The following is a 45,197-nucleotide window of genomic DNA, read 5'->3' on the forward strand; positions in this document are numbered from 1 at the left end:
AGAAGAAACTCTGCGGGAACCACAACGGGGTTTTCATAAAAGACAGCTGGACACCTTGCAGGAGCGAGCCAAGCTCGCAGAATTGCAAACGCCGGGCAACCGGCTGACTCTTATCGAGTCATCACCGGCACGCCCGCCTCTGCAAATCATCGGTCACTTGGTTGCAGTGCCATCCGGCACAAACACGTAACCCACACCCCACACCGTCTGGATATAACGCGGCTTGGATGGATCGGGCTCGATCATCCGGCGCAGACGGGAGATCTGTACGTCGATGGAGCGCTCGAGGGCGTCCCACTCGCGGCCACGGGCCAGGTTCATCAGCTTGTCGCGGGTCAGCGGCTGGCGAGCGTTCATCACCAGTGCCTTGAGCACGGCGAATTCGCCGGTGGTCAGCATGTGCACTTCATCGCCACGCTTGAGCTCACGGGTGGCCAGCGACAACTCGTAGTCGCCGAAGGTCACGCTTTCGTCCTCGCTGCCTGGAGCGCCCGGTACCGGGGCGGCCTGGCGACGCAGTACGGCCTTGACCCGTGCCATCAGCTCGTCCGGGTTGAACGGCTTGGCCAGGTAATCGTCGGCGCCCAGTTCCAGGCCCTTGATGCGGCTCAGCTCATCGCCCTTGGCGGTCAGCATGATGATCGGGATCTGATTGTTGGCGCCGCGCAGGCGTTTGCAGGCGGTCAGGCCGTCTTCGCCGGGCAGCATCAGGTCCAGCACCACCAGGTTGAAGACTTCACGTCCCAACAGGCGGTCCATCTGTTCGGTGTTTGGCACCGCGCGGGCACGGTAGCCCTTGGAGTTGAAGAAACGCTCCAGCAGGCTGCTCAGCCCCGGATCGTCATCAACGATGAGAATTTTTTCGCCTTCAGCAGTTTGTGCAGTGCTGCTCATTAGATGCTCCTCTTATCTCGGCGCGCATTATGGCGTAGCTGCCGTTATACGCACCGTGTGCATTGTTAGCAGATTTTTCCTCTACCGCCAGCGAACCCGCGCCCTACAACCTTGGCGGCAATCCCCCCAAGGGCAGAACGCTGGTTATAATGCGGCGCCTTTGTGCAGGGCAACGTCAGTTCGTTACCGTTTACTGCCAGGGGATTTTTTTCACCCGCTTGTAGTGATTTTTTCGATTTCGAGGGTCAATAGGCTGCCTCTTGACCCAGGCAGCGGCGCCAGACGGGCCGCTCAACCAGCCTCGCGAGCCTTGTTTTCCGGGCCTGCGAGCCTGCTTTCAGAATTTCAGGTGGTTTTATGGACAGCATCAACAGCCGCATCGCCGAGGAACTCGGCGTACGCCCACAACAGGTCGAAGCGGCCGTCGCTCTACTGGATGAAGGCTCCACAGTGCCCTTCATCGCCCGTTACCGTAAAGAAGTCACCGGCAGCCTCGATGATATCCAGTTGCGGCATCTGGAAGAGCGCCTGCGCTACCTGCGAGAACTCGACGAACGGCGTATCAGCATCCTCGCCAGCATCGAAGAGCAAGGCAAGCTGACCCCGCAGCTGGAACGCGACATCAAGCTCGCCGACACCAAGACCCGCCTCGAAGACTTGTACCTGCCGTACAAGCAGAAGCGCCGCACCAAGGGCCAGATCGCCCTGGAAGCCGGCCTCGGCGAGCTGGCCGACGGTCTGTTCAACGACCCGTCCCTGGCCCCGGAAACCGAAGCTGCACGCTTTGTCGATGCCGAAAAAGGCGTGGCCGACGTCAAGGCCGCCCTCGAAGGCGCCAAGTACATCCTCATGGAGCGCTTCGCCGAAGACGCCAACCTGCTGGAAAAACTGCGCAACTACCTGAAGCAGGAAGCCACCCTGAGTGCCCGCGTGATCGCCGGCAAGGAAGAGGAAGGCGCCAAGTTCCGCGATTACTTCGAACACGACGAGCCGCTGAAAAGCATGCCGTCCCACCGTGCACTGGCGATTTTCCGCGGCCGCAACGAAGGCATCCTGAGCTCCGCGCTGAAAGTCGGCGACGAGCTGCCAGGCACCATGCACCCGTGCGAAGGCATGATCGGTCAACAGTTCGGCATCCAGAATCAGAATCGTCCTGCGGACAAGTGGCTCAGTGAAGTCGTGCGCTGGACCTGGAAGGTCAAGCTCTACACCCACCTGGAAACCGACCTGCTGGGCGAGTTGCGCGACGGCGCCGAAACCGAAGCCATCAGCGTATTCGCCCACAACCTGCACGACCTGCTGCTGGCCGCACCCGCCGGCCCACGCGCAACCCTGGGCCTCGACCCGGGCCTGCGCACCGGCTGCAAGGTTGCCGTGGTCGACGCCACCGGCAAGCTGCTGGATCACGCCACGGTTTACCCCCACGTGCCGCACAACAAGTGGGACCAGACCATCGCCATCCTGGCCGCCCTGTGCGCCAAGCACTCGGTGGACCTGATTGCCATCGGCAACGGCACCGCCAGCCGTGAAACCGACAAGCTGGCCGCCGAGCTGATCAAAAAATACCCAGGCATGCAGATGACCAAGGTGATGGTCTCCGAGGCCGGCGCTTCGGTGTACTCCGCGTCTGAACTGGCTTCCAAGGAATTCCCGGACCTCGACGTGTCGATCCGTGGCGCCGTGTCCATTGCTCGCCGCCTGCAGGACCCACTGGCCGAGCTGGTGAAGATCGACCCGAAATCCATCGGCGTCGGCCAGTACCAGCACGACGTGTCGCAGCTGAAACTGGCTCGCGGCCTGGACGCCGTGGTTGAAGACTGCGTGAACGCCGTGGGCGTGGACGTAAACACCGCTTCGGTTGCGCTGCTGGCCCGCATCTCCGGCCTCAACGCCACCCTGGCGCAGAACATCGTGACCCACCGCGACGAAAACGGTGCGTTCAAGACCCGTGCAGCACTGAAAAAAGTCGCACGCCTTGGCGAAAAAACCTTCGAGCAAGCCGCCGGCTTCCTGCGCGTCATGAACGGTGACAACCCGCTGGACTCCTCGGCTGTCCATCCGGAAGCCTACCCGCTGGTACAACGCATCGCCGCTGAAACCGACCGCGACATCCGCTCGCTGATCGGCGACGCCGCGTTCCTCAAGCGCCTGGACCCGAAGAAGTACACCGACGAAACCTTCGGCGTGCCGACCATCACCGACATCCTGCAAGAGCTGGAAAAACCTGGCCGCGACCCGCGTCCCGAGTTCAAGACCGCCGAATTCCAGGAAGGCGTCGAAGACCTCAAGGACCTGCAACTGGGGATGATCCTCGAAGGCGTGGTGACCAACGTGACCAACTTCGGCGCGTTTGTGGATATCGGCGTGCATCAGGACGGTTTGGTGCACATCTCTGCGCTTTCGGAGAAGTTCATCAAGGACCCGCGTGAAGCGGTGAAAGCCGGTGATGTGGTCAAGGTCAAGGTCATGGAAGTCGACATCCCGCGCAAACGCGTCGGCCTGTCGATGCGCATGAGCGACACCCCGGGCGAGAAAATCGACGGTGCCCGCGGTGCACGCCCGGGCTCGGCGCCTCGCCAGTCCCAAGGCGCCGCCCCCCGTAAGGAAACCGCTGCGCCAGCCCCGGCCAACAACGCCATGGCTTCGCTGTTCGCCAACGCCAAACAACTGAAGAAACGTTAATGGAACTGCCAGCCGGCTTGACCCACAGCGCTTTCAGCGAACTCATTGGCTGCCGCCTGCAGCGCCTGGAAACCGGTGTTGCCGAGGTGGCCATGACCCTGGAACCGCAGTTGCGCAACCGCGCTGGCAAGCTCCATGGCGGGGCGATCTTCAGCCTGGTGGACATTGCCATGGGGCTGGCGTGTTCCAGCTCCCATGGTTTCGACCAGCAAAGCGCGACCATCGAATGCAAGATCAACTACATCCGCGCTGTTTCCGACGGCGATGTGCTGTGCACCGCCCGGGTGATTCACCCGGGTCGGCGCACGCTGGTGGTCGAGGCGGACGTGTACCAGGACGAAAAACTGGTCGCAAAAGCACAAGGCACCTTCGCTGTCCTATAGCTCCCTGTCATCGATTTGAGTTAATTTCGGCGCTTCGAAAGTTGCGCCGAACTTTTCCTCGTGCGCGATAGCCAGATTCAGGGACGAGGGCGGCTCTTTCAGAGTGGGTCAATCCGGCTCAAAAACCAGGCGATAACGCCAGTTTCCACTTCACCCTTGTAGACCGTCCTGACCACCCCCATATTGGGGCGACTGACGCGTGAAGGAATCCAACTTGAGCGAACTTCTCAACCGCCGCCTGGCCCTGCTCGGCAAGCACGAACACCTCTCTTTGCTCGAGCAATGCCTGCACGGCATCGAGCGCGAATGCCTGCGCGTCACCGGTGAAGGCCGACTGGCACAAACGCCGCATCCCGAGGCCCTGGGCGCTGCACTGACCCACGAACAGATCACCACCGACTATTCCGAGTCGCTGCTTGAGTTCATCACGCCGGCGTTGCCCAACCCAGCCGATACCCTGAGCAGCCTCGACAAGATCCACCGTTTTGCCTACAGCAAGCTCGGCAGCGAGTACCTGTGGAGTCCATCGATGCCGTGCCCGTTGCCGGCCGAGGAAGATATTCCGATTGCCTACTACGGCACCTCCAACATCGGACAGCTCAAGTACGTGTATCGCAAGGGCCTGGCCCTGCGGTACGGCAAGACCATGCAGTGCATCGCCGGGATCCACTACAACTTTTCCCTGCCGGAAGACCTCTGGCCGTTGCTCAAGGAAGCCGAAGGCTTCGTGGGCACCGACCGGGATTACCAGTCCACGGCCTATATCGCGCTGATCCGCAACTTCCGCCGCTACAGCTGGCTGCTGATGTACCTGTTCGGCGCCTCGCCGGCCCTGGACGCGGGTTTCCTGCGCGGTCGTTCGCACCAGCTCGAAGTGCTGGACGCCGACACCCTGTACCTGCCGTACGCCACCAGCCTGCGCATGAGCGACCTGGGTTACCAGAGCAACGCCCAGGCCGGCCTGACGCCGTGCTACAACGACCTGGCGAGCTACACCGACAGCCTGCGCGAAGCTGTGGCAACACCCTACGCACCGTACGTCGAAGTCGGTACCCATAAGGACGGTGAGTGGGTTCAGCTCAACACCAACATCCTGCAGATCGAAAACGAGTACTACTCCAACATCCGGCCCAAGCGCGTGACCTACACCGGCGAACGGCCGATCCAGGCGCTGATGGCCCGTGGCATCCAGTACATCGAAGTGCGTTGCCTGGACATCAACCCGTTCCTGCCGATGGGCATCGACTTGCAAGAGTCGCGCTTCCTCGATGCGTTCCTGCTGTATTGCGCGCTGAATGACAGCCCGCTGTTCGCCGACAATGAGTGCGGCAACGCCACCTCCAACTTCCTCAGCGTGGTCAAGGAAGGCCGCCGTCCGGGCCTGCAATTGCAGCGCCGTGGCGAATCGGTGGACATGAAGGAATGGGCGGCAGAGCTGCTGGAGCAGATTGCTCCGCTGGCGGCGATGCTGGACCAGAGCCAGGGCATCAATGAACACAGCCAGGCGCTGGACGCGCAGCTGGCGAAGGTCAAGGATTCGTCCCTGACCCCGTCGGCCCAGGTGCTGGCGGCGATGAGCGAGCGTAAAGAGAGCTTTGCGCAGTTCTCGCTGCATCAGAGCCAGGTGCATGCGGAGTACTTCCGCAGCGAGCCGTTGAAGGCAGAGGAACAGGCACGTTTTGAGGAGCTGGCGCGCAGTTCGCTGGCGCAGCAGGCGGAGCTTGAGCAGAACGAAGTGGGTGATTTTGACGTGTTTGTCGGGTCGTACCAGGCGAGCATCCTCGCTATCAGCAACTAAAAGCCTGACACAGACCCCTGTGGGAGCGGGCTTGCTCGCGAAAGCGTTGTATCAGTCGATGTATTCGGTGACTGATTCACCGCTTTCGCGAGCAAGCCCGCTCCCACATTTGACCTATGCGCCTTCTAGCCTGGCGCGCGAGTTTCTCCTCATAAGCTAATTCGAAAATGTTATTTATTTTCGGATTCTTAGATCATTTAGTCTTCTCACACGCCGACCTCCGGCCGCCTGATGAGGACTTCCCCCTTGAAACTGCACTTCCCCCTTCGCCTCTTGGCGGCGTTGTCCCTGGCCGGTGCCAGCCTGTTTGCCCAGGCCGCCGACGTGACCATCGCTTACCAGACCACCGTTGACCCGGCGAAAGTCGCTCAGGCCGACGGCGCGTACGAAAAAGCCACCAACGCCAAGATCGACTGGCGCAAATTCGACAACGGTGCCGACATCATCGCCGCCATCGCTTCCGGTGACGTGCAGATCGGCTACCTCGGTTCCAGCCCGCTGACCGCTGCCGTGACCCGCAAGGTTCCGGTGGAAACCTTCCTGATCGCCACCCAGATCGGCGGGGCCGAGGCCCTGGTGGCCCGCAACGGTTCCGGGATCAACAGCCCGCAGGACCTGATCGGCAAGAAAGTCGCCGTGCCATTCGTTTCCACCGGCCACTACAGCCTGCTGGCCGCGTTGAAGCACTGGAACATCGACCCGTCCAAAGTGACCATCCTCAACCTCGCCCCGCCGGCCATCATCGCCGCCTGGAAACGTGGTGATATCGACGCCACCTACGTGTGGGACCCAGCGCTTGGCGTGGCCAAGGAAAACGGCAAGGTGCTGATCACCTCCGGCGAACTGGCCAAGTTCGGCGCGCCGACCTTCGATGCCTGGATCGTGCGCAAGGATTTCGCCGAGAAGCACCCGGAAATCGTCACGGCTTTTGCCAAGGTCACCCTGGATGCCTACGCCGCTTACCGCAAAGACCCACAAGCCTGGCTGGCTGACAAAGGCAACGTCGACAAACTGGTGAAGCTCTCCGGGGCCAAGGCCAGCGACATTCCGCTGCTGCTGCAAGGCAACGTCTACCCGCTGGCGGCTGACCAGGTCACCCTGCTCGGCGCACCGACCACCAAGGCTGTCACCGATACCGCCGCGTTCCTCAAGGAACAAGGCAAGGTCGACGCCGTACTGCCGGACTACGCCCCGTACGTCAGCCCGAAGTTCATCACTAACTGATACCAGGAGTTAACCGCGATGGCCTTGCTACAACTGGAGCGCATCAGCGCACAGTACCCAGGCAGCCCGGAGCCAGTACTGGCAGATATTTCCCTGAGCCTTGGGCCCCAGCAATTACTGGTGGCCCTCGGCCCTTCCGGCAGTGGCAAGACTTCGCTGTTGAACCTGATTGCCGGCTTTGTCGAACCCAGCGCCGGGCGCATCACCCTTGACGGTGTGCCGGTAAAAGGACCGAGCGCCGAACGCGGCGTGGTGTTCCAGGACGACGCCCTGCTGCCCTGGCAGGACGTGCTGGCCAACGTCGGCTTCGGCCTGGAGTTGGCAGGCGTGCCCAAGGACCAGCGGGAAATCCGCGCCCGGGAAATGCTCGCCCTGGTGGACCTCGCCGGTTTCGACAGCCGTCGTATCTGGCAACTCTCCGGTGGCCAGAAGCAACGTGTCGGACTGGCTCGTGCATTGGCTGCCGACCCCCGCGTACTGCTGATGGACGAACCCTTCGGCGCCCTTGATGCCTTCACCCGCGAACAGATGCAGGAGCTGTTGCTGCAAGTCTGGCGGCGCACGGCCAAACCGGTATTCCTGATTACCCACGACATCGAAGAAGCGGTGTTCCTCGCCACGGATTTGATTCTGCTGGCGCCCAACCCCGGCCAGATCGTCGAGCGCCTGAGCCTGGACTTCGGCCAGCGCTACGCCGCCGGTGAGTCGGCACGCGCGATCAAGTCCGACCCGCGCTTTATCGAAACCCGCGAACACGTGCTGGGCAAGGTGTTCTCCCAACGGCAGGTGTCCGCATGAGCAGTTACGAATTACCGGCCACGGCCACCAAGCCGGCGAGCAAACCCGTCGTGCCCGTACGCCGCAGCCTGAGCACCCGCTGGATCAGCGTGCTGACCCTGGTGACCCTGGTTGCCATCTGGTGGGCCGTGACCGCCAGCGGGCTGATCGAGCCGCTGTTCCTGCCACCGCCTTCGGCCGTGCTGCAAAAAGGCTGGCTGCTGGCGACCACCGGCTACATGGATTCCACCCTGTGGCAGCACCTGGGCGCGAGCCTCAAGCGCATCGGCCTGGGCCTCGGCTTTGCCGTGCTGACCGCCGTGCCGGTGGGGATTGCCATCGGCTCCAACCGCATCGCCCGGGGCATTCTGGATCCGCTGATCGAGTTTTACCGCCCGATCCCGCCGCTGGCTTACCTGCCGCTGATCGTGATCTGGTGCGGCATCGGCGAGCTGTCCAAGGTGTTGCTGATCTACCTGGCGATTTTTGCGCCGATCGCCATCGCGACCGCCACCGGCGTACGTACCGTCGACCCGGCCAAACTGCGCGCCGCGCAGTCGTTGGGCGCGACCCGGGCACAACTGATTCGCCATGTGATCCTGCCGAGCGCCCTGCCCGACATCCTCACCGGCGTGCGGATTGGCCTGGGCGTGGGTTGGTCGACCCTGGTAGCCGCAGAATTGATCGCGGCCACCAGCGGCCTGGGCTTCATGGTGCAGTCCGCCGCGCAATTCCTGGTCACCGACGTGGTGGTGCTGGGGATTCTGGTGATCGCGCTGATCGCCTTCGCCATGGAAATGGGCTTGCGTGCCCTGCAGCGCAAACTGGTGCCGTGGCATGGCCAGGCACACTGAAAAATTTTCGACGAGAATCCCATGAGCAGCCTGACCGTAACACCTCTCAGCACCGCCCTTGGCGCCCAGATCAGTGGCGTCGACATCACCCAACCGTTGAACATTGAAGACCGCGACGCCATCGAACAGGCGCTGCTCAAGCATTCGGTGCTGTTCTTCCGTAACCAGCCAATCAACCCGCAGCAACAGGCGCGGTTCGCGGCGAATTTCGGCGACCTGCACATTCACCCGATCTACCCCAACGTGCCGGAGCAGCCAGAAGTGCTGATCCTCGACACCGCCGTGACCGACGTGCGCGACAACGCCATCTGGCACACCGACGTGACCTTCCTGCCCACCCCGGCCCTCGGTGCGGTACTGAGCGCCAAGCTGCTGCCGGAGTTTGGTGGCGATACGTTGTGGGCCAGCGGGATTGCCGCGTATGAGGCGCTGTCCGAGCCGTTCAAGAAACTGTTGGACGGTTTGACGGCAACCCATGACTTCACCCGCTCCTTCCCGCTGGAGCGTTATGGCAACACGCCGGAAGATTTGGCGCGCTGGGAAGAAGCCCGGCGCAAGAACCCGCCGCTGTCTCACCCGGTGATTCGTACGCATCCGGTGAGCGGGCGTAAGTCGCTGTTCGTCAGCGAGGGGTTCACCAGCAAGATCAACGAACTGGAGCCGGCGGAAAGCGACGTGGTGTTGAAGCTGCTGTTTGCCCATGCAACACGGCCGGAATTCACCATTCGCTGGCGTTGGCAGGAAAATGACGTGGCGTTCTGGGATAACCGCGTGACCCAGCATTACGCGGTGGATGATTACCGGCCGCAGCGGCGGGTGATGCATCGGGCGACGATTCTTGGAGATGTGCCGTTCTAGCAGGCACACCACAAATCAAATGTGGGAGCGGGCTTGCTCGCGAAAGCGGTGAATCAGTCGACATATCCAGTGACTGACACTCCGCTTTCGCGAGCAAGCCCGCTCCCACATTGGGTAGAGGTTGATGCAGGAATCGGGCTCTACCGCTTATTCAGCCGTAGACGGCTTCTCCCACAAGTTAATCCCGCCTTCCTGGGCAAACCGATCAATCTCCGCCAGTTCCTGCGCGCTGAAGCTCAGGTTCTGCAACGCACCGACGTTTTCAATGATCTGCTCCGGCCGGCTCGCGCCGATCAGGGCGCTGGTGACCCGTGGATCACGCAACGTCCACGCCAACGCCATCTGCGCCAGGCTCTGGCCACGGCGCTTGGCAATTTCATTCAGCGCGCGGGCGTGGGCGATGTTGGCCTCGGACAAGTGCTTGGCCTGCAACGAACCACCCCCCGGGCGATTGACCCGCGCATCCGCCGGTACGCCGTTGAGGTATTTGTCGGTCAGCAGGCCCTGGGCCAATGGCGTGAACGCGATCACCCCGGCACCGAGTTCTTCGGTGACGTCCAGCAGGTCTTTTTCCACCCAGCGGTTGAGCAGGTTGTAGGCCGGCTGGTGGATCAGCAGCGGGACTTTCCACTCCTGGAGCAGCGCCGCAATTTCCCGGGTTTTCACGCCGGAGTAGGACGAGATCCCGATGTACAACGCCTTGCCCTGTTGCACGGCGGTGGCTAGTGCGCTGGCGGTTTCTTCCAGCGGGGTGTCGGCATCAAAACGGTGGGAATAGAAGATATCCACGTAATCGACGCCCAGGCGTTGCAGGCTCTGGTCGAGGCTCGCCAGCACGTACTTGCGCGAACCGCCGCCCTGGCCATAAGGGCCCGGCCACATGTCCCAGCCCGCCTTGCTGGAGATGATCAGTTCATCGCGGTAATGCTTGAAGTCTTCCCGCAGCAAACGACCGAAGTTGATCTCGGCGCTGCCGTATGGAGGGCCGTAGTTGTTGGCCAGGTCGAAGTGGTTGATACCCAGGTCGAACGCGGTGCGCAGCAAGGCGCGCTGGGTATCGATCGGGGTGCTGTCGCCAAAGTTGTGCCACAGCCCCAGGGACAGTGCCGGCAGCACCAGTCCGCTGCGACCTACGCGGCGGTAAGGAATAGATTCATAGCGGTTTTCGGCAGCAATGTAAGTCATCGAATCCTCTCTTGGACTTGGGGCAAATAAGGCCCGGGAATAAGCATATTCCCGGGCCTTTTAAGCAGCTGAATCGCTTAAGTCTGCCTATCCCTTTTACAGCAAAGTCCTACCAGAGTGGAACGACGTAGCTTACATAGAAGCGGTTTTCATCTTGCACCGTGGCACCGGTGATATCCGGGCTGGCGTGGGCATTTCGCCAGGTTACGCCGAGGCCTTTGAGGGTGCCGGTGGGCACCTGGTAAGCCACGGTGACGTTACGTTCCCATTCACTGGTAGTGCCTTGGGTGGTGCGGATGTCATCGCCGTGTGCGTAGGACGTGGCGAAGGTCAGGCCGTTAAGGCCGAGTTTGCCGAAGTCATATTTGTACTGCGCCAGCCAGGTGCGCTCGCCGGCATGCTGGAATTTGTTCAGTTGCATGTTGGTGAGTGCCGGGGTGTCGGCGCCCGAGCCCGGGCCCTGGTTGCTGGCACCGCTGTTCAGGCCGGAATCCAGGTACGGGAAGTCGCTGTCGCCGCTGTTTTTCTGGATGCCCAGGCCGACGGTGTGGCCGTCCAGGCTGTAGCTTTCCAACAGGCTGACGGTGGACTGGTTGATGCGGCCCTTGGAGGTGCCATCGCCGTAGAGACCCGCAGCCGAATAGTCTTTGTCGCCCGCGGCGTTTTCACCCACACCCAGGCTGCGGTACAGGCGCACGTCGGTGTCGATCGCGCCGACAGGCAAGGCGTCATGACGCTTGGCACCGAGGAAGAACTGCTGGTAGTAATCCTCAAGGTTGGAGTACCACAGGCTGACGGTGGTGTCCGGCAAACCTTTGTAGTCCGCGCCGCCGTAGAGGAAGCGATCGCTCTCTTTGGTGCCGCCGGCGGTGATCATGCCCTGGTCGCCGGTTTCGTTGCGGATCTTGGTCTTGAGGATGTCACCGGCGGTAAAGGTGAAGTCGGTCAAGTCCTTGGAAACCAACTGCACGCCGGTGTTGGTCTGCTGGTACAGGCGGCCGTCGGTGTTGGCCAGCACCGGGTTGTTGCCGTATAGCGTACCGACGCGCAATTCATCCTGGGCGAAGCGCATCTTGAAGGTCGGGCTGAGCACGCCGAACTGGTCGGCCGACTTGCCGTTATCCAGCGGGAACATGCTGCCGGGGTAGCGGCCCTGGTGATCCTTGTCATTGAGGTCGCCGCCGGAGTCCAGTTTCAAACCGTAGAACGCCTGCAGGTCCAGGCCAAAGCCGACCGGCCCATCGGTGTAGCCGGACTTGAAGTTGAACTCAAAACCCTGGCCCCAATCGCGGATGCTGTGGGCCTTGTTATTGCTGTTCACCACATCGCGCCCCTGCTGGTTGAGGTAGCGGTTGAGCAGGGTCACGTCGGCGTGGCTGTCATCGATAAAATCGGCGTGGGCGGACAGCATAAAGCTCGCCATGGCGGCACCCACCATGGGGCTTAATAACGTCTTCATTGGTACCGGTCTCCGTCACTGTTCTGAAATGAAAGCGTCAAACGCTTCACACAATTAGGCGATGGCCATGTGACAGTTCGGAGTCAAAACACCCTTTACCCGGATGAAATTAAATTTAAGAAACCCAGTAAAGACGCGGGTTAGCGGGCAGTGGCGAAGATTTCGGCGAGCCAATCGACGAACACTCGCACCCTCGGCGACATGTGTCGGTTTTGCGGGTAGAGCACCGAAACCGGCATGGGCGGCGGTGGTGTATCAATGAGGATTTCCTGCATCACGCCCTGGTTGATCAGCTCGGCGATGCGGTAGTGCGGGCACTGGATAATGCCCAGTCCGGCGACTGCGCTGGCGGCATAAATCTCTGCGCCGAACACCGACAGCGCCCCCTCGATCGTCACTTCCTGCACCTGGCCGTCGACCATGAATTCGAAGGGGAACAGCTTCGCGGTGGTGCGTGAAACATAGTTCACCGCACGGTGCTCGCCCAGGTCGGCGAGGCGCTTCGGCTCGCCGTATTTGCGCAGGTAGGCCGGGCTCGCGCAGGTCACCTGGCGCAGCGTCGCAACCCGGCGACCGATCAACGCCGAATCCCCCAGGGTGCCCGCCCGCAGCACACAATCCACGCCTTCGGCGATCAGGTCGACGAAGCGGTCCGCCTCGCTGATGGACAGCTCGATTTCCGGGTAGCTCGCCATGAATTGCGGCAGCGCCGGGATCACGAAGTACTTGGCCAGTGTGCCGTGCAAATCCACCCGCAGGCGGCCCTTGGGGGCCACCGAACGGAAGGCCAGTTCCGCCTCTTCCAGCTCCGCCAACAGTTGCACACAGCGCAGGTAGTAGGCCTCGCCATCCAGCGTGGGGCGGACGCGGCGGGTGCTGCGCTCAAGCAACCGCGTGCCCAGCCAGGCCTCGAACTGGTTGAGGGTGTGGGTCAGGGTGGCGCGCGGCAGGTTCAGGTCATCGGCCGCCAGCGTGAAGCTGCTGCGTTCGTAAATCCTCACGAACACTTTCATCGCTTTGACCTGGTCCACGGCGCGTCTCCATTGTTGGCGATTCTTGAACAGTCAAGGCAACTCTGGCGCATTTATCGGGCTGGGTAAACATGTGAATCTGCTTCCACACCCAACCACTGCCCCAAGGAAACCCGATCATGACTACCCAAGTTGCTATCGTTACCGGCGCCTCACGCGGCATCGGCGCCGTGGTTGCCAGACAACTGGCTGCCGACGGTTATGCCGTCGCCATCAACTACGCCAACAGCGCCACCGAAGCGTCAAGGCTGGTAGTGGAGTTGCGCCAGGCCGGCCACCAAGCCATAGCGATCCAGGGCGACGTGGCCAGCGCCGCCGACGTCAAGCGCCTGTTCGACGAGACCGAAGCCCAGCTGGGCAAGGTTGATGTGCTGGTCAACAACGCCGGGATCCTCAAGGTGCTGCCGCTGGCCCAACACAGCGATGAGCTCTACAACCAGAACTTCGACATCCATACCCGCGGCACCTTCAACGCCCTGCGTGAAGCCGCCACCCGCCTGAACGACGGCGGGCGCATCGTCAATTTCTCCAGCAGCACCGTCGGCCTCAACTTCCCCGGTTATGCGGTGTACATCGCCAGCAAGGCGGCGGTGGAATCCCTGACCCAGGTGTTCGCCAAGGAAATGCGCGGCCGGCGCATCACCGTCAACGCCGTTGCCCCGGGGCCGGTGGCGACCGAACTGTTCCTGCATGGCAAAAGCGAAGAGCAGATCCAGGGCCTGGCCAAGATGGCACCCCTGGAACGCCTGGGCCAACCGGAAGATATCGCCCGCGTGGTGGCGTTCCTGGTGAGCCCGGCCGGTGGTTGGGTGAACGGGCAAATCCTGCGGGCCAATGGTGGTTTGGTCTGAAGGCCACGCAGCACTCACTCTACGACGCACTAATATTGTGGCGAGGGAGCTTGCTCCCGCTGGAGTGCGCAGCGCTCCCATCTTTTTTGGGGCCGCTGTGCAGCCCAGCGGGAGCAAGCTCCCTCGCCACAGGTTTGCTGTTCACGGAAAATCAGCGGGTATCAGGAGACTTCAGATATGCACACCGCCCTCGTCATCACCGCCGGCCTGATCCTCCTCGCGCTGATGCTGTTCATCGGCCAAAAGCTGGGCGTCAGCCGGCACATTCTGGCCTACAGCTTTGTCGGGATCTGGCTGGTGGTGTCGGTGGTGAACGGCGCGGTAGGTGTGGTCACTGCCGGCCAGCCCCTGGTCTCGGAGCTGGTGATCGGCAGCGGGGTATTCGGTGCGCCGTTGGTGGCACTGGCCCTGTTTATCAGGGCCTGAGCCTTAACGAACCAGGTGCAGGAACTGCATGTGCCGTTCGTACTGGTCGAGGATGTCGTTGATGATCTGCTCCTTGGTGTAGCCCACCAGATCGTAGTCCTGACTGCCCTCGCTCAAGTGCACTTCCGCCCGGTAGTAGCGGCGGTTGTTGAGCTGCTTGGAACCCATGCCGCCCCGTGCGAATGACGGGGTGAAATAGCCGCGCATCTGCACCTGATACACAAACGGGTGCTGCTCGCCGTGGCCGATCTCCAGGCTGACGCTGTCGTTGGCCGGGTCAGGCTGGGTGACGACGTTGAGGCCTTTTTCGACAAACACCGCCGTCACTTCTTCGATGGCCGGACGCACCGTGGTCTCGAGGAAACGGTACACCTCATCCCGTGACGGGAAATGCACCGCCTGGCTCAGGCGCTGGCGCCAACCGCCCGTGCCCTTGCGTGACCCCGATACCGGCGCGAGGGAATGCATCTGCGCAATCTGCTTCTGCGACTCAAGGTAGAACGCCTTGTGCAGCCCCCACATCATCAGCAGCAGGATCATCGAGAACGGTAACGAGGTCAGGACCACGGCCGACTTGAGCGAGTCGATGCTGCCGGCAAACAGCAGCGCGCTGGTCACCAACGCGGTCATCGCGCCCCAGAACACCCGCAGCCACTTCGGCCCGTCTTCATCGGCGTTGCCGCCTTTGGCCGACAAGGTCGAGAGCACCACCGTGCCGGAGTCGGCCGAGGTGACGAAGAACACGAAGCTGATAAACACCGTGACCGCGATCACCGTCTTGCTCCACGGGTAGGTTTCCAGCAGCAGGTAGAGGCTCATCGACGGGTCATCAATGGCCGACTGTCCCAGCGCCGTAAGGCCGTGGTTGAGCACCTGGTCGATGGCGCTATTGCCGAAGATCGACATCCACGCCAAGGTGAAGCCCAGCGGGATCAACAGCACGCCGAACACGAATTCACGGATGGTACGACCGCGGGAAATGCGCGCGATAAACAGGCCTACGAACGGCGACCATGCGATCCACCAGGCCCAATAGAACACGGTCCAGCCGCCCAGCCAGTCGCTCGGTTTGTCGTAGGCGTAGAGGTCGAAACTCTTGGTCGGCAAGGCGCCGAGGTAGTCGCCGATGTTCTGGATCAGGGTGTTGAGCAAGTGTTGGGTAGGGCCGGCGAACAACACGAACAGCAGCAGCGCACAGGCCAGCAGCATGTTGATGTCGGACATCACCCGCACGCCCTTGTCGACGCCGGAGACCGCCACCAGGATCGCCGCGCCCATCATCAAGGTGATGAGGCCGACCTGGATCCACTGGGTGTGGGCCACGCCGAACAGGTAATCGAGCCCGGAGTTGAGATGCAACACGCCAAAGCCCATGTCGGCGCCGAGGCCGAACACCGTGGCGATGATGCCGAAGCCGTCCACCGCATAACCGATGGGGCCGTTGATGCGCTTGCCGATCAGCGGGTACAGCGCCGAGCGCAACGCCAGCGGCAGGTTATGCCGGTAGGCGAAGTACGCCAGGGCCATGCCGACGAAGGCGAACACGCCCCAGCCATGCAGGCCCCAGTGCAGAAACAGGATCTGCATGGCCTGGCGCGCCGCGTCACCGTTCAGGGCCTCGCCCTGGGGCGGTTGCACCAGGTGAGTCAGGGGTTCGGACACGCAGAAGAAAAACAGCGTGATGCTGATCCCGGCGGCGAACAGCATGCCGGCCCAGGACAGGTAACTGAATTCGGGCTCGTCGTGGTCGGCACCGAGTTTGATCTTGCCGTAGCCCGATAACGCGGTGACCACCACGAAGACCAGATACAGGGTCATCGCCAGCATGTAGTACCAGCCGACCGTGTTGGCCGCCCAGTTTTGTGCGGCCAGCAGCCAGGCGCCGGCTTGTTCGGGAATCGCGATGACGGTCAGGCCGAACAGCAGGATGAAGCTCGCGGCGAAGTAAAACACCGGCGGGTTCATGCGGACCAGACCGCTGGAAGGTGTGGACGATGCACTCATGTAGGGCGCACCTCAAGGGTATGGGATGTGGCTGTAAAAAACGGACTCAGCAAAGGTAAGCCTCCTGTTGTGAGCGGGCAGCGAACCACCGATTTAACTTGAACGAACAGTCAAGTTAAACATGGATAGGGGTTTGAGGACTAATCGCAGGGCCGAGTGGTAGGTGTTTCCTACACTAGCTCAAGGAAAGGTATGACGTATGAGGATGACGAAACGTTCAGCGATTGCTGAGTGAAATACGGCTCGAATTTGGGTAGTGCGGCTCAAATTTGGAATGCAGACAAAATGTGGGAGCGGGCTTGCTCGCGAATGCGGCGTGTCAGCCAACACTTCTGGCGACTGATACACCGCATTCGCGAGCAAGCCCGCTCCCACATTGGATCTGTGTGATCGTTAGAGAGGGCGCTGCTCTATTTCTGCGTCCCATCATCATGCTGCAGATTCGCCTGGGTCAGGTTCGCCCCCGCCGGCACACTGCGCGTCAGCCACACATTGCCGCCAATGGTCGAGCCCTTGCCGATGGTAATCCGCCCCAGGATCGTCGCCCCGGCGTAGATCACCACATCATCCTCGACAATCGGATGCCGCGGATGGCCTTTCTGCAATTGCCCATCCTCATCCGCCGGGAAACGCTTGGCGCCCAATGTCACGGCCTGGTAGATCCGTACCCGCTCGCCGATGATCGCCGTCTCGCCAATCACCACACCCGTCCCGTGGTCGATAAAGAAGCTCGGGCCGATCTGCGCGCCCGGGTGAATATCAATCCCGGTCGCCGAATGCGCGATTTCCGCGCTGATGCGCGCCAGCAACGGCAAGCCTGCCCGATACAAGTGGTGCGCCAGGCGATGGTGAATCACCGCCAAAATCCCCGGGTAGCACAACAGCACTTCATCCACGCTGCGCGCCGCCGGGTCGCCGTGGTAGGCGGCGAGCACGTCGGTGTCCAACAGGCTGCGCAAGCCTGGCAACGCCAGGGCGAAATCCTGGATCAGGTGGATGGCATGGGCGTCGACCTCACTGTCATCCTGGCCGCCTTGGCGTGCTGCATACCGCAGCTCCAGCCGCGCCTGGGCGAGCAACGCGTTCAGCGCCACATCCAGGGTATGGCCGACGTAGAAGTCTTCACTTTCTTCACGCAGGTCCACCGGCCCCAGACGCATGGGGAACAGAGCACCACACAACGCCTCGAGAATCTGCGCCACGGCTTCCCGTGAAGGCAGCTCGCGCCCGCCCTGCTCGCCGCTGACCCGGCCGTTGCGGGTGCGCCACTGGTCCCGGGCGCTGCGCAGCTGGCTGACGATGGTCTGTAATTGCCAATGACTGGAACGCTCACTCACGGTCTTCACTCCTGACGAAATGCCCATCACTTTACGGCAAGGAACCTGAGCGTCCTTAAGAACCAATAGTGCAATGCTAATAACCCGTCGACATAAGCGATTGGCGGTTGCCGACGCAAAAGTGCCTGCCTATAGTCCCAGCATCTCTGACCACCCGTGCGTAGCCATGATCAAACAACAGCTCGACCGCTTTAACCGTCTGGAACTGCTGGGGGGCGCCACCGCCCTGGAAAAACTCGAGCGGCTGTCGGCCTGGCTGGGGCGTGACGTCTACGTCAAACGCGACGACACCACGCCGCTGGCGATGGGCGGCAACAAGCTGCGCAAACTCGAATACCTTGCCGCCGATGCGCTGGCCCAGGGTGCCGACACCCTGGTGACCGCCGGCGCGATCCAGTCCAACCATGTACGCCAGACCGCTGCGCTGGCCGCCAAGCTGGGCCTGGGCTGCGTTGCCCTGCTGGAAAACCCGACGGGCACCGAAGACCCCAACTACCTGGCCAACGGCAACCGCCTGTTGCTGGAGCTGTTCGACGCCAAGGTCGAGTTGGTGGAGAACCTGGACAACGTCGACGACCAGCTCAACGCCCTCGCCGACCGCCTGCGCAGCAACGGCAAGAAGCCGTACCTGGTGCCCATCGGCGGCTCCAACGCCCTCGGCGCCCTGGGTTACGTGCGCGCCGGGCTGGAGCTGGCCGGGCAGATTGAAGACAGCGGCATCCCGTTCTCCACCGTGGTCCTGGCCTCCGGCAGCGCCGGCACCCACAGCGGCCTGGCCCTGGCCCTGGCCGAAGTGCTGCCCGACCTGCAAGTGATTGGCATCACGGTGTCCCGTACCGACGAAGCCCAGCGCCCCAAGGTGCAGGGCCTGGCCGAACGTACGGCCGAATTGCTCGGCGTGCCGCTGCCGGACGCGTTCAAGGTGATCCTGTGGGACGAGTACTTCGCCCCCCGTTATGGCGAGCCGAGTGCCGGCACGCTGGCGGCGATCAAGCTGGTGGCCAGCCAGGAAGGCCTGCTGCTGGACCCGGTCTACACGGGCAAGGCCATGGCCGGGTTGCTGGATGGCATTGGACGCCAGCGCTTTGAAGAGGGGCCGATCATCTTCCTGCACACGGGTGGCGCACCGGCGTTGTTTGCTTATGATTCGAGCTTTTGATATTCCATAAAGAAATATCAATCTGATTTTATATTATTTTCAAGTCTTAAAAACCGGCTTTATAGTCGCGCCGTAGGCGAGCTTGATGGCGATACGCATGACTGGGCAGATCCAAAACACCGAGTTGATGCAATCGCGGGCAAGCCCGGCTCCCACACACGGCGCTTTTAAGGCAGGATACGACTACCGCGTCACCTGCATCGCTCAACATAAAAAACACAGGGGCTCTTCATGACTATTTCCGTATTCCGTCGCACGTTACTGGTTGGCACATTGGGGCTGGCGCTTGGCGCCGGGTGGCTCGGTCAGGCAGTTGCCGGCGAGCAGTTGGACAACATCAAGAAAGCCGGCGAAATCAAGATTGGCCTGGAAGGCACCTACCCGCCGTTCAGCTTCGTCGATGAAAGCGGCAAGCTCAGCGGTTTCGAGGTCGAGTTGTCTGAAGCGCTGGCCAAGAAGCTGGGCGTCAAGGTCAAGCTGCAAGCCACGCCGTGGGATGGCATCCTCGCCGCCCTGGAATCCAAGCGCCTGGACGCGGTCGTCAACCAGGTGACCATCTCCGATGCGCGCAAGGAAAAGTATGACTTCTCCAAGCCTTACACCGTCTCCGGGATCCAGGCGCTGACCCTGGCGAAGAACGTCGACACCATCAAGACCGCCGACGACCTGGCCGGCAAGAAAATCGGCGTGGGCCTGGGCACCAACTACGAACAATGGCTCAAGGAAAACCAACCGAAAGCCATCGTCAAAACCTACAACGATGACCCAACCAAGTTCCAGGACCTGCGCATCGGCCGTGTCGACGCCATCCTGATCGACCGCCTCGCCGCGCTGGAATACGCCAAGAAAGCCAAGGACACCGCCGCTGCCGGTGCTGCTTTCTCCCGTCAGGAAGCCGGTATTGCCCTGCGCAAAGGCGAGCCTGAACTGCTGGCCGCGGTGAACAAGGCTCTGGACGAACTGCGCGCCGACGGTACCTTGAAGAAGCTGTCCGAGAAGTACTTCAACGCTGACGTTACTCAATAATGGAAGCAGGTTTCCAACTCGCGCTGGACTCCGCGCCCTTTCTGCTCAAGGGCGCGTATTTCACGGTCATCCTTAGCCTTGGCGGGATGTTTTTCGGCTTGCTGCTGGGCTTCGGCCTGGCCTTGATGCGCCTGTCGCGCTTCAAGCTGTTGAGCTGGACCGCCCGCGTCTACGTGTCGTTCTTTCGCGGCACGCCCTTGCTGGTACAGCTGTTCCTGATCTACTACGGCTTGCCGCAAGTGGGCATCGAGCTGGATCCGATCCCGGCAGCCATGATCGGCTTCTCGCTGAACATGGCTGCTTATGCCTGTGAAATCCTGCGTGCCGCCATCGGTTCCATCGAGCGCGGCCAGTGGGAAGCTGCGGCCAGTATCGGCATGACCCGTGCGCAGACCCTGCGCCGGGCCATCCTGCCGCAGGCCATGCGCACGGCCTTGCCGCCGTTGGGCAACAGCTTTATTTCCCTGGTCAAGGACACCGCCCTGGCCGCCACCATCCAGGTGCCGGAGCTGTTCCGCCAGGCGCAATTGGTCTCGGCCCGTACCTTCGAAATTTTCACCATGTATCTGTCCGCCGCCTTGATCTACTGGATTCTTGCCAGCGTCCTGGCGCACGTGCAAAACCGCCTGGAAGCACGAGTCAACCGGCATGACCTGGAGTCTTGAAGCATGATCGTGGTTGAAAAACTGACCAAACAATTCAAGGGTCAGGTGGTGCTTAACGGGATCGACCTTGAGGTCAAGGAAGGCGAAGTCGTCGCCATCATCGGCCCCAGCGGTTCCGGCAAGACCACCTTGCTGCGCTGCCTGAATTTCCTCGAAGAACCCACCAGTGGCCGAATCAAGGTCGGTGACATCGAGATCGACAGCAGCCGCCCGCTCAATCAACAACAAAGCCTGGTGCGGCGCCTGCGCCAGCACGTGGGCTTTGTGTTCCAGAACTTCAACCTGTTCCCGCACCGCACGGCCCTGGAGAACGTCATCGAAGGCCCGATCGTGGTCAAGAAGATGCCCCGGGCCGCCGCAGATGCCCTGGGCCGCAAGCTATTGGCCAGGGTTGGCCTGGCAGGCAAGGAAGACGCCTACCCACGCCGCCTCTCCGGTGGGCAGCAGCAACGGGTGGCCATTGCCCGGGCCCTGGCGATGGAGCCGGAGGTGATCCTGTTCGATGAGCCGACTTCGGCCCTGGACCCGGAGCTGGTAGGCGAAGTGCTGGCGACCATTCGCAGCCTCGCGGAAGAAAACCGCACCATGGTCATCGTGACCCACGAAATGAGTTTCGCCCGGGATGTGGCCAACCGGGTGATCTTCTTCGACAAGGGCGTCATTGTTGAACAAGGCGAAGCCAAGGCGCTGTTTGCCAACCCGAAAGAAGAACGTACCCGGCAGTTTCTCAGCAAGTTCATCAACAACTAACTTGCGCCGATTCATTGTAAGAAGCTTCGCTTTATAGAGTTGCCGAAAGGCAACTCGCCTCTTAAGTGTTTTTGGGGAAACACCCTTTATTCATTGGGTAAAAGTCACCCTGAAGCACGCACTTGCAGCGCCCTCCCAGTAAGACCCTTCTGAATATTCCATAACCCCCTGTTTGCCCCGCCCAGCCTCTTGACGTCAACTAACCAAGCCTCTTATCTAACGCCCAGAGGATTGGATCCATTCTGGTTTTTTATTAAATCGTTTCTTTCGGACTACGTCGCCTGCCCGCGCCTGATGTCCGGAACGATTGCTGCTGGCTGCACCAAGGAGATTATTTATGAAGCGTATTTCCACCCAGGCGCTGCTCACTGCCCCGACCTTGCCCCAGGCCCATCGAGAAGGCATCAATGCCCTCGCTGCGACAAACCTGCAGGTCGACATCGCGCCTTACTGCGGCATGGACGAGGGCGACCTGATCGAGTTGTTCTGGAACAACTGCTTTGCCGCCTCCCGGCGCATCACCGCCGGCAAGATCGGCATGCCCACCAGCCTGCGAGTGCCGGAGAGCTTTGTGCAAAATGGCCCGGCACGGATTCATTACCGGGTCATGCAGGTCGGCCACGGCCCGGCGCGCTCGGCCATCACCCGGGTGCAGGTCAAGACCGACTACCCCGGCGGCATGCCCTCGGCACTGAGCCTTGATGAAAACCAGAACCTGGCCGCCGTCAGCCTGCCCGAGACCATCCGTCGCCATGGCGTCAACAGCAGCCAGATCCGCCGTGGCGTGCCCCTGACCATCGAGCCGTACCTGAACATGGCGACCGATGACGAGATCACCCTGCGCTGGGGTGACGTGCGCCTGGACCTGCCGAGCATCCAGGCTGGCGATGTGGGCAAGGCGGTGCAGGTGTGGGTGCCGTCGGCCATCATTGTCGAGGCTGGGGACGACCATCGCCTCGAAGTGACCTACTGCATTCTCGACCGGGTCGGCAACAATTCAAGCTGGGCGCCAGCCCGCATCCTGCGCATCGCCGCGCTCGCTCCCCAGGCCCCGACCAGCCCCGCCAGGGCCCCGCTGGCCTACCAACCCCGTCGCCCCGGCTCGCCCTGTGAACCGGGGTGACAGACCTTCTATGCATATTCCTAAAAGTTAGTTTATTAAAAAATTTAACACGCTTAGGGTATATGCACCGGACCACCGGACATTCCTGATTTTTTATCTTTTCAACGGATGTGAGGTAGGTATGGTCAAAATTACCCCGGTGCGTAACGCCAGGGCATTGCGTGCAGCCAAGGAGCGGCGCTGATGTCTAACTTGGCACAAACACCCCCCCAGAGTGATCTGGACGTTGCCCCGCTGTTGTTGCCCGCCAAAGTGCTGCGCAACGACGCCGAGGCCCTGAGCGCCGCCCACGAGCTGGCACAGGCCGCGCGCCTGCAAGCGGCCAGGCGCGATCAGCAACGCAAACTGCCCTGGGCTGAAATCGAACACTTCACCCGCAGCGGCCTGGGCAGTATTTCCATTCCCCGTGAGTACGGCGGCCCGCAGGTGTCCTTCGTGACCCTGGCCGAGGTGTTCGCGATCATCAGCGCGGCCGACCCGGCGCTGGGGCAAATCCCGCAGAACCATTTCGGCATCCTGCACGTGCTGCAAGGTGCGGCCAGCGAGCGCCAGAAAAAGCAGCTGTTCCAGAGCGTGCTGGACGGCTGGCGCATCGGCAACGGCGGCCCGGAACGCGGTACCAAAAACACCCTGGACCTCAAGTCACGCATCACCGCCGAAGGTGACGGCTACGTCGTCAGTGGCCAGAAGTTCTACTCCACTGGCGCGCTGTTCGCCCATTGGGTGGCGGTCAAGGCCTTGAACGATGACGGCAAAGTCGTCATGGCGTTCGTGCGCCGTGGCACCGAAGGCCTGCGTATCGTCGATGACTGGTCAGGCTTTGGCCAACGCACCACCGCCAGCGGCACAGTGCTGCTGGATCAAGTAGCGGTGGACGCCGAACTGGTGGTGGAAACCTGGCGACTCGGCGAAACACCGGGCATCCAGGGAGCAGTCTCGCAATTGATCCAGGCGGCCATCGACGCCGGCATCGCCCGTGGCGCGATCGACGACACCATCAGCTTTGTACGCGAACGCTCGCGGCCATGGATCGACGCCAAGGTCGAACGGGCCAGCGATGACCTGTATGTGATCGCCGATATCGGCAAGCTGAAGATCGAACTGCACGCCGCTGAAGCCCTGCTGCGCAAGGCCGGCCAGGTACTGGACCAAGTCAGCGCCGCGCCGATCACCGCGCAGTCCGCCGCACGCGCCTCGATTGCCGTAGCCGAAGCCAAGGTGCTGACCACCGAGATTTCCCTGCTCGCCAGCGAAAAGCTGTTCGAGCTGGCCGGCAGCCGCGCGACCCTCGCCGAATTCAACCTCGACCGCCACTGGCGCAACGCCCGGGTGCACACCCTGCACGACCCGGTCCGCTGGAAGTACCACGCGGTGGGCGCCTATCACCTGAACGGCACTTTACCTGCCCGACATTCCTGGATTTAACCGACCAGACCTCTGGAGAATACGCATGACCCTTTCTCATCACGTCGCGGTTATTACCAGCGATGAACAAGCCCTCATTGTCGCCAGCGACCTGGCCGAAGACTTCCGCCGCGACAGCGCCTTGCGTGACCGTGAACGCCGCCTGCCCTTGCCTGAGCTGGACGTGTTTTCCCGCTCCGGCCTGTGGGGCATCAGCGTACCCAAGGAGTTCGGTGGTGCCGGCGTTTCCAACGTCACCCTGGCCAAGGTCACGGCACTGATTGCCCAGGCGGATGCGTCCCTGGGGCAGATCCCGCAGAACCATTTTTATGCCCTCGAAGTGCTGCGGGTGAACGGCAGCCCGGCGCAGCAAAAACGCCTGTACGCCGAAGTGCTCGCCGGCCAGCGCTTCGGCAATGCCCTGGCAGAACTGGGCACCAAGACCGCCCACGACCGCATCACCAAGATCACCCGCGACGGTGACGGTTTCCGTATCACCGGCCGCAAGTTCTACTCGACCGGCGCGATCTACGCCCAACGTATTCCCACGTCCGTGGTGGACGAAAACGGTGTGCAGCAACTGGCCTTTGTCACCCGTGACAGCGAGGGCCTGAGCGTGATCGACGACTGGAGCGGCTTCGGCCAGCGCACCACCGGCAGCGGTTCGGTGGTGTTCGATAACGTGTGGGTCGCGGCCCAGGACGTGATCCCGTTCCAGAGTGCCTTCGAACGCCCGACCACTGTCGGCCCGCTGGCGCAGATTCTTCACGCCGCCATCGACACCGGCATTGCCCGCGCAGCCTATGAAGATGCCCTGCACTTCGTGCGCACCAAGACCCGGCCGTGGATCGACGCCACCAGCGACAAGGCCACCGAAGATCCGCTGACCCTGAAAAGCTTCGGCCACTTGAGCATCCGCCTGCACGCCACCGAAGCCCTGCTGGAACGCTCAGGCGAATTCCTCGACCGCGCCCAGGCCGACAGCAATGCCGACACCGTCGCGGCCGCATCCATCGCGGTCGCCGAAGTGCGCGCCCTCAGCACCGAGATTTCCCTGGCGGCCGGCAGCACCCTGTTCGAACTTGCCGGAAGCCAGGCGACCCTCGCCGAACACGGCCTGGACCGCCACTGGCGCAACGCCCGGGTACACACCCTGCACGACCCGGTGCGCTGGAAGTACTTTGCTGTGGGCAATTACTACCTCAACGATGAAAACCCGCCACTGCGGGGGACTATCTGATGGCGAAGAAAAAGATCCTGCTCAATGCCTTCAATATGAACTGCATCGGGCACATCAACCATGGCCTGTGGACCCATCCACGGGACAACTCGACCCAGTACAAAACCATCGAGTACTGGACCGAACTGGCGCAATTGCTGGAACGCGGACTGTTCGACGGGCTGTTCATCGCCGACATCGTCGGCGTGTATGACGTCTACCAGAACTCGGTGGACGTGCCGCTCAAGGAGGCGATCCAGCTGCCAGTCAACGACCCGTTGCTGCTGGTCTCGGCCATGGCGGCGGTGACCAAAAACCTTGGCTTCGGCCTGACCGCCAACCTCACCTACGAACCGCCGTATCTGTTCGCCCGGCGCATGTCGACCCTCGACCACCTGAGCCGTGGCCGGGTGGGCTGGAACATCGTCACCGGCTACCTCGACAGCGCCGCCAAGGCCATGGGCCTGACCGAGCAGGTCGAGCACGACCGGCGCTACGACCAGGCCGACGAATACCTGGAAGTGCTCTACAAACTCTGGGAAGGCAGCTGGGAAAACGACGCGGTGATCAACGATCCGCAGGCGCGGGTGTATGCCCAGCCGGAGAAGGTGCACAAGGTCGAGCACAAGGGCGAGTTCTATCAGGTGGAGGGTTATCACCTGTGCGAGCCGTCGCCGCAATGCACGCCGGTGCTGTTCCAGGCGGGCAGCTCCGACCGTGGGCTGCTGTTTGCCGGGCGCCACGCCGAGTGCGTGTTCATCAGCGGGCAGAACAAGGCCTCGACCAAGATCCAGGTGGACAAGGTGCGCGCCAGCGCCGTGGAAGCCGGGCGCAACCCGGACGATATCAAGGTGTTCATGGGCCTGAACGTGATTGTCGGCGCCACCGAAGAAGCTGCGTGGGCCAAGCACGCCGAGTACCTGAGCTACGCCAGTGCGGAAGCCGGCGTGGCGCATTTCTCGGCATCCACGGCGATTGATTTTTCACAGTACGAAATCGACGAACCGATCCAGTACGTGAAGAGCAACGCCATCCAGTCCGCGACCAAGAACCTGCAGAACAATGACTGGACCCGGCGCAAGTTGCTTGAGCAGCACGCCCTGGGCGGGCGCTACATCACCCTGGTGGGTTCGCCGGCACAGGTGGCGGATGAACTTGAATCATGGATCAGCGAAACCGGCCTGGATGGCTTCAACCTGACGCGCATCGTCACCCCGGAAAGCTACGTCGACTTCATCGAACTGGTGGTGCCGGAGCTGCAGCGCCGGGGCTCGTACAAGACCGCGTATGAGACCGGGACGTTGCGGGAGAAAGTCTTCCACCACTCGGCGCACTTACCTGAACAACACACCGGCTCCACCTACCGCCACTGAACCAAAATGTGGGAGCGGGCTTGCTCGCGAAAGCGCTGTATCAGTCGCCGGATGCATTCACTGACACACCGCTTTCGCGAGCAAGCCCGCTCCCACAGTTGACCGAGTTGTTTGCACTCACACCTTATGACTGGAAATCCACTATGAAAAAAACATTGCTCAGCCACCCAGTCAAAGCACTGGCGCTCGCCCTCGGATTGTTCAGCTCGGCGGTATTCGCCGCTGACGCTCCCTTGAAAGTCGGCACCACCGCCGCCTTCGCCATTCCACTGGAGGCCGCCGTCGAAGAGGCCGGCAAACAGGGTTTGAAAGTCGAACTGGTGGAATTCACCGACTGGATCGCACCCAACGTCAGCCTGGCAGCCGGCGATATCGACGTGAACTACTTCCAGCACATCCCGTTTTTGGAAAACGCCAAGGCCGCTGCAGGCTTTGACCTGGTGCCGTACGCGCCGGGCATCATCAATAACGTCGGGCTGTATTCGAAGAAGTACAAAAGCATCAACGACCTGCCCCAGGGCGCCAGCGTGGCGATTGCCAACGACCCGATCAACAGTGGTCGCGGCCTGCAACTGCTGGCCAAGGCCGGCTTGATCACGCTCAAGCCGGGCGTGGGCTACAAGGCCACTGAAGAAGACATCGTCACCAACCCGAAAAAGATCAAGATCCTGCAAGTGGAGGCGGTGCAACTGGTGCGCGCTTATGACGACGCCGACCTGGTGCAGGGCTACCCGGCGTATATCCGCCTGTCCAAGACCTTCGATGCCGAGTCGGCGCTGCTGTTCGACGGCCTCGACCATCCGGAATACGTGATCCAGTTCGTGGTCCAGCCCAAGAGCAAAACCGACCCGCGGGTGATCAAGTTCGTCGACATCTACCAGCACTCGCCGGTGGTGCGCGCCGCGTTGGATAAATCCCTTGGCAAGCTCTACCAAGTGGGCTGGGAAGATAAAAAATGACCGCCGCCCACTCTCAACTGCGCGACCTGGGCTTGCCGCCCAGGGACGCCGAGCAGACAGAACTGCACCCGGACCTGAACCGCGCGCACGTGCGCTTTATCAACCTGGGCAAGACCTATGACGGCCAATCCGTGCCCGCCCTGCAAGGCATCGACCTGGCGATCCAGCGCGGCGAAGTCTTCGGCATCATCGGCCGCAGCGGCGCCGGCAAGTCGTCGCTGATCCGCACCATCAACCGCCTGGAACAACCGAGCAGCGGCCGGGTGTTGATTGACCAGGTGGACATCGGCGACTTCGACGAAGACCGCCTGGTCGCCCTGCGCCGACGCATCGGCATGATCTTCCAGCACTTCAACCTGATGTCGGCCAAGACCGTGTGGCAGAACGTCGAACTGCCGTTGAAAGTCGCAGGCGTGCCCAAGGAGCAGCGCGAGAAGAAGGTGCGTGAACTGCTGGAATTGGTCGGCTTGCAGGATAAGCACAAGGCTTACCCGGCCCAGCTGTCCGGCGGGCAGAAACAGCGGGTGGGCATCGCCCGCTCACTGGTGCATGACCCACAGATTCTGTTGTGCGACGAAGCCACTTCAGCGCTCGACCCTGAGACCACGCAATCCATCCTCGGTCTGCTGCGGGAGATCAACAAACGCCTGGGCTTGACCATCGTGCTGATCACCCACGAAATGGCCGTGATTCGCGAAATCTGCGACCGCGTGGTGGTGCTGGAACACGGCCATGTGGTCGAGCAAGGTCCGGTGTGGGAAGTGTTCGGCAACCCGCAGCATGAGGTCAGTAAAACCCTGCTGGCGCCGCTGCAACATGGCCTGCCTGAAGAGTTGCAAAGCCGCCTGCAGGCCAATCCGACCTCAAAGGACGCCGCCGTGGTGCTGCGCTTGCAACTGACTGGCAGTGCCGAAGACGAACCCGATCTTGCTGCGTTGTTCAGCGCCCTCGGCGGGCGCGTGCGCTTGCTGCAAGGCGGTGTGGAACGCATCCAGGGCCACGCCTTGGGGCAATTGCTGCTGGCGGTGAGCGGCTCGTCCCTGACCGCCGAAGAACTGCGCAGCCGCGCCGGGCGCTGGGCACAACAGGTGGAGGTGCTGGGCTATGTGGTTTGATCGTTTATTGCAGGGCGCCATCGACACACTGTTGATGGTCGGAGTGTCGTCGTTGATTGCATTGCTGGTGGGGATTCCGCTGGCGGTGTTCCTGGTGACCAGCGACAAGGGCGGCATCTATCAGGCGCCTGCCTTGAATCGGGTGCTGGGGGCGTTCGTTAACCTGTTCCGCTCGATCCCGTTTTTGATTTTGATGGTGGCGCTGATTCCGTTCACCCGGTTGATCGTCGGCACCACCTATGGCGTGTGGGCGGCGGTGGTGCCGTTGACCATCGCGGCCACGCCGTTCTTTGCGCGGATCGCCGAAGTCAGCTTGCGCGAAGTCGACCACGGCTTGATCGAGGCGGCGCAGGCCATGGGTTGCCGGCGCTGGCATATCGTCTGGCATGTGCTGCTGCCGGAGGCGCTGCCGGGGATTGTCGGCGGGTTCACGATTACCCTGGTGACGATGATCAACTCCTCGGCCATGGCCGGGGCAATTGGCGCCGGTGGGCTGGGGGATATTGCCTATCGCTATGGCTATCAGCGTTTTGACACGCAGATCATGCTCACCGTGATTGTGCTGCTGGTGATCCTGGTAGCCGTGATTCAGTTGGGCGGCGATCGGTTGGCCAGGGTTCTGAACAAGAGGTGAGGTATAGTCGGGCCATCTCAGCGCCCGGTATAACCTGCCATGAAACTCGCCCCCGACGACCTCGACCAGATCACCTCCACCACCCTTGGCCACTACAACAAAGTGGCCGAGGATTTTCGTGAAGGCACCCGCGATCACGATGTGAGCCAGAACATTGATGCGTTGCTGCGGCATATCCAGGGCGACGCACCGTTTACCGTGCTGGATTTCGGCTGCGGGCCGGGGCGGGATTTGCAGACGTTTACCCGCATGGGCCACATCGCGGTGGGGCTCGATGGTTCGGAGCGCTTTGCACAGATGGCCCGGGAAGACAGCGGCTGTGAAGTGCTGCAACAGGACTTCCTGAAGCTGGATTTGCCGGCCGGCCGTTTCGACGGGATCTTCGCCAATGCGGTGCTGTTTCATATTCCCAAGCAGGAACTGCCGCGCATTCTTGGGCAGTTGCATGGGGCGTTGAAGGTCGGTGGAGTGTTGTTCAGCTCAAACCCTCGGGGTGAAAACCAGGAGGGCTGGAATGGGCCGCGGTATGGCTCGTATCACGACTTGCAGGCCTGGCAGGAATTGCTGACGGCTGCGGGGTTTATGGAGTTGGAGCATTACTACCGGCCAGCGGGATTGCCTCGGGAACAACAGCCGTGGCTGGCAAGTGTGTGGCGCAAGCTGTAGGTCTTTGTTGTTTGGGCTTACGCCTTCGCGAGCAAGCCCGCTCCCACATTTTGGAATGCATTTCCCTGTGGGAGCGGGCTTGCTCGCGAAGGACTCACAGCCGCCACTCATCCACCTGATACACCACAGCCTGCGCGCCAGGCACAAAAGCCGTAATACGCCCCTCAGCAAAATTCGCCACCAACCGCGTCCCATCGGCAAACGTGGTCTGCTGCACCTGTTTATCTTCCGTCAGCCAGCGAAAATCGGTCATGGCCTGAGTCGCCAAGCGCTCATGCAGCGGCCGGAAGAACGCGTCCTGGCGCTGAATCACCGGCAAGCGCTGCTTCACCGTCGCCGCACTCAGGTGATACAGCGGCGGCACGTTGTAGAGCAGTTGCGTCAGCTCGCTTTCGGCCCGCACGTTGCTCAGTTTCAGGCTGTCGAACAGCCAATGGTGGGTGGTGATCACCGAGCCATGGAACACTGCCTGATACAGCGGCAGGCGCATCGTCGGGTCAAAGTAGACCGTGCGAAACGGCTCTTTCAACGGCACCGACTTGAAGAACACCGCCGGCTGTTCCGGCGGGTACCAAGCCCCGACGTAATACGGCGACTGCTTGTCCTTGGTCATCTCACGATCACCCCAGCCCAGCACCGGCGTTTGCATGCCGTGGGCAAACAGGATGCCTCGGGCGGTGATCGCGTTGCCGTCCTCGGAACCTGCCGGCAACTTCAGCGCCGTATTGATCCAGCGGGCCGCATCGATATTGCCTTCGGCATTTTGTGCCTGGGTCATGCTCGCACCCGTGCGATAGCTGTCGAACAACATACTGGTGGCATAGGCGTCGAGGAACCAGGCGTTGAACCCGGACTTGGCCTGCACCGCCTTGATCCGCGCCTCCAGCAACGGCCGCACGCAGCGCGGGTCGGTGTAGTGGCCGGACTTCTGGAAGCCTGTCTTGAGCTGGCCGCCCTTCAACACGATCGCGCACTCGCCATAGGCCTTGCTGCCCAGGTGCGCGGTGGTCCAGTCGGGATTTTCAGTGGCCGACAGTGCCGTTTCATAAGAGTCGTAGGGCGCCATCAGGTAACCGGCGTCGACCCCGGTCTTCACCGCCTCAGGATGCCAGAGCCCGCCTTCCCAGCCTTCGCCCTGGGTCACCAGCAGGCGCTTGAGACCGGCGCCTTTCAGCGCGTTGGTGACGGACAAGGTGTTGCCCCAAGTCTCAGGCGTGGCGCTCAAGGCACCGGCAAAAGCCACGGCCAACTCGCGACGCAGCGCACCATAGCCATCAGCGAGTTGGGTCATATTCGGCTCGGTGGAGGGCTGCCAGCTTTGCCGGGCCTTTGTGTTGATCGCCGCGTTCAGGCCGCGCAGCAGGACAGCCTGCTCATACGGTTGCTTGACCTGCCGAACCTGCGCAGCCTCTTTGTCCAGCAAGCCATTCAATTCAGCCGCCAAGCCTTTGCCGCTGCGTAGCAGCTTGAGCAGTTGCGGCCAGTCGCGCACATCCCCCGGAGCCAGCAGATCATTGCCCCACAGGTAGATATGGCTGGCGCCCAGCAGCTTTTCCGCTTCCGGGGTTTGCCGCAACTTGTCCGCCAACGGTTCAAACAGCCCCTGCTCCACCAGCCACTGGTGATAACGCTTGGCGCCGGCCAGCGGGTCGCTTTCGCCCAGGTGCAACAGAACGGTCATCGGTGCCGCGGGGTCCAGCGTGGTGAATTCATGGAAGGCGGACAACGCCAGTCCTTTGCCGTCGGCCTGCCAGTGCAGACGGTTGTTGTAAGGATTGGTCATCAGCCAGTTGAGGGTAAACGCGCCGTGATCCACGCCCCACAGCGGCAAGCTGAGGTCCTGGGTGGTGTTGACGTCGCCCTGTTCCAGCAGGAAGTCCTGCCACACACCATTGCCCGCCGGCACGTAATGCCCTTCGGCCAGGGGCCAGATCAGGCCCTTGCCCATGGCGCTGGCGGGTTGGCGCAGGATCGCCAACTCACCGGCATCACGGGCGGTAATCGTCAGGGCAAGATCCCGTTGCTCGAGGGTGGCGCTCAGGCGATAGGCGCCATCGTCCCATTGCCAACTGGCCTGACGGGTGCTTTGGGAGAGCTGGTTGACCCTATGCGCAGGGCCTCCGCTTGAAGCCTGCACGGCGGTCTTGTCGCTGGGGATAACGTGGATCGCAAGGGTCGCCGGGTCGATCTCAACCCGCCACAGGGCGTTCTCCAGCACCGTGCCGGCAAGGGCCACGGGCGACAGTAACAAGCTACAAACCAGCAGGAAACAACGCATGGGGCAGGCCTTGGCAAAGGATCAGGCCCGGAGGGTAAAACAATTGATCGGGTGCGAAGGGCAAAAAAATGTTTCAGGGAACATTCCCACGTCCGTGTAGGAATGTCACCGCTGTGGCTGTCAGGCTTGTTCTTTCTTCGGCTCGCGAATCTTGTACCAGGCCACATACAGCGCCGGCAGGAACAGCAGCGTGAGCAAGGTGGCGATGATGATCCCGCCGATCATCGCGTAGGCCATCGGGCCCCAGAACACTTCACGGGCGATAGGGATCATGCCCAGGCTGGCCGCTGCTGCGGTCAGCAGGATCGGCCGGCGCCGGTGTTCGGTAGCTTCCACCACCGCGTCCCACGGCGTGTAGCCGTCGCGCTCGTAGGCGTCGATCTGCGTCACCAGGATCACCGAGTTACGGATGATGATGCCGATCAGCGCAAGGATCCCGAGAATCGCCACAAAGCCCATGGGCGTGCCCGTGGGAATCAGCGCCAACACCACGCCAATCAGCCCCAGCGGCGCCACGCTGGCCACCAGGAACATCTTCTGCACGCTGTGCAGCTGGATCATCAGGAAGGTCGCCATCAGAAACAGCATCAACGGCACTACCTTGGCAATCGGGCCCTGGGCCTTGCCGCTTTCTTCCACGGTGCCGCCGGTGGCGACCTTGTAGCCCACCGGCAACCCAGCACTGAACTTGTCGATGTCCGGCTTGAGCTGTTTCACCAGGTCGGTCGGCTGCATGTCGTCGCGCACCGCCGCCTTGATGGTGATGGTCGGCTTGCGGTCGCGACGCCACACCAACGGCTGTTCCAGCTCATAACGCACGGTGGCGAACGCCAGCAGCGGAATCGAGGTGCCGTTGGGCGTGACGATCTGCAGGTTCTGCAAGGTTTCCGGCGTACCGCGTTCGGCATCTTCGGCGCGGCCGACCACGTTGATCAGGTAGATATCGTCATGCACCTGGGTCACCGACGCACCGCTGACCACGCTGTTCATCAACTGCGCCACGTCTTCCGACGACAGCCCCAGTTGCCGCGCCTTGTCCTGGGCGATGTCCACCCGCAGGACTTTGCCCGGCTCGTTCCAGTCGTAGATGATCTCGCCCATGTGGGTGTTTTTATCGAGCATGGTCGCCAGCTCGATCGCGTGTTTGCGCACCTGGTCGATGTCCTTGCCAGACACCCGGTACTGGATCGGACGCCCCACCGGCGGGCCCATTTCCAGTGGCTGCACGAAGCTGCCCACGCCGACAAAATCTTCCCGCAGGCGTTTTTGCAGGCGCGCAATCAAGGCGCCGCGCTCTTCCAGGCCCTTGCTGACAATCACCAGTTGCGCGTAGTACGGGTTCTCCAGTTGCTGGTCCAGCGGCAGGTAGAAACGGATCGCGCCCTGGCCGATATAGGTGCTCCAGCGGGCGATGTCCGGGTCGTCCTTGATGATCGCCTCAAGACGGTCGACGGCCTTGCGGGTCTCGTTGATCGAGGCGTTTTGCGGCAGGTTGAGGTCGACGAGAATTTCCGGACGGTCCGAGGACGGGAAAAACTGGTTCTGCACAAACTGCATGGAAAACACCGACGCTACAAACAGCAGCACGGTAATGCCAATGGCCCACCAGCGGTTACGCATCGCCCACAGCATGCCGCCATTGAACGCCCGGCCCACACGGCCCGGCTCGGCATTGTGGGGTTTTACCTTGCTGCTGAGGATATGCACCCCGAGCACCGGCGCGAACAATACCGCGACCACCCACGACACCAGCATTGCCACGGCAATCACCGCGAACAGCGTGAAGGTGTACTCCCCCGCCGAACTGGCGTTGAGGCCAATCGGCACAAACCCGGCGACGGTCACCAGCGTGCCGGTCAACATCGGGAACGCGGTGGAGGTGTAGGCGAACGTCGCCGCCTGCTCCTTGGTCTCGCCTTTTTCCAGGCGCGTGATCATCATCTCTACGGTGATCATCGCGTCGTCCACCAACAGGCCGAGGGCAATGATCAACGCGCCCAGCGACACCCGCTGCATGGTGATGCCGCTGTATTCCATGAACACGAACACCAGCGCCAGCACCAGCGGGATCGAGCACGCCACCACCAACCCGGCACGCACGCCGAGGCTGATAAAGCTCACCACCAGCACGATGATCACCGCCTCAAACAACGCGCTGGTAAAGCCGCCGACGGCCTCCTCCACCACTTCGGCCTGGTCGGAAACCTTGTGCACGCCCACACCCACCGGCAGGTCGGCGGTCAGGTCGTCCATGCGTTTGTGCAGGGCCTTGCCGAAGTCCTGGATGTTGCCGCCCTTCTGCATGGCGATGGCCAAGCCGATGGCGGGCTTGCCGTTGAAGCGGAACATCGGCGTCGACGGGTCGACATAGCCACGGGTGATTTCCGCCACGTCGGCCAGCCGATAGAAACGGTCATTGAGCCGCAGGTTGACGTTGGCCAGGTCCTTCTCCGAGGCGAACTGCCCGGAGGTGCGCACCGAAATCCGCTCCGGCCCGGCCTCGATCACCCCAGCGGGGGTCACGGCGTTCTGCGATTGCAGGCTCTGCACCACCTGGCGCTGATCGATCCCCAGCGCTGCGAGTTTGCGAGTGGAGAAATTCAGGTAAATCACTTCGTCCTGCTGGCCGATCATCTCGACCTTGCCCAGCCCCGGTACCGAACGAATTTCGGCGCGCACTTGCTCCACGTAATCGCGCAGCTGGCGCATCGACAGGCCGTCGGCGGTAAACGCGTACACCGAGCCGAACACATCCCCGAACTCGTCGTTGAACGCCGGCCCCTGCAAGCCTTGGGGGAAGCTGCCGCGAATATCGTCGATCTTCTTGCGGACCTGGTACCAGATCTGCGGGATGTCCTTGGCGCTGGTGGTGTCCCGCAGGAACACGAACACCGTGGACTCGCCGGGCCGGGTGTAGCTCTTCACGTAGTCGAGGGAGTCCAGCTCTTCGAGTTTTTTCTCGATGCGGTCGGTGACCTGCTTCAGGGTCTCTTCCTGGGTCGCACCCGGCCAGCGGGTCTGGATCACCATGGTCTTGATGGTGAACGACGGGTCTTCCTCGCGACCGAGGTTCATGTACGAGAACACGCCCATCAGCAGCGCGACGAACATCAGGTACCAGACGAAGGACTGATGCTTGAGGGCCCAGTCGGATAAGTTGAAGCTCCCTTTCATCGCGGGCTGTCCTCGTCGATTTTGACTTTTTGCCCGGGCTTCAGGCTGTTCACGCCGGCACTCACCACCCGCTCGCCGGGTTTGACGCCGGCGTTGAGCAAGGCGCTGTCGGCGTCACGGCTGACGATGCTGACGTCACGGGGCTGTACGGTCTGGCTTTGGGTGTCGATGACCCAGATGCGGGTCTTGCCGTCGGCTTCCTGCAAGGCGCTGAGGGGCAGTTCGATACGCGGCGCGATGGCTGAACTCAGGGTCACGCTGATGGCGGTGCCAAGGCGGAACGCGGGCGGTGTTTCCGCCAGGGTCAGGCGGGCGCGACGGGTGCGCGTGGCGCTTTGGGCCTGGGGTTCGATCTCGCGCACGGTGGCGGTGGTGCTGACCGTGGGGTCCATCTGCCCGGCGACCAGGAACACCACATCCGGCGGCAGGCGTTCGGCGAGGCCGGCGGGCAAGTCGATGACGGCTTCCTTGATGTCCGGTCGTGCCAGGGTCACCACTTGCTGCCCGGCGCTGACCACCTGGCCGGCCTCGGCATTCCAGGCGGTGACGATGCCTGCATGGTCGGTGCGCAGTTCGGCGTAGTTGAGCTGGTCCTTGGCCTGGTTGACCGAGGCCCTGGCCTGATCCAGGGAAGCCTGGGTGGTTTTCAAGTCGGTCTGGGCGATGTCCAGTTGGGCCTGGGCGCCGACGCCACGGTTGAACAATTCCTGCTGGCGACGCGCATTGGCCTGGGCGTTGATCCACTGTGCCTGGACCCGGGCCAGGTCGCCCTGGGCGGCGCGCAACTGGTTCTGTTGATCGGTGGGGTCGAGCACGGCGAGCAACGCGCCCTGCTGCACTTCAGCGCCCACGTCGACCGCGCGCCGGGCGATACGGCCCGGCACACGGAAACCGAGATTGCTTTCGTAGCGGGCCTGGATCGTGCCGGCGAAGCGGCCGAGGTTTTCCTGGTCCTCGGCTTTCACTTCAATCGACAGCACCGGGCGCACCGGTTCCGGTGCCGGTTCTTCCTTGGAACACGCCATCAACAGCAGGCTGGCGGCGAGCACACACGTCAACTGCTTCATGGCTGCACTCCCTGGGCCTGGGCCTGATCCGGCGGCTGGGCGATTTCCACGATCATGCCGGGATGCAGCAGTTGCCCGCCGGCCACCACGACTTTTTCGCCGCCCTTGAGGCCGTCGCTGATGATCACCTTGCCGGTCAGGTAACGCGCGACCGTGACCTTGTGCAGTTGCGCCTTGCCGTCGTCGTCCACCAGCCAGACAGCCGGCGCGCTGATGTCTTTGGTCAAGGCTGCCCACGGCAATTCGATGCTGGCCTTGGCCGGCCCGTTGGCCGTGGCGCTGACCACCGAGCCCAGTTGCATGCCCTTGGGCAGCGCGTCGAGGGCGATTTTGACTTGCACCGTGCCGGTATTGGCGGCAACGGCCGGGGTGACTTCGCGCACCTTGCCCACGGCGGTGATCTGCGGATTTTCCAGCAGGCTGACGGTAATCGGCTTGTCCGGCGGCGGCTCCACCAGCAGCGATTCATAGACGTTGAACACCGCGTCGCGCTCGCCATCCCGGGCCAGGCTGAAAATCGGCACGGTGGCCTGCACCACCTGGCCCACCTCGGCCTGGCGGGCGGTGATGATGCCCGGCGCGTCGGCGACCAGCGAGGTGTAGCCCAACTGCTCGCGCGCATTGGCCAACTGCGCCTGGGCGGCGGTCAGCGCGCTCTGGCTGCTGCGCAACGCGGCCTGGGCGGAGTCGTATTCGCTGCGGCTGGTGTAGCCCTTGGGCAAGAGTTTTTCCTGGCGCACAAACGCGGCGGCGGTCTGTTTGACCCGCGCCTGCTCGGCGACCACCTGGGCCTGGGCGGAGTCGACATTGGTCTGCAAATCTTTCGGATCGAGCTTGGCCAGCACCTGCTTGGCGCTGACGCGGTCGCCGACATCCACCATGCGCTGGATGATCTTGCCGCCGACGCGGAACGACAGATCGGTCTGCACCCGGGCCTGGATATCGCCGGTCAAGGTCACGGCGGCGGCAAAGTCGGTGGACTTCACCGTCTGCACAAACACCCGGGAATGTTCCTTGGGTTCGGCTTTTTCCTGGCCGCAACCGCTCAGCAGCGCCAGCAAGCCAAGGCCGAGGATAAATGTGAGTTTGGGACCGCCCATGCAGGCTCCTTGCTTGATTGACGCGTCGGTGATTATGCGACTGTTAGCGTAGTTCAGGGTTCCGCGTCGTAGGCATTGACTTACAGGAAATCAGGACGCCCGCGACACATCTCCGCCAGCCGACGCAGGTAACATGCGGATCCACATAATCGCGAACATCCTCTCATGCTCAAAACCCTCGCGGTGGCCAATTACCGCTCGATCAACAAATTGGTGGTGCCGCTGGATCGGTTGAACCTGATCACCGGTCCCAATGGCAGCGGCAAGTCCAACCTGTACCGCGCCCTGCGGCTACTGGCGGAGACGGCCCAGGGCGGCGTGATCAACGCACTGGCCCGTGAAGGCGGGCTGGATTCGACCTTCTGGGCCGGGCCGGAAAGCATCAGCCGGCGCATGCTCAGTGGTGAAGTGGCGGTGGAGCCCATCGTGCGCCAGGGCGCCAAGCGCCTGCGCCTGGGGTTTGCCGCAGAGGATTTCAGCTATGCGATTTCCCTGGGGTTGCCCGAGAAAACCTTGTCCTATTTTTCCCTGGACCCGGAGATCAAGAAAGAATGCATCTGGGCCGGGCATGTATTTCGCCCGGCGAGCCTGCTGGTGCAGCGCTCCGGCCCGATGGTACGTGCCCGCGATGGCCGAGCCTGGGATGTACTGGCCCAGCACACGCCGAACTACCACAGCCTGTTCGATCAGGTCGGCAGCCTGCGGGGTTCGCCGGAGGTATTGCTGCTGCGCGAAAGCATTCGCGGCTGGCGCTTTTATGATCATTTTCGCAGCGACGTCGACGCCCCGGTGCGCCAGCCGCAACTGGGCACGCGTACGCCGGTGCTGCATCACGATGGTCGCGATTTGGCAGCGGCGTTGCAGACCATCCGCGAGATCGGCGACCCGGACGCCTTGCAGCGGGCGATCAGCGATGCGTTTCCCGGCGCGCGGTTGAATATCGAGCCATTGCAGGGCGGCCGTTTTGCCATCGAGTTTTATCAGGAAGGGTTGCTGCGGCCGTTATCGGCGGCGGAGCTGTCGGACGGGACCTTGCGCTACTTGCTGCTGGTGGCGGCGCTGCTGACGCCGAGGCCACCGACGATGATGGTATTGAACGAACCGGAAACCAGCTTGCACCCGGATCTTTTGCCGGCGTTGGCGCGGCTGATCATCCAGGTGTCGCAGCAGTGTCAGGTGTGGGTGGTGTCCCATGCCAGCCGCTTGATTGCGGCGTTGCAGCAGGATGAAGGGTGTAATTCGATCGTGCTGGAGAAGGTGATGGGGCAGACGCAGGTGGTGGGGCAGCGGGTGCTGGATGAGCCGGCGTGGCATTGGCCCAGTTAGGCGGCGCCTGTGAGGGCCTCTTCGCGAGCAAGCCCGCTCCCACATTTGTCCGCATTCCAAAGGTGGAACTCGGTCGAATGTGGGAGCGGGCTTGCTCGCGAAGACGGTAGATCAGTCACCCAACAGCTAACTGATCAACCCTGCCACTTCCCGCCTTCAACAATCACGCTTTCCGGCTTGGTGTCATCGCTCAGTTCCTTGCGAACATACTGGTCATACAGCTTGAGCAGATACTTCTCTTCGCCCAACTTCGCCAGCTCGGCATTCACCCAATCCCGCAATTCGATGTTGCCCTTCTTCACCGCCGGCGCAATCGGCGCTTCATCCCCCAGTTTCTGCTCCAGCACGCGATAGCCCGGGTTCTGCTTGGCCCAGCTGAACAGCACCAGGTTGTCCTGGGCATAGGCATCACCACGGCCCGCCGACAACGCTTGCAGCGACTCGGAATTTTTCTCGAACTTCAGCAGTTTCCAGTCCGGGTGGTTCTTGGTCAGCCAGATATCCGCGGTAGTGCCGGTGGTGACGATGGTGGTGCGGGTCGCCAGGTCGTCCAGGCTCTTCACCGAGCTGTCCTGCGGCACCAGGGCCTGCACCGCGACTTTCAGGTTCGGGTTGGTGAAGTCCACCGCTTCCTTGCGCTCCGGCGTCACCGTCATGTTGGCGAGGATCAGGTCGACCTTGTCGCTTTGCAGGAACGGAATGCGGCTCGCCGGCTCTACGGCGACGAATTCAACCTTGTTCTCGTCGCCCAGCAGGTCCTTGGCGAAACGGCGGCCGATGTCGGTATCGAAGCCGACATAACGGCCGGACTCATCCACGAAACCAAACGGCGGCTTGTCGGTGAATACGCCGACGATCAGCTTGTCCCGCGCCTTGATCTTGTCGATGTAGCTCACCGCAGCGGGTGCCGGGGTGGCAGCGGCAGCCGTCTTGGCGGGCTCTTCGGATTTATTGCAGCCGGCCAGCAAAGCGAGGCCGAACAAGGGGAATAACAACTTGGCAGTTTTCATGACAGCTCCAGTTCCTTGGTTCTTTTGGGCAGTGTTGAAACGAAGGAGAACTTCTCCAGGAACTGCTGCGCGCGTGCGGTTTGCGGGTTCGTAAAGAATGCCTCGGGGGTGTTTTGTTCGAGGATGCGGCCGGCCTCCATGAACACCACGCGGTCGGCGACGGCGCGGGCGAAGGCCATTTCATGGGTGACGATCAGCAGCGTCATGCCGTCCCGGGCCAGGCCCTGGATCACTTCCAGTACTTCCTTGACCATCTCCGGGTCGAGGGCGGCGGTGACTTCGTCAAACAGCATGACCTGCGGGTTCATGCACAACGAGCGGACGATGGCGATGCGTTGCTGCTGGCCGCCCGACAGCTGGCGCGGGTAGGCGTCGCGTTTGTCGGAGAGGCCCACCCGTTCCAGCAGTTTTTCAGCCTGGGCCCGGGCTTCGCGGGGCTCGCGTTTTTGCACTTTCAGCGGGCCGAGCAGGAGGTTGTCGAGCACGCTCATGTGCGGGAACAGGTGATAACTCTGGAACACCATGCCCACGTCCTGGCGCACCTGGCGCCAGTCGGTGGCCTTGTCCAGCAGCTCCTTGCCGGCAAAACGCAGGCTGCCGCTGTGGGCCACTTCCAGGCCATTGAGGCACCGCAGCAAGGTGCTTTTGCCGCAACCGCTGGGGCCGAGGATCACCACCACTTCGCCGCTTTGCACACTCAGGTCGATGCCGTCGAGCACCTGCTGGTCGCCGAAAAACTTGTTGAAACCCTGGAACTCGATCAATGCGCTCATGCTTGGGCCCAGCGCCGTTCCAGCACCTTGGAGGCGGCCGACAACGGGTAGCAGATAAAGAAGAAAAACAGGAACAGCGCGCCGTAGATCAATACCGACTCGTAGGTGCGCTCGATGATTTGCTGGCCGACCTTGATCACGTCCACCACACCGATCAGCACCGCCAGGGAGCTGGTCTTGATGATGCGGGTGTAGACGTTGATGGTCGGCGGGGTCATGCGTTTCAGGGCCTGGGGCAACAGCACGTAGCCGTACAGTTGCGGGTCCGACAGGCCAATCGACAGGCCGGCTTCACGCTGGCCTCGGGGCAACGAATGCAACGCACCGCGCACCACTTCGCCGACTTCACTGGCACCCCACAGCGACAACACCAGCACGGCGCACCAGAAGCTCGGAATGCTCAGGCCAAAGAAAATCGGCAGGCCGAAGAACAGCAAGTACAACCACACCAACACCGGAATGGCGCGGAACAGCTCCAGGTAAATCCGCAGCACCAGGTTGATCGCTTTCGAATTCAACGTGCGCAGCACGCCATACACCACGCCGCCGACGGTGCTGAAGGCGATGCTCAAGAACGAGATCGAAAGGGTTTGCGCCGCGCCCTTGCCCAGTTGCGGCAAGGACACCCAGAGTAATTCAAGACCCGAACTGGCCATGCTGGAGCCTCCTTTCAAGGCGGCTGAGCAGCAGCGACAGCGGCAGGAATAACAGCACGCAGATCAACGTGAGCACCGCGAGCATTTCGTAGGTTTTGTAGTAGAGGGCGATATAGCTTTTGGTGGTGTAGAGAATCTCCGGCACCGCCACCGCCGACACGATCGTGGTTTCCTTGAGCAGGAAAATAAAGTTCGCAAACAGCGCCGGCAGGCTGAGGATCCCGGCCTGGGGCAGGATCACATGGCGCAGCAGTTGCCAGTGGGACAGCCCGATGGACTTGCCCGATTCGATCTGTGCCAGCGGCACCGCCTCGACACCGGCGCGCAGCACTTCCGTGAGGTAGGCGCCGCCGAGAAAGGTCATGGTGATGATCGCCGCCCAGAACCCGGAGATATTCAGCCCCAGGGCCGGCAACGCGAAGTAGACGAAAAACAGTTGGATCAGCAGCGGTGTGTTGCGCGCCAACTCCACGTACAGCGCCACCAGGCGCCACACGTAGGGCGTGCGAAACACCAGCAGCGCGGCGTTGATCAAGGCCACCAGCATGGAGGTGCCAATGGCGATCAGGCCGACTTGCAGGGTAACGCCCACGGCCTTGAGAAACGCTGGCAGCGTGCTGAGGATAAATGCGTAATCGAAGGTCATCTGAAATCCCTGACGCCGCAGGGGTAAAGCGGCGTTGGTGCGGTCCGGTCCAGCGTGGGTAACGCCGGGTAGCGCCGACTTTAAAGGTATAAAAAGCAAAATTTAAATACCGAAATAGCATATTGATATCACCCAAATAGATAACCTGCGGATTCGCGGTGCAGATGGATGACAGCTACTGTTCCCGGGGAAGTAGGAAGGGTCTTTTTATCGGAGCTGCACTTCAGGGATAGGCAGCGCGTGGCCAGACTGACGGCCAACCAACAGGCGAGGGAATGAGCGATGAACGAGGCAAAACCGATTGATCCGCAGGAACTGGTGAAGTGGCTGGTGGCGCTACGCAGGGCCATCAATAGCCGGAATCTCTGAGCAGACACAGTCCCAAAAAGTGGGAGCGGGCTTGCTCGCGAATGCGGTGTATCAGTCAGCAGATGTGTTGGCTGACCCACCGCATTCGCGAGCAAGCCCGCTCCCACATTTCGATTGTGTTCCAGCCATAAAAAACGCCGACGCTGTAGAAGCCGTCGGCGTTTAAACCTTGAAGGAGGTTTTTGGGTTCGATCAGAACGCCGGCACGACCGCGCCGTTGTATTTCTTCTCGATGAAAGCTTTCACTTCAGGGCTGGTCAGGGCTTTGGCCAGCTTCTGGATCGCGTCGCTGTCCTTGTTGTCCGGGCGGGCAACCAGGAAGTTCACGTACGGCGACTTGGCGTCTTCGATGATCAACGCGTCCTTGGCCGGGTTCAGGCCGGCTTCCAGGGCGTAGTTGGTGTTGATCAGGTCCAGGTCAACCTGGTCCAGGACGCGTGGCAGCAGCGCCGATTCCAGCTCTTTGAATTTCAGGTGTTTCGGGTTGCTGGCGATGTCTTTCGGCGTGGCCAGGGCGTTGGTCGGGTCTTTCAGAGTGATCACGCCAGCCTTTTGCAGCAGCAGCAGGGCACGGCCGGAGTTGCTGCCTTCGTTCGGGATGGCCACGGTGGCGCCATCTTTGAGCTCAGAGATGTTTTTGATTTTTTTCGAGTAGCCGCCGAAGGGTTCAACGTGCACACCGACCACGGTGACCAGGTTGGTGCCTTTACCCTTGTTGAAGTTTTCCAGGTACGGCAGGGTCTGGAAGTAGTTGGCGTCCAGACGCTTCTCGGCCACCTGTACGTTCGGTTGTACGTAGTCGGTGAAGACTTTGATTTCCAGGTCCACGCCTTCTTTGGCCAGGGTCGGCTTGACCAGCTCAAGGATCTCGGCGTGCGGGATCGGGGTAGCGGCTACCACCAGTTTCTCGTTGGCCTGGGCGAAGCTTGCAGTCAGGGCAGCCGCCAGTGCGGTAAACAACAGAACCTTTTTCATGCAGTGTCCTTATCGAAAATCCGGGTCGTCTGGGACGGCCGCTTTTTTAGTGGATGCCAGCGAAGTGCTATCGCGGCGTGGAGCGGACAATACCGAGGTTTTTTATTCCAGAACAATACTTTTTATTCACTTTGATATTCCATTTTGTTCATGCAGGAGCCCGTCTTGCCGGCGATGGCGGTCTTGAGCCTTGCGATGCTCCTGAGGACGCCATCGCCGGCAAGCAGGGCCCCTACAAAACAGCGTGTTCTTTCAGATAGCTTTTCAGGGCTTCAACCTCGGCGGCGCTGGCGTGGCCAAGAATTCGCCGCACCTGCTCCACAGGCGAACCCGCCACGGGCAGGTTCAAATGCTCAGGCAGAATCTCGTCGCCACTGCTGACCAGCAAGGCAAAGTGAATCACGTTCTCCAACTCCCGGGTGTTGCCCGGCCAGCTGTGATGCTCCAGCACGCGCTGGGCTTCGTCGCTGATCAGCGGCACCGGCAGGTCGAGGCGCTGGCTGTAGATGCCGAGGAAATATTCGGCCAGTGACAGGATGTCGCCCACCCGCTCGCGCAGTGCGGGCAGCTCCAGTTGGCCTTCGCTGAGGTAATGGAACAGGCGCTCATGAAACTTGCCGGCCGCCACGGCCTGGGCGAGATCGATGCTGGTGGCCGCCACCAGCCGCACATCCACCGGGCTTGGCTGATGGGCGCCGACGCGAGTGACTTCGTGGTTTTCCAGCGCCGCCAGCAGCTTGACCTGGATTGGCAGCGGCAAGTCGCCGATTTCATCCAGGTACAACGTGCCGCCGTTGGCCGAGCCAAACCAGCCGGCGCGGCTGCTGGCTGCGCCGCTGTGGCTGCCTGCGGCGTAGCCGAACAGTTCGGCGTCGGCGTATGTCGGGCTGATGGCGCCGCAATTCACCGAGACAAACAGGCCGGTGCGGTCGCTGCCACGGTGGATATGCCGGGCGAGCAACTCCTTGCCGCTGCCGGTTTCGCCGCGTATCAACACGGGCAAGGCGCGGGGGGCAAGGTTTTCGAGGTCTTCGCGCAGTTGCCGCGAACGCGGGTCGACAAACACCAGCGCCTTGGCACGAATGCTCAGGGGGCTTTTTTCGGCGTCGGGGAAGGTCAGCAGGGGCTGACCGAAGGTTTCATGCAGGCTCATGGCAGGCTCCCGCCCCATCCACGAAGGGGAAGGGGCGTTTAAAAAATTTTATGCACGGCGCCGGGAGTGATGTTCCAGGCGATTTTGCAGGCGATAGAGGTAGGCGAAACCCTGTTCCCAGCGTTGATGGCCGGACTTCACGTTGATGTGCCCGGCGCCCGCGAGAATTCCCGCTTCGGCGCCCCAGTTACGTGCCAGTTCCAGGGCGCGGGTGGCGCTGACGGCGCTGTCGTTGTCGGAGCTGACGACCTGGCTTGGGAAGGGCAACAGGTGGCTGGGGATTGGCGCAAAGTTACGCAGGGCGGGTGCGCAGGCAGGGCGTTCGACATCGGCCGGGGCCACCAGCAGGGCGCCGCGTACCTGACGCAGGAATTGCACCGGTGCGGTGGCCGCCCAATGGGCGACGGTGATGCAGCCCAGGCTGTGGGCGATCAGAATCACCGGGGTGCTGTCGGCGGCGATGGCTTCGGCCAGGGCGGCCACCCAGTCTTCGCGGCGTGGGGTGAGCCAGTCGGCCTGCTCCACGCGCGCGCTGTTGGGCAGGCTGTTCTGCCAATGACTTTGCCAATGATCTTCTGGCGATCCTTGCCAGCCCGGCACGATCAGATAACGAATCGACTCGCTGTGCATGGGTGTGCCCTCCTGCAGCGTTTAACGTTGTGGGTCAGTATAGGCACGGGGTATATATTCGTTAAGGAATAAGAAGCTATTTATTAATAACCAAAATGTTTGTTGAGAGTGATGGGGGGTTTAGGGGGATGGGGGTACATATCCGTTTCTTCGGTTATGGCCGCTATTGGTTCCGCTCTTACAG

At 61.9% G+C, this 45,197-nt stretch carries 40 protein-coding genes (1 of these 40 only partly in view); 22 read left to right on the forward strand and 18 right to left on the reverse strand.

Translation table 11 applies throughout. The annotated features are described in order from the left end of the window. Both HX807_RS05610 and ompR read right to left on the reverse strand, forming a co-directional pair. Nucleotides 1-37, reverse strand: partial view of an ATP-binding protein gene (locus tag HX807_RS05610; RefSeq protein WP_177049464.1) — the beginning only. Its footprint begins 1,277 nt before the window's first position; the window shows 37 of its 1,314 coding nt (coding positions 1-37); its start codon is at nt 35-37; its stop codon lies beyond the left edge, outside the window. Nucleotides 38-153: 116 nt separating this feature from the next. Beyond that, complete coding sequence (gene ompR / locus HX807_RS05615; RefSeq protein ID WP_003213175.1) at nt 154-894, reverse strand: two-component system response regulator OmpR; 741 nt, start codon at nt 892-894, stop codon at nt 154-156. 357 nt (nt 895-1,251) lie between these two features. Here ompR and HX807_RS05620 point away from each other — a divergent pair, with 357 nt between their 5' ends. From HX807_RS05620 to tauD, 7 genes are all read left to right on the forward strand, one after another. Continuing rightward, nucleotides 1,252-3,576, forward strand: coding sequence for a Tex family protein (locus HX807_RS05620; protein ID WP_102367889.1), 2,325 nt, complete (start codon nt 1,252-1,254; stop codon nt 3,574-3,576). Further along, the gene (locus HX807_RS05625) at nt 3,576-3,959 is read left to right on the forward strand and encodes a PaaI family thioesterase (protein ID WP_008435797.1); all 384 of its coding nucleotides are present in this window, start codon (nt 3,576-3,578) and stop codon (nt 3,957-3,959) included. The genes HX807_RS05620 and HX807_RS05625 overlap by 1 nt, the downstream gene beginning before the upstream one ends. 214 nt (nt 3,960-4,173) lie before the next feature. Further along, nucleotides 4,174-5,757, forward strand: coding sequence for a glutamate--cysteine ligase (gene gshA / locus HX807_RS05630; protein WP_008435798.1), 1,584 nt, complete (start codon nt 4,174-4,176; stop codon nt 5,755-5,757). Nucleotides 5,758-6,003: 246 nt separating this feature from the next. Further along, nucleotides 6,004-6,981: a taurine ABC transporter substrate-binding protein gene (gene tauA, locus HX807_RS05635; protein ID WP_003213167.1), complete on the forward strand. Its 978-nt coding sequence runs from the start codon at nt 6,004-6,006 to the stop codon at nt 6,979-6,981. A gap of 18 nt (nt 6,982-6,999) precedes the next feature. Continuing rightward, nucleotides 7,000-7,779, forward strand: a complete 780-nt coding sequence (gene tauB, locus HX807_RS05640; protein ID WP_023659332.1) for a taurine ABC transporter ATP-binding subunit — start codon at nt 7,000-7,002, stop codon at nt 7,777-7,779. Further along, entirely contained in the window at nt 7,776-8,612 is an 837-nt protein-coding gene (gene tauC / locus HX807_RS05645; protein ID WP_003213163.1) for a taurine ABC transporter permease TauC, read from the forward strand. Before tauB ends, tauC begins: the two co-directional genes overlap by 4 nt. A gap of 21 nt (nt 8,613-8,633) precedes the next feature. Beyond that, nucleotides 8,634-9,470 (forward strand): taurine dioxygenase, encoded by an 837-nt coding sequence (tauD, locus tag HX807_RS05650; RefSeq protein WP_003213162.1) that lies wholly within the window; start codon nt 8,634-8,636, stop codon nt 9,468-9,470. Between the two features lie 147 nt (nt 9,471-9,617). Here the strand turns inward: tauD and mgrA are convergent, their stop codons facing one another. The 3 genes from mgrA to HX807_RS05665 all read right to left on the reverse strand — a co-directional run bounded on the left by mgrA (nt 9,618) and on the right by HX807_RS05665 (nt 13,145). Then, complete coding sequence (gene mgrA / locus HX807_RS05655; protein ID WP_003211877.1) at nt 9,618-10,655, reverse strand: L-glyceraldehyde 3-phosphate reductase; 1,038 nt, start codon at nt 10,653-10,655, stop codon at nt 9,618-9,620. Between the two features lie 109 nt (nt 10,656-10,764). Beyond that, nucleotides 10,765-12,093 carry an OprD family outer membrane porin gene (locus tag HX807_RS05660; protein ID WP_080673292.1) on the reverse strand — a complete coding sequence of 443 codons (1,329 nt, stop codon included), beginning with the start codon at nt 12,091-12,093 and terminating at the stop codon, nt 10,765-10,767. Between the two features lie 161 nt (nt 12,094-12,254). Then, nucleotides 12,255-13,145: a LysR family transcriptional regulator gene (locus HX807_RS05665; RefSeq protein WP_177049465.1), complete on the reverse strand. Its 891-nt coding sequence runs from the start codon at nt 13,143-13,145 to the stop codon at nt 12,255-12,257. A 119-nt stretch (nt 13,146-13,264) separates the two neighbouring features. On the opposite strand from HX807_RS05665, the gene HX807_RS05670 reads away from it, so the two are divergent. Both HX807_RS05670 and HX807_RS05675 read left to right on the forward strand, forming a co-directional pair. After that, nucleotides 13,265-13,996 (forward strand): SDR family oxidoreductase, encoded by a 732-nt coding sequence (locus tag HX807_RS05670; protein ID WP_003211871.1) that lies wholly within the window; start codon nt 13,265-13,267, stop codon nt 13,994-13,996. Between the two features lie 177 nt (nt 13,997-14,173). After that, nucleotides 14,174-14,422 carry a hypothetical protein gene (locus tag HX807_RS05675; RefSeq protein ID WP_003211868.1) on the forward strand — a complete coding sequence of 83 codons (249 nt, stop codon included), beginning with the start codon at nt 14,174-14,176 and terminating at the stop codon, nt 14,420-14,422. Nucleotides 14,423-14,425: 3 nt separating this feature from the next. Here HX807_RS05675 and betT read toward each other — a convergent pair whose 3' ends face one another. Both betT and epsC read right to left on the reverse strand, forming a co-directional pair. Next, nucleotides 14,426-16,387: a choline transporter BetT gene (gene betT / locus HX807_RS05680; protein ID WP_003211865.1), complete on the reverse strand. Its 1,962-nt coding sequence runs from the start codon at nt 16,385-16,387 to the stop codon at nt 14,426-14,428. A gap of 449 nt (nt 16,388-16,836) precedes the next feature. Next, nucleotides 16,837-17,763 carry a serine O-acetyltransferase EpsC gene (gene epsC, locus HX807_RS05685; RefSeq protein WP_003211862.1) on the reverse strand — a complete coding sequence of 309 codons (927 nt, stop codon included), beginning with the start codon at nt 17,761-17,763 and terminating at the stop codon, nt 16,837-16,839. 166 nt (nt 17,764-17,929) lie between these two features. On the opposite strand from epsC, the gene HX807_RS05690 reads away from it, so the two are divergent. The 12 genes from HX807_RS05690 (at nt 17,930) to HX807_RS05745 (ending at nt 29,856) form a co-directional block, all read left to right on the forward strand. Further along, entirely contained in the window at nt 17,930-18,922 is a 993-nt protein-coding gene (locus tag HX807_RS05690) for a D-cysteine desulfhydrase (RefSeq protein ID WP_003211860.1), read from the forward strand. A gap of 231 nt (nt 18,923-19,153) precedes the next feature. Further along, nucleotides 19,154-19,948: a cystine ABC transporter substrate-binding protein gene (gene tcyJ, locus HX807_RS05695; protein ID WP_003211859.1), complete on the forward strand. Its 795-nt coding sequence runs from the start codon at nt 19,154-19,156 to the stop codon at nt 19,946-19,948. Then, complete coding sequence (tcyL, locus tag HX807_RS05700) at nt 19,948-20,613, forward strand: cystine ABC transporter permease (RefSeq protein ID WP_003211857.1); 666 nt, start codon at nt 19,948-19,950, stop codon at nt 20,611-20,613. Before tcyJ ends, tcyL begins: the two co-directional genes overlap by 1 nt. Nucleotides 20,614-20,616: 3 nt before the next feature. Continuing rightward, nucleotides 20,617-21,363 carry an L-cystine ABC transporter ATP-binding protein TcyN gene (gene tcyN, locus HX807_RS05705; RefSeq protein WP_134325540.1) on the forward strand — a complete coding sequence of 249 codons (747 nt, stop codon included), beginning with the start codon at nt 20,617-20,619 and terminating at the stop codon, nt 21,361-21,363. Between the two features lie 337 nt (nt 21,364-21,700). Further along, a complete protein-coding gene (locus HX807_RS05710; RefSeq protein ID WP_003211852.1) occupies nt 21,701-22,486 on the forward strand; it encodes a hypothetical protein in 786 nt (261 codons plus the stop codon). 183 nt (nt 22,487-22,669) lie between these two features. Continuing rightward, nucleotides 22,670-23,911: an SfnB family sulfur acquisition oxidoreductase gene (locus tag HX807_RS05715; RefSeq protein ID WP_008435817.1), complete on the forward strand. Its 1,242-nt coding sequence runs from the start codon at nt 22,670-22,672 to the stop codon at nt 23,909-23,911. 25 nt (nt 23,912-23,936) lie between these two features. Then, the gene (locus tag HX807_RS05720; protein WP_008435819.1) at nt 23,937-25,130 is read left to right on the forward strand and encodes an SfnB family sulfur acquisition oxidoreductase; all 1,194 of its coding nucleotides are present in this window, start codon (nt 23,937-23,939) and stop codon (nt 25,128-25,130) included. After that, nucleotides 25,130-26,482, forward strand: a complete 1,353-nt coding sequence (locus HX807_RS05725) for an LLM class flavin-dependent oxidoreductase (protein ID WP_177049466.1) — start codon at nt 25,130-25,132, stop codon at nt 26,480-26,482. Before HX807_RS05720 ends, HX807_RS05725 begins: the two co-directional genes overlap by 1 nt. Before the next feature lie 143 nt (nt 26,483-26,625). After that, complete coding sequence (locus HX807_RS05730; RefSeq protein WP_003211844.1) at nt 26,626-27,441, forward strand: MetQ/NlpA family ABC transporter substrate-binding protein; 816 nt, start codon at nt 26,626-26,628, stop codon at nt 27,439-27,441. Next, nucleotides 27,438-28,556: a methionine ABC transporter ATP-binding protein gene (locus HX807_RS05735; protein WP_003211842.1), complete on the forward strand. Its 1,119-nt coding sequence runs from the start codon at nt 27,438-27,440 to the stop codon at nt 28,554-28,556. Before HX807_RS05730 ends, HX807_RS05735 begins: the two co-directional genes overlap by 4 nt. Continuing rightward, nucleotides 28,546-29,190, forward strand: coding sequence for a methionine ABC transporter permease (locus HX807_RS05740; RefSeq protein ID WP_003211840.1), 645 nt, complete (start codon nt 28,546-28,548; stop codon nt 29,188-29,190). Before HX807_RS05735 ends, HX807_RS05740 begins: the two co-directional genes overlap by 11 nt. A 39-nt stretch (nt 29,191-29,229) precedes the next feature. Next, nucleotides 29,230-29,856 (forward strand): bifunctional 2-polyprenyl-6-hydroxyphenol methylase/3-demethylubiquinol 3-O-methyltransferase UbiG, encoded by a 627-nt coding sequence (locus HX807_RS05745; protein WP_008435824.1) that lies wholly within the window; start codon nt 29,230-29,232, stop codon nt 29,854-29,856. Nucleotides 29,857-29,950: 94 nt separating this feature from the next. On the opposite strand, the gene HX807_RS05750 is transcribed toward HX807_RS05745, so the two are convergent. From HX807_RS05750 to HX807_RS05765, 4 genes are all read right to left on the reverse strand, one after another. After that, nucleotides 29,951-32,134, reverse strand: coding sequence for a glycoside hydrolase (locus HX807_RS05750; RefSeq protein WP_177049467.1), 2,184 nt, complete (start codon nt 32,132-32,134; stop codon nt 29,951-29,953). A 120-nt stretch (nt 32,135-32,254) separates the two neighbouring features. Then, complete coding sequence (locus HX807_RS05755; RefSeq protein ID WP_087692737.1) at nt 32,255-35,308, reverse strand: efflux RND transporter permease subunit; 3,054 nt, start codon at nt 35,306-35,308, stop codon at nt 32,255-32,257. Beyond that, nucleotides 35,305-36,375 (reverse strand): efflux RND transporter periplasmic adaptor subunit, encoded by a 1,071-nt coding sequence (locus HX807_RS05760; protein ID WP_003211833.1) that lies wholly within the window; start codon nt 36,373-36,375, stop codon nt 35,305-35,307. Before HX807_RS05760 ends, HX807_RS05755 begins: the two co-directional genes overlap by 4 nt. Further along, nucleotides 36,372-37,475, reverse strand: a complete 1,104-nt coding sequence (locus HX807_RS05765) for an efflux RND transporter periplasmic adaptor subunit (protein ID WP_003211832.1) — start codon at nt 37,473-37,475, stop codon at nt 36,372-36,374. Before HX807_RS05765 ends, HX807_RS05760 begins: the two co-directional genes overlap by 4 nt. Before the next feature lie 165 nt (nt 37,476-37,640). On the opposite strand from HX807_RS05765, the gene HX807_RS05770 reads away from it, so the two are divergent. Continuing rightward, complete coding sequence (locus HX807_RS05770) at nt 37,641-38,801, forward strand: AAA family ATPase (RefSeq protein ID WP_102606019.1); 1,161 nt, start codon at nt 37,641-37,643, stop codon at nt 38,799-38,801. Between the two features lie 134 nt (nt 38,802-38,935). Here the strand turns inward: HX807_RS05770 and HX807_RS05775 are convergent, their stop codons facing one another. From HX807_RS05775 to HX807_RS05805, 7 genes are all read right to left on the reverse strand, one after another. Further along, nucleotides 38,936-39,811 carry a transporter substrate-binding domain-containing protein gene (locus tag HX807_RS05775; protein WP_008435828.1) on the reverse strand — a complete coding sequence of 292 codons (876 nt, stop codon included), beginning with the start codon at nt 39,809-39,811 and terminating at the stop codon, nt 38,936-38,938. Further along, nucleotides 39,808-40,584 carry an amino acid ABC transporter ATP-binding protein gene (locus HX807_RS05780; protein WP_003211829.1) on the reverse strand — a complete coding sequence of 259 codons (777 nt, stop codon included), beginning with the start codon at nt 40,582-40,584 and terminating at the stop codon, nt 39,808-39,810. Before HX807_RS05780 ends, HX807_RS05775 begins: the two co-directional genes overlap by 4 nt. Further along, complete coding sequence (locus HX807_RS05785) at nt 40,581-41,240, reverse strand: amino acid ABC transporter permease (RefSeq protein WP_008435829.1); 660 nt, start codon at nt 41,238-41,240, stop codon at nt 40,581-40,583. The genes HX807_RS05780 and HX807_RS05785 overlap by 4 nt, the downstream gene beginning before the upstream one ends. Further along, the gene (locus HX807_RS05790) at nt 41,221-41,886 is read right to left on the reverse strand and encodes an amino acid ABC transporter permease (RefSeq protein WP_003211825.1); all 666 of its coding nucleotides are present in this window, start codon (nt 41,884-41,886) and stop codon (nt 41,221-41,223) included. The genes HX807_RS05785 and HX807_RS05790 overlap by 20 nt, the downstream gene beginning before the upstream one ends. Nucleotides 41,887-42,447: 561 nt before the next feature. After that, nucleotides 42,448-43,230, reverse strand: coding sequence for a MetQ/NlpA family ABC transporter substrate-binding protein (locus HX807_RS05795; protein ID WP_003211822.1), 783 nt, complete (start codon nt 43,228-43,230; stop codon nt 42,448-42,450). 232 nt (nt 43,231-43,462) lie between these two features. Then, complete coding sequence (locus tag HX807_RS05800) at nt 43,463-44,383, reverse strand: sigma 54-interacting transcriptional regulator (protein WP_003211821.1); 921 nt, start codon at nt 44,381-44,383, stop codon at nt 43,463-43,465. Nucleotides 44,384-44,431: 48 nt separating this feature from the next. After that, the gene (locus HX807_RS05805; RefSeq protein ID WP_003211820.1) at nt 44,432-45,013 is read right to left on the reverse strand and encodes an alpha/beta hydrolase; all 582 of its coding nucleotides are present in this window, start codon (nt 45,011-45,013) and stop codon (nt 44,432-44,434) included. Between the last annotated feature and the right edge of the window lie 184 nt (nt 45,014-45,197).

This window comes from Pseudomonas sp. D8002 (genome assembly GCF_013385695.1).
GTDB lineage: Bacteria > Pseudomonadota > Gammaproteobacteria > Pseudomonadales > Pseudomonadaceae > Aquipseudomonas.

Coding starts and splice junctions, on each gene's coding strand:
- tauB (WP_023659332.1), top strand. CDS start 7,000: ATGGCCTTGCTACAACTGGAGCGCATCAGCGCACAGTACCCAGGCAGC.
- HX807_RS05750 (WP_177049467.1), bottom strand. CDS start 32,134: ATGCGTTGTTTCCTGCTGGTTTGTAGCTTGTTACTGTCGCCCGTGGCC.
- HX807_RS05790 (WP_003211825.1), bottom strand. CDS start 41,886: ATGACCTTCGATTACGCATTTATCCTCAGCACGCTGCCAGCGTTTCTC.
- HX807_RS05690 (WP_003211860.1), top strand. CDS start 17,930: ATGATCAAACAACAGCTCGACCGCTTTAACCGTCTGGAACTGCTGGGG.
- HX807_RS05800 (WP_003211821.1), bottom strand. CDS start 44,383: ATGAGCCTGCATGAAACCTTCGGTCAGCCCCTGCTGACCTTCCCCGAC.
- HX807_RS05670 (WP_003211871.1), top strand. CDS start 13,265: ATGACTACCCAAGTTGCTATCGTTACCGGCGCCTCACGCGGCATCGGC.
- HX807_RS05745 (WP_008435824.1), top strand. CDS start 29,230: ATGAAACTCGCCCCCGACGACCTCGACCAGATCACCTCCACCACCCTT.
- HX807_RS05735 (WP_003211842.1), top strand. CDS start 27,438: ATGACCGCCGCCCACTCTCAACTGCGCGACCTGGGCTTGCCGCCCAGG.
- mgrA (WP_003211877.1), bottom strand. CDS start 10,655: ATGACTTACATTGCTGCCGAAAACCGCTATGAATCTATTCCTTACCGC.
- HX807_RS05785 (WP_008435829.1), bottom strand. CDS start 41,240: ATGGCCAGTTCGGGTCTTGAATTACTCTGGGTGTCCTTGCCGCAACTG.
- HX807_RS05725 (WP_177049466.1), top strand. CDS start 25,130: ATGGCGAAGAAAAAGATCCTGCTCAATGCCTTCAATATGAACTGCATC.
- HX807_RS05765 (WP_003211832.1), bottom strand. CDS start 37,475: ATGGGCGGTCCCAAACTCACATTTATCCTCGGCCTTGGCTTGCTGGCG.
- HX807_RS05805 (WP_003211820.1), bottom strand. CDS start 45,013: ATGCACAGCGAGTCGATTCGTTATCTGATCGTGCCGGGCTGGCAAGGA.
- HX807_RS05740 (WP_003211840.1), top strand. CDS start 28,546: ATGTGGTTTGATCGTTTATTGCAGGGCGCCATCGACACACTGTTGATG.
- HX807_RS05755 (WP_087692737.1), bottom strand. CDS start 35,308: ATGAAAGGGAGCTTCAACTTATCCGACTGGGCCCTCAAGCATCAGTCC.
- HX807_RS05795 (WP_003211822.1), bottom strand. CDS start 43,230: ATGAAAAAGGTTCTGTTGTTTACCGCACTGGCGGCTGCCCTGACTGCA.
- HX807_RS05715 (WP_008435817.1), top strand. CDS start 22,670: ATGTCTAACTTGGCACAAACACCCCCCCAGAGTGATCTGGACGTTGCC.
- ompR (WP_003213175.1), bottom strand. CDS start 894: ATGAGCAGCACTGCACAAACTGCTGAAGGCGAAAAAATTCTCATCGTT.
- HX807_RS05720 (WP_008435819.1), top strand. CDS start 23,937: ATGACCCTTTCTCATCACGTCGCGGTTATTACCAGCGATGAACAAGCC.
- HX807_RS05660 (WP_080673292.1), bottom strand. CDS start 12,093: ATGGTGGGTGCCGCCATGGCGAGCTTTATGCTGTCCGCCCACGCCGAT.
- HX807_RS05770 (WP_102606019.1), top strand. CDS start 37,641: ATGCTCAAAACCCTCGCGGTGGCCAATTACCGCTCGATCAACAAATTG.
- tcyN (WP_134325540.1), top strand. CDS start 20,617: ATGATCGTGGTTGAAAAACTGACCAAACAATTCAAGGGTCAGGTGGTG.
- HX807_RS05625 (WP_008435797.1), top strand. CDS start 3,576: ATGGAACTGCCAGCCGGCTTGACCCACAGCGCTTTCAGCGAACTCATT.
- HX807_RS05620 (WP_102367889.1), top strand. CDS start 1,252: ATGGACAGCATCAACAGCCGCATCGCCGAGGAACTCGGCGTACGCCCA.
- tauC (WP_003213163.1), top strand. CDS start 7,776: ATGAGCAGTTACGAATTACCGGCCACGGCCACCAAGCCGGCGAGCAAA.
- HX807_RS05780 (WP_003211829.1), bottom strand. CDS start 40,584: ATGAGCGCATTGATCGAGTTCCAGGGTTTCAACAAGTTTTTCGGCGAC.
- tcyJ (WP_003211859.1), top strand. CDS start 19,154: ATGACTATTTCCGTATTCCGTCGCACGTTACTGGTTGGCACATTGGGG.
- tcyL (WP_003211857.1), top strand. CDS start 19,948: ATGGAAGCAGGTTTCCAACTCGCGCTGGACTCCGCGCCCTTTCTGCTC.
- betT (WP_003211865.1), bottom strand. CDS start 16,387: ATGAACCCGCCGGTGTTTTACTTCGCCGCGAGCTTCATCCTGCTGTTC.
- HX807_RS05760 (WP_003211833.1), bottom strand. CDS start 36,375: ATGAAGCAGTTGACGTGTGTGCTCGCCGCCAGCCTGCTGTTGATGGCG.
- HX807_RS05730 (WP_003211844.1), top strand. CDS start 26,626: ATGAAAAAAACATTGCTCAGCCACCCAGTCAAAGCACTGGCGCTCGCC.
- HX807_RS05710 (WP_003211852.1), top strand. CDS start 21,701: ATGAAGCGTATTTCCACCCAGGCGCTGCTCACTGCCCCGACCTTGCCC.
- HX807_RS05675 (WP_003211868.1), top strand. CDS start 14,174: ATGCACACCGCCCTCGTCATCACCGCCGGCCTGATCCTCCTCGCGCTG.
- HX807_RS05775 (WP_008435828.1), bottom strand. CDS start 39,811: ATGAAAACTGCCAAGTTGTTATTCCCCTTGTTCGGCCTCGCTTTGCTG.
- tauD (WP_003213162.1), top strand. CDS start 8,634: ATGAGCAGCCTGACCGTAACACCTCTCAGCACCGCCCTTGGCGCCCAG.